The organism is Chitinophaga rupis, assembly GCF_900109685.1.
In the GTDB taxonomy this organism is placed as follows: Bacteria; Bacteroidota; Bacteroidia; order Chitinophagales; family Chitinophagaceae; genus Chitinophaga; species Chitinophaga rupis.
Window position 1 is genome coordinate 57,672 of sequence record NZ_FOBB01000013.1, and the last position, 57,671, is coordinate 115,342.

Annotated in this window: 49 protein-coding genes and 1 tRNA gene (2 of these 50 cut by a window edge); 15 read left to right on the forward strand and 35 right to left on the reverse strand. The window is 47.3% G+C overall.

Annotated features, from left to right (window positions below; translation table 11 throughout):
- From prmA to BMZ54_RS31155, 5 genes are all read right to left on the reverse strand, one after another.
- Positions 1 to 539, reverse strand: the 5' portion of a protein-coding gene (prmA, locus tag BMZ54_RS31135) for a 50S ribosomal protein L11 methyltransferase (protein WP_089920995.1). Its footprint begins 277 nt before the window's first position; the window shows 539 of its 816 coding nt (coding positions 1-539); its start codon is at positions 537 to 539; its stop codon lies beyond the left edge, outside the window.
- 123 nt (positions 540 to 662) lie between these two features.
- Positions 663 to 1,475, reverse strand: coding sequence for an NIPSNAP family protein (locus tag BMZ54_RS31140; protein WP_089920996.1), 813 nt, complete (start codon positions 1,473 to 1,475; stop codon positions 663 to 665).
- A 208-nt stretch (positions 1,476 to 1,683) separates the two neighbouring features.
- Complete coding sequence (locus BMZ54_RS31145) at positions 1,684 to 4,014, reverse strand: polyribonucleotide nucleotidyltransferase (RefSeq protein WP_089920998.1); 2,331 nt, start codon at positions 4,012 to 4,014, stop codon at positions 1,684 to 1,686.
- A gap of 86 nt (positions 4,015 to 4,100) precedes the next feature.
- Positions 4,101 to 4,373, reverse strand: a complete 273-nt coding sequence (gene rpsO, locus BMZ54_RS31150) for a 30S ribosomal protein S15 (protein WP_089920999.1) — start codon at positions 4,371 to 4,373, stop codon at positions 4,101 to 4,103.
- 182 nt (positions 4,374 to 4,555) lie between these two features.
- Positions 4,556 to 5,248, reverse strand: a complete 693-nt coding sequence (locus BMZ54_RS31155; RefSeq protein ID WP_089921001.1) for a cell division ATP-binding protein FtsE — start codon at positions 5,246 to 5,248, stop codon at positions 4,556 to 4,558.
- A gap of 140 nt (positions 5,249 to 5,388) precedes the next feature.
- Here BMZ54_RS31155 and BMZ54_RS31160 point away from each other — a divergent pair, with 140 nt between their 5' ends.
- Complete coding sequence (locus tag BMZ54_RS31160; protein WP_089921002.1) at positions 5,389 to 5,769, forward strand: BlaI/MecI/CopY family transcriptional regulator; 381 nt, start codon at positions 5,389 to 5,391, stop codon at positions 5,767 to 5,769.
- Between the two features lie 3 nt (positions 5,770 to 5,772).
- Positions 5,773 to 7,203 carry a M56 family metallopeptidase gene (locus BMZ54_RS31165; protein WP_089921004.1) on the forward strand — a complete coding sequence of 477 codons (1,431 nt, stop codon included), beginning with the start codon at positions 5,773 to 5,775 and terminating at the stop codon, positions 7,201 to 7,203.
- A 74-nt stretch (positions 7,204 to 7,277) separates the two neighbouring features.
- Here BMZ54_RS31165 and BMZ54_RS31170 read toward each other — a convergent pair whose 3' ends face one another.
- Positions 7,278 to 8,456: an AIR synthase related protein gene (locus tag BMZ54_RS31170; RefSeq protein WP_089921005.1), complete on the reverse strand. Its 1,179-nt coding sequence runs from the start codon at positions 8,454 to 8,456 to the stop codon at positions 7,278 to 7,280.
- 173 nt (positions 8,457 to 8,629) lie between these two features.
- Between BMZ54_RS31170 and BMZ54_RS31175 the strand changes: the two genes are divergently transcribed.
- Positions 8,630 to 9,559: a bifunctional riboflavin kinase/FAD synthetase gene (locus BMZ54_RS31175; RefSeq protein WP_089921006.1), complete on the forward strand. Its 930-nt coding sequence runs from the start codon at positions 8,630 to 8,632 to the stop codon at positions 9,557 to 9,559.
- A gap of 6 nt (positions 9,560 to 9,565) precedes the next feature.
- On the opposite strand, the gene holA is transcribed toward BMZ54_RS31175, so the two are convergent.
- Together holA and BMZ54_RS31185 are read right to left on the reverse strand one after the other, a co-directional pair.
- A complete protein-coding gene (holA, locus tag BMZ54_RS31180; protein ID WP_089921007.1) occupies positions 9,566 to 10,561 on the reverse strand; it encodes a DNA polymerase III subunit delta in 996 nt (331 codons plus the stop codon).
- A gap of 58 nt (positions 10,562 to 10,619) precedes the next feature.
- A complete protein-coding gene (locus BMZ54_RS31185) occupies positions 10,620 to 11,342 on the reverse strand; it encodes a ribonuclease H-like domain-containing protein (protein ID WP_089921008.1) in 723 nt (240 codons plus the stop codon).
- A 103-nt stretch (positions 11,343 to 11,445) separates the two neighbouring features.
- Between BMZ54_RS31185 and BMZ54_RS31190 the strand changes: the two genes are divergently transcribed.
- A complete protein-coding gene (locus BMZ54_RS31190) occupies positions 11,446 to 12,408 on the forward strand; it encodes a hypothetical protein (protein WP_089921009.1) in 963 nt (320 codons plus the stop codon).
- Positions 12,409 to 12,994: 586 nt separating this feature from the next.
- Positions 12,995 to 13,390 (forward strand): response regulator, encoded by a 396-nt coding sequence (locus BMZ54_RS31195; RefSeq protein ID WP_089921011.1) that lies wholly within the window; start codon positions 12,995 to 12,997, stop codon positions 13,388 to 13,390.
- Positions 13,391 to 13,486: 96 nt separating this feature from the next.
- On the opposite strand, the gene BMZ54_RS31200 is transcribed toward BMZ54_RS31195, so the two are convergent.
- Positions 13,487 to 15,130 carry an ABC-F family ATP-binding cassette domain-containing protein gene (locus BMZ54_RS31200; RefSeq protein ID WP_089921012.1) on the reverse strand — a complete coding sequence of 548 codons (1,644 nt, stop codon included), beginning with the start codon at positions 15,128 to 15,130 and terminating at the stop codon, positions 13,487 to 13,489.
- Between the two features lie 117 nt (positions 15,131 to 15,247).
- Between BMZ54_RS31200 and BMZ54_RS31205 the strand changes: the two genes are divergently transcribed.
- The 3 genes from BMZ54_RS31205 (at position 15,248) to murI (ending at position 17,717) form a co-directional block, all read left to right on the forward strand.
- Positions 15,248 to 15,979, forward strand: coding sequence for an EcsC family protein (locus tag BMZ54_RS31205; protein ID WP_238386744.1), 732 nt, complete (start codon positions 15,248 to 15,250; stop codon positions 15,977 to 15,979).
- Between the two features lie 32 nt (positions 15,980 to 16,011).
- Positions 16,012 to 16,662 (forward strand): carbonic anhydrase, encoded by a 651-nt coding sequence (locus BMZ54_RS31210; RefSeq protein ID WP_089921015.1) that lies wholly within the window; start codon positions 16,012 to 16,014, stop codon positions 16,660 to 16,662.
- 239 nt (positions 16,663 to 16,901) lie between these two features.
- The gene (gene murI / locus BMZ54_RS31215) at positions 16,902 to 17,717 is read left to right on the forward strand and encodes a glutamate racemase (RefSeq protein WP_089921017.1); all 816 of its coding nucleotides are present in this window, start codon (positions 16,902 to 16,904) and stop codon (positions 17,715 to 17,717) included.
- Positions 17,718 to 17,913: 196 nt separating this feature from the next.
- On the opposite strand, the gene BMZ54_RS31220 is transcribed toward murI, so the two are convergent.
- From BMZ54_RS31220 to BMZ54_RS31255, 8 genes are all read right to left on the reverse strand, one after another.
- Entirely contained in the window at positions 17,914 to 20,040 is a 2,127-nt protein-coding gene (locus BMZ54_RS31220) for a S9 family peptidase (protein ID WP_089921018.1), read from the reverse strand.
- Between the two features lie 13 nt (positions 20,041 to 20,053).
- The gene (locus BMZ54_RS31225) at positions 20,054 to 21,433 is read right to left on the reverse strand and encodes a Gfo/Idh/MocA family protein (RefSeq protein ID WP_089921019.1); all 1,380 of its coding nucleotides are present in this window, start codon (positions 21,431 to 21,433) and stop codon (positions 20,054 to 20,056) included.
- A 159-nt stretch (positions 21,434 to 21,592) separates the two neighbouring features.
- Positions 21,593 to 22,357 (reverse strand): succinate dehydrogenase/fumarate reductase iron-sulfur subunit, encoded by a 765-nt coding sequence (locus BMZ54_RS31230; protein ID WP_089921021.1) that lies wholly within the window; start codon positions 22,355 to 22,357, stop codon positions 21,593 to 21,595.
- 32 nt (positions 22,358 to 22,389) lie between these two features.
- On the reverse strand, positions 22,390 to 24,363 hold the full coding sequence (locus BMZ54_RS31235; protein WP_089921022.1) for a fumarate reductase/succinate dehydrogenase flavoprotein subunit: 1,974 nt from the start codon (positions 24,361 to 24,363) through the stop codon (positions 22,390 to 22,392).
- A gap of 33 nt (positions 24,364 to 24,396) precedes the next feature.
- On the reverse strand, positions 24,397 to 25,080 hold the full coding sequence (locus BMZ54_RS31240; RefSeq protein ID WP_089921024.1) for a succinate dehydrogenase cytochrome b subunit: 684 nt from the start codon (positions 25,078 to 25,080) through the stop codon (positions 24,397 to 24,399).
- Positions 25,081 to 25,330: 250 nt separating this feature from the next.
- On the reverse strand, positions 25,331 to 25,894 hold the full coding sequence (locus tag BMZ54_RS31245; protein WP_089921025.1) for a hypothetical protein: 564 nt from the start codon (positions 25,892 to 25,894) through the stop codon (positions 25,331 to 25,333).
- Positions 25,895 to 25,919: 25 nt separating this feature from the next.
- Positions 25,920 to 26,741 (reverse strand): N-acetylmuramic acid 6-phosphate etherase, encoded by an 822-nt coding sequence (gene murQ / locus BMZ54_RS31250; protein WP_089921027.1) that lies wholly within the window; start codon positions 26,739 to 26,741, stop codon positions 25,920 to 25,922.
- A gap of 43 nt (positions 26,742 to 26,784) precedes the next feature.
- Complete coding sequence (locus BMZ54_RS31255) at positions 26,785 to 27,657, reverse strand: N-acetylglucosamine kinase (protein WP_089921028.1); 873 nt, start codon at positions 27,655 to 27,657, stop codon at positions 26,785 to 26,787.
- A 193-nt stretch (positions 27,658 to 27,850) separates the two neighbouring features.
- On the opposite strand from BMZ54_RS31255, the gene BMZ54_RS31260 reads away from it, so the two are divergent.
- Positions 27,851 to 29,458, forward strand: coding sequence for a S41 family peptidase (locus tag BMZ54_RS31260; RefSeq protein ID WP_238386745.1), 1,608 nt, complete (start codon positions 27,851 to 27,853; stop codon positions 29,456 to 29,458).
- A gap of 149 nt (positions 29,459 to 29,607) precedes the next feature.
- On the opposite strand, the gene BMZ54_RS31265 is transcribed toward BMZ54_RS31260, so the two are convergent.
- The 4 genes from BMZ54_RS31265 to BMZ54_RS31280 form a co-directional block, all read right to left on the reverse strand.
- A complete protein-coding gene (locus BMZ54_RS31265) occupies positions 29,608 to 29,814 on the reverse strand; it encodes a hypothetical protein (protein ID WP_089921030.1) in 207 nt (68 codons plus the stop codon).
- Between the two features lie 108 nt (positions 29,815 to 29,922).
- On the reverse strand, positions 29,923 to 31,236 hold the full coding sequence (gene der, locus BMZ54_RS31270; protein WP_089921031.1) for a ribosome biogenesis GTPase Der: 1,314 nt from the start codon (positions 31,234 to 31,236) through the stop codon (positions 29,923 to 29,925).
- 92 nt (positions 31,237 to 31,328) lie between these two features.
- Positions 31,329 to 32,195, reverse strand: a complete 867-nt coding sequence (era, locus tag BMZ54_RS31275; protein WP_089921033.1) for a GTPase Era — start codon at positions 32,193 to 32,195, stop codon at positions 31,329 to 31,331.
- A gap of 191 nt (positions 32,196 to 32,386) precedes the next feature.
- Positions 32,387 to 32,458 (reverse strand) — tRNA-Met (locus BMZ54_RS31280).
- Between the two features lie 218 nt (positions 32,459 to 32,676).
- Here BMZ54_RS31280 and BMZ54_RS31285 point away from each other — a divergent pair.
- Positions 32,677 to 33,372, forward strand: coding sequence for a carboxypeptidase-like regulatory domain-containing protein (locus BMZ54_RS31285; protein WP_162277724.1), 696 nt, complete (start codon positions 32,677 to 32,679; stop codon positions 33,370 to 33,372).
- Positions 33,373 to 34,299: 927 nt separating this feature from the next.
- Here BMZ54_RS31285 and BMZ54_RS31290 read toward each other — a convergent pair.
- Positions 34,300 to 34,701: a single-stranded DNA-binding protein gene (locus BMZ54_RS31290; RefSeq protein WP_089921036.1), complete on the reverse strand. Its 402-nt coding sequence runs from the start codon at positions 34,699 to 34,701 to the stop codon at positions 34,300 to 34,302.
- Positions 34,702 to 34,953: 252 nt separating this feature from the next.
- Between BMZ54_RS31290 and BMZ54_RS31295 the strand changes: the two genes are divergently transcribed.
- On the forward strand, positions 34,954 to 37,335 hold the full coding sequence (locus BMZ54_RS31295; protein WP_089921038.1) for a TonB-dependent receptor: 2,382 nt from the start codon (positions 34,954 to 34,956) through the stop codon (positions 37,333 to 37,335).
- A gap of 77 nt (positions 37,336 to 37,412) precedes the next feature.
- Here BMZ54_RS31295 and argH read toward each other — a convergent pair whose 3' ends face one another.
- The 13 genes from argH to BMZ54_RS31365 all read right to left on the reverse strand — a co-directional run bounded on the left by argH (position 37,413) and on the right by BMZ54_RS31365 (position 52,553).
- A complete protein-coding gene (gene argH / locus BMZ54_RS31300; protein WP_089921039.1) occupies positions 37,413 to 38,747 on the reverse strand; it encodes an argininosuccinate lyase in 1,335 nt (444 codons plus the stop codon).
- 19 nt (positions 38,748 to 38,766) lie between these two features.
- Positions 38,767 to 39,348, reverse strand: a complete 582-nt coding sequence (locus BMZ54_RS31305) for a GNAT family N-acetyltransferase (RefSeq protein ID WP_162277725.1) — start codon at positions 39,346 to 39,348, stop codon at positions 38,767 to 38,769.
- Position 39,349: 1 nt separating this feature from the next.
- Complete coding sequence (locus BMZ54_RS31310) at positions 39,350 to 40,414, reverse strand: M20 family metallo-hydrolase (protein ID WP_089921042.1); 1,065 nt, start codon at positions 40,412 to 40,414, stop codon at positions 39,350 to 39,352.
- Between the two features lie 3 nt (positions 40,415 to 40,417).
- Complete coding sequence (gene argB, locus BMZ54_RS31315) at positions 40,418 to 41,200, reverse strand: acetylglutamate kinase (protein ID WP_089921044.1); 783 nt, start codon at positions 41,198 to 41,200, stop codon at positions 40,418 to 40,420.
- A gap of 7 nt (positions 41,201 to 41,207) precedes the next feature.
- Positions 41,208 to 42,167, reverse strand: coding sequence for a Rossmann-fold NAD(P)-binding domain-containing protein (locus BMZ54_RS31320; RefSeq protein ID WP_089921046.1), 960 nt, complete (start codon positions 42,165 to 42,167; stop codon positions 41,208 to 41,210).
- Positions 42,168 to 42,209: 42 nt separating this feature from the next.
- Positions 42,210 to 43,340: an aspartate aminotransferase family protein gene (locus BMZ54_RS31325; protein ID WP_089921047.1), complete on the reverse strand. Its 1,131-nt coding sequence runs from the start codon at positions 43,338 to 43,340 to the stop codon at positions 42,210 to 42,212.
- A 95-nt stretch (positions 43,341 to 43,435) separates the two neighbouring features.
- Entirely contained in the window at positions 43,436 to 44,416 is a 981-nt protein-coding gene (argC, locus tag BMZ54_RS31330; protein WP_089921049.1) for an N-acetyl-gamma-glutamyl-phosphate reductase, read from the reverse strand.
- A 52-nt stretch (positions 44,417 to 44,468) separates the two neighbouring features.
- The gene (locus tag BMZ54_RS31335; protein WP_089921050.1) at positions 44,469 to 44,852 is read right to left on the reverse strand and encodes a four helix bundle protein; all 384 of its coding nucleotides are present in this window, start codon (positions 44,850 to 44,852) and stop codon (positions 44,469 to 44,471) included.
- A gap of 40 nt (positions 44,853 to 44,892) precedes the next feature.
- Entirely contained in the window at positions 44,893 to 46,092 is a 1,200-nt protein-coding gene (gene argG, locus BMZ54_RS31340) for an argininosuccinate synthase (RefSeq protein WP_089921052.1), read from the reverse strand.
- A gap of 58 nt (positions 46,093 to 46,150) precedes the next feature.
- Positions 46,151 to 46,951, reverse strand: a complete 801-nt coding sequence (locus tag BMZ54_RS31345; protein ID WP_238386746.1) for a GNAT family N-acetyltransferase — start codon at positions 46,949 to 46,951, stop codon at positions 46,151 to 46,153.
- Positions 46,952 to 47,380: 429 nt separating this feature from the next.
- The gene (locus tag BMZ54_RS31355; RefSeq protein WP_089921055.1) at positions 47,381 to 49,468 is read right to left on the reverse strand and encodes an alpha-L-fucosidase; all 2,088 of its coding nucleotides are present in this window, start codon (positions 49,466 to 49,468) and stop codon (positions 47,381 to 47,383) included.
- Between the two features lie 292 nt (positions 49,469 to 49,760).
- Positions 49,761 to 50,903 (reverse strand): galactokinase, encoded by a 1,143-nt coding sequence (gene galK, locus BMZ54_RS31360; protein ID WP_089921187.1) that lies wholly within the window; start codon positions 50,901 to 50,903, stop codon positions 49,761 to 49,763.
- A gap of 327 nt (positions 50,904 to 51,230) precedes the next feature.
- The gene (locus BMZ54_RS31365) at positions 51,231 to 52,553 is read right to left on the reverse strand and encodes a sugar MFS transporter (protein ID WP_089921056.1); all 1,323 of its coding nucleotides are present in this window, start codon (positions 52,551 to 52,553) and stop codon (positions 51,231 to 51,233) included.
- Between the two features lie 266 nt (positions 52,554 to 52,819).
- Here BMZ54_RS31365 and BMZ54_RS31370 point away from each other — a divergent pair, with 266 nt between their 5' ends.
- From BMZ54_RS31370 to BMZ54_RS31385, 4 genes are all read left to right on the forward strand, one after another.
- Positions 52,820 to 54,445 (forward strand): MFS transporter, encoded by a 1,626-nt coding sequence (locus BMZ54_RS31370; RefSeq protein ID WP_089921058.1) that lies wholly within the window; start codon positions 52,820 to 52,822, stop codon positions 54,443 to 54,445.
- Positions 54,417 to 55,382, forward strand: coding sequence for an ROK family protein (locus tag BMZ54_RS31375; RefSeq protein WP_089921059.1), 966 nt, complete (start codon positions 54,417 to 54,419; stop codon positions 55,380 to 55,382). The genes BMZ54_RS31370 and BMZ54_RS31375 overlap by 29 nt, the downstream gene beginning before the upstream one ends.
- 262 nt (positions 55,383 to 55,644) lie before the next feature.
- Positions 55,645 to 56,691: a glycosylasparaginase gene (locus BMZ54_RS31380; RefSeq protein ID WP_089921061.1), complete on the forward strand. Its 1,047-nt coding sequence runs from the start codon at positions 55,645 to 55,647 to the stop codon at positions 56,689 to 56,691.
- 249 nt (positions 56,692 to 56,940) lie between these two features.
- Positions 56,941 to 57,671: the 5' portion of a copper homeostasis protein CutC gene (locus BMZ54_RS31385; protein ID WP_089921063.1), read on the forward strand. The gene runs 31 nt beyond the window's last position; 731 of the gene's 762 nt are visible here — the first part of the coding sequence; it begins with the start codon at positions 56,941 to 56,943; its stop codon lies off the right edge, out of view.

Genomic DNA, 57,671 nt, shown 5'->3' on the forward strand with positions numbered 1-57,671 from the left:
GCTGCATTTTCTTTACTATTTTCTACTGACCAGTCATCAATGTCAATGGCATCTGTTTGTGCGGCGCCCATTTTTTGTGCCAGTATGGCCAGTATACCGGTTCCGGTTCCAAAATCAAATACCTTTTTGCCCGCAATATCCAGCTGTTGCATAAGCTGTATCATGGAAAAGGTGGTGGCATGGTGCCCGGTACCAAAAGCCATTTTAGGGGTGATCACTATTTCATGCTCCAAGGTTTGTGTAAAGGGAGCATGAAAACCTGCACGTATGCCGCAAAAGCTGCCTACTACCACCGGTTCAAAATTGCTTTCCCACAGGGCATTCCAGTTCTCCTGCTTGATCTCCTCTTTCGTATAGGTAATACCGTAAGGCTGCAGCAGGTTATCCAGTGCAGCAGCATCAAAATCTGTGGTGGGTATGTAGGCTACCAGGGTGCCTGGCCGCTCTTCAAATCCTTCGTAACTGATCTCAGTAAGCTGCGCTACCAGTACATCTGCAAGTTCAGGTGCACAGGCTATTGTGATGGCTATGTGTGACATGGCGCGAAGGTAATTATCAATTACGAATTACGAATTGAATACATCATATATAAAGTACTGCACTTTACATGAAGCGCTTACCTGGTGGTGAGCTTGATTCGTAATTGATAATTCGTAATTAAATTAAATGTCTGAGTATTCTGTTGGATACAGGAACATAATGTCCTGGTGAGATACATTATGCTGATACTCCGGCAGGGCGGATAATTGTTTCCAGGCCGGGTCGCTGCCAAAGGATTTCCAGTGCGCCTCGCGGGCAGCTTTATTCTCAAAAGTGGTCAGGTACATAAGGTTGGGCATGTGGCTGCCGCTGATCACCTCTCCATAGAACACGGCGTTAAAGTTCAGGCGTTTGAAAATGCCTACTTCATCGCCTTTATTAAACATTTGTACCTTATTGCGGTATAATTTCTCTGTAGGGCCTTCGTAGCTGCGCAGCTCATAGATACGCTCTTTCTTAGGGCCGGTGAGCGCCGGCAGCTCCAGCTGGGGATGGGCGGTGAAGGCCTGCAGCAGCATGATTTCCATTCTCGTATAGGGAGCAGCGTTATAGGCTGCATCCAGGTACTCCGCACCGGCCGTTCCATGTTCCTTACTGGCTTCCAGCTGTTCCGGCAGCTGCCGGAACTGTTCCAGGCGCTTGTAGGGTATCAGCACATAAATACGGCGGTCTGCAGCTGTATCATTGCCGACCGGCTTAAATACGCCTACTTTGGAAATGCCTGCCTTGTGTACAGCAGGTAAAAAAGCCTGTTCAAGGTAATGATCTACTGTGCTTTCCTGTGCAGCATCTTTCACATGATAAACCCTGATCTCGTAGAACTCACGCTGCGGCGGTTTTGCGGCAGCGTTAACAGATGATTGCAACATGCAAATGAGGATGGTAATACATAAGCCCAGGCTTCCGTTTAACGATCTCCTGAATGATCTTGGCATTGTACAGTGTAACATGAAATTTATAAATTGTGTAGCGGCAAACGGTTGTCCAATTTAATAGGAAACCCTAAATTTTTTGAATGAAATATTACAAGCGGCAATATAATAGGGACTAATTGTTAAACGCTGGTTAACGCGCCGTTTTTTCCATAAAAAAAACAACCGCCCAAAGAGCGGTTGCTTTCTATAAAAAGATAACTACTGTTTATTATTCGTCGTCACCAATAAACTGTGCAGGTGCATCATGTTCCGGTCTGGGAGGGCGCGGGCCACGGTCGCGGTTATCACCACGGTCGCCACCACCACGGGGCGGACGGCCACCACCGCCAAAGCGGTCACCACGATCACCGCGGTCGCCACGATCGCCTCTGTCAGGACGGTCGCCTCTTTCCGGGCGCTCAGGCCTTTCCACATAACCTTCCGGTTTCGGCATCAGCACGCGGCGGCTCAGCTTAAACTTACCGGTTTTGGGATCTGTACCCACCAGCTTCACTTTTACCTTTTCGCCTTCTGACAGTACACCTTCCATATTTTCCAGGCGTTTCCAGGAAACTTCGGAAATGTGCAGCAAACCTTGTTTACCAGGCAGGAACTCTACGAACGCACCGTAAGGCATTACTGATTTTACGGTAGATTCGTATACTTCGCCCACTTCAGGAACAGCTACAATACCTTTTATCCAGGTCAGGGCTTTATCCAGGCCCTCTTTCTGTGCGGAGAAGATGCTTACTTCGCCGGTTTCCCCTACTTCTTCAATGTTGATAGTGGTACCGGTTTCGCGCTGGATCTCCTGGATCACTTTACCGCCGGGGCCTATCACAGCGCCAATAAATTCGCGGTCAATGATCAGTTTTTCCATGCGTGGTGCATGCGGTTTGGGTTCCGGACGCGCTGCAGGCAGGGTGGCATACATGGCATCCAGGATGTGTAAACGTCCGCGCAGGGCTTGTGCCAGCGCCTGACGCATTACATCCATGCTCAAACCGTCTACTTTAATATCCATCTGGATACCGGTAATACCATCGCGGGTACCGGTTACTTTAAAGTCCATATCACCCAGGTGATCTTCATCGCCCAGGATATCTGTTAACACAGCCCATTTACCATCAGATGCGCGGGAAATTAATCCCATAGCCACACCGGAAACGTGTTTAGGCAAGGGTACGCTGGCATCCATCAGCGCCAGTGAACCGGCACATACGGTAGCCATGGAAGAGGAACCGTTGGATTCCAGGATATCAGATACCACACGCACAGTGTAAGCGTATTCGCTGCCCGGCATCATTTGTCTCAATGAACGCATGGCCAGGTTACCGTGCCCTACTTCCCTACGGCCGGGGCCGCGCATCGGTTTTACTTCACCGGTTGAGAAGGGAGGGAAATTATAGTGCAGAATGAATTTTGAATATTTGGAGGTAGCAGCGCTTTCAATCAGCAGCTCATCATCCGGTGTACCCAGGGTAACAGTGGTGAGGGACTGTGTTTCACCGCGGGTGAACAGGGCGCAACCATGCGGGGAGGGCAGCAGGTCCACTTCCATGTTCAGGGGACGTACCTGGTCCAGGCTACGGCCGTCCAAACGAACGGATTCGTCCAGGATCATATTACGCACCACTTCTTTTTCCAGGTCGTGCAGGTATTTACCTACCAGAGGCTGGTCTTCTTCCGGCAGCTCATCTATGTTCAGGAATGTTTCCAGCTCTTCGCCGATCTGGTGGAATGCATCGCTACGTTCGTGCTTACCCATGGCAGACTTAGCTACCTGGTGAATGCGCTCCTGTGCAAATGCAGCTATTTTAGCTTTCAGCTCTTCGTTGGTGTGAGGCTTTTCATACTCGCGTTTAGCAGTAGCACCGGCTAACTGGCGCAGCTCTTCCTGTGCCTTTACCTGAGCCTGGATCGCAGTGTGTGCAACCTCGATGGCTTTGATCAGGTCTTCTTCGCTACATTCCTTGCTCTCACCTTCCACCATCATAATGTTCTTAGCCGTAGCACCTACGATAAAGTCCATATCGGCTTTCTCCATCTGTGAACGGGTAGGGTTGATCACCATCTCGCCATCTACACGGCCTACTCTCACTTCAGAGATGATCTCCTGGATGGGCACATCAGACACCGCCAGTGCAGCAGAAGCAGCCAGGCAGGCCAATGCATCCGGTAATACTTCCGCGTCGGAAGAAATAAGGGTTACCAGCACCTGTACCTCGCAGAAATAATCATCGGGGAACAGGGGGCGCAATGCGCGGTCTATCAAACGGGAGATAAGTACTTCGTAGTCAGACAGTTTGCCTTCGCGTTTAAAGAAGGAGCCGGGGATACGGCCTGCTGATGCAAATTTTTCCTGGTAGTCAACAGTTAGGGGGAAGAAACTTTGTCCTGGTTTTGGTTCTTTATTCGCTACAACGGTAGCCAGTAATATACAATCGCCCAAACGTACGGTAACGGCGCCATCAGCCTGGCGGGCCATCTTGCCTGTTTCTATGGTGACGATGCGGCCGTTTCCTATATCTAATTTGACTGAAATAGGCGTTAGATTCATAATAAGTGAAGATTAAAAGGTATACCTAAAAAAAAACTATTCCCAACCTAAATGAAGTTGGGAATAGCGCTATAACATGAAAATCGTTATTTTCTGAGACCTAACTTCTCGATCAGTGCTCTGTAACCAGAGAGGTTAGTTTTAGACAGATAGGAAAGCAGGCGCTTTCTCTGACCTACCATTTTCATTAAACCGCGATTGCTGGCAAAATCTTTTTTATTAGCTTTCATATGGCCGGAAATGCTGGTGATACGCTCTGTCAGTAAAGCTACCTGAGCTTCTACAGAACCTGTATTCTTTTCGCTTCCGCCAAATTCCTTGAATATATTGGCTTTCTTTTCAACAGTTAAGTAAGACATCTTAATAAATAATAAAAAATGATAAAGTTTTTTCGTCGCTATTTTTCCGGTGCAAAGGTAAATTGAATATTTGGAATTAACAATTTAACCCCAATTTCACCTGAATTAATGATTAATAATGAATAATTAATAATCGTAGGTACGTGTCCATCAATTAATTATTAATTCTTCATTATTAATTGTTAAACAAAATTGATGGCCGCATTATCCGTCACCTGCCCGTTTTCCGTGCGCAGCACCCGGGAAGGGAACTTTTGCAGCACAATATAGTCATGGGTAGCCATTACGATGGCGGTGCCATCTTCCCGGCAAATGCGGAACAGGAGCTGCATAATACCGTCGGAGGTTTCCGGATCCAGGTTACCGGTGGGCTCATCGGCCAGTATCAGCTTGGGGGAATTAAGCATAGCACGGGCAATATCCACACGCTGCTGCTCGCCGCCGCTCAGCTCATAAGGCATTTTAAAACCTTTGGTGCCCAGGCCTACCTTATCCAATACATCGGCAATCTTATCTTCCATCAGCTTCGCATCCAGCCAGCCGGTGGCTTTCAGCACAAACTTCAGGTTATCATGCACATTACGGTCTGTGAGCAGCTGAAAATCCTGGAAAACTACGCCCAGGTTACGGCGCAGGTAAGGCACCTTTTTCCAGTCCATTTTTTTCAGGTCAAAGCCTACTACCTGCCCGGCCCCTTCCCGCAGGGTAAGGTCGCCATACAGTGTTTTCAGCAGGCTGGACTTACCGGTACCGGTTTTGCCGATGAGGTACACGAACTCGCCTTTGTTCACCGCAATATTCACATCAGATAAGATCAAAGAGTTGCCCTGGTATATGTTAACGTTGGATAGTTGTAAGATCGGTTGCTCCTCCATTTTGTAGTCCTGTATTAATTAACTGATTAACGCCAACAAAAATAAATGAATATAGTTGTCAACGGAGCATTTTATAAAAAAACTAACAAAATAGTTGTTTAACTAAACTATTAGTTATAAGTTTGGATAAATGAAATCATATGAGCACACCTTCCGTAAAAACCCTCACCAAAGCTGAGGAACAGATTATGCAGGTGCTCTGGCAAAAAGGGCCTTGTTTTGTAAAAGAGGTGATTGAAGAGCTGCCGGAGCCCAAACCGCATTACAACACCACCTCTACCCTGGTAAAGATACTGGTGGAAAAAGGCTTTGCAGATTTTAAGGCCTACGGTAAATCGCACCAGTACTATGCGCTCATCAGCAAGGATGAATACAGCCACAAAACCGTAAAACAGCTGGTAAAGGGTTATTTCGAAGGCTCTTACAGCAACCTGATCTCCTTTTTCGTAAAGGAAAAAGACCTGAGTGTAAACGACCTGGAAAAACTGCTGAAACAAATTAAGGACGCTCAAAACAAATAAGCTATGGAACTGCTGCTCTCCTACCTGCTTAAGATGATGGTATGCTCCGGCATCCTGTATGCCTACTACCACCTGGCCCTGCGCAACAACCGCTTTCACCAGTGGAACCGGTATTACCTGCTGCTGGCCACTTTGCTGTCATTAACCCTGCCTTTGCTGCAATTACCATCGCCTTTTGAAGGTAAACAGGCGCCGGCCTTTACCAATTATGCCACGCAAATTATTACCCTGCGGGAATTTATTTTACCGGCTACACCCGTTACTGTGGTGAATTACCTGGGCATATTGCAGCTGGCCTATGGCGGGGTAGTGCTGTTATTACTGGGCCGCATCTTATACGGCTGCTGGAAAATACAGCGGCTTATTCAACACAGCCGGGTACAGCACCTGCGCCCTTACCACCTGGTGCAAAGTGAGCAGGTACGAATGCCTTTCTCTTTTTTCCGCTACATTTTCTGGAGTGGAGACATTAATCCTGACAGCACGAACGGGCAGCAAATACTGCAACATGAGCTGGTGCATGTAACCCAAAAACACAGCGTGGATAAGCTGCTGATGGAGCTGGTGTGCGCCATAGGCTGGGTTAATCCCTTCTTTCACCTGTTTAAAAGAGAGCTGGCCCTGGTACATGAATTTATTGCCGACCAGCAGGCGGCCGGCGGCCAGGTAGCGGATTATGCACAAACTATTTTACAGGTAATGCTGCAAAGCAAACAGCTTTCTATGACCAACAACTTTTTTCACCCGCCTATACAACGCAGGATCAATATGCTTTTAACACAAAAATCAAATTTTACGCTCATGAAAAAATTCATTGTATTCCCAATACTGGCTGCCCTGGTTATTTTCATTGGCTGCCAGCAGAATAATGACGCTAAACCTGGTATTATAGATATTACCATGCAGGACTTAAATACTATTGATGCTGAAAATATTACCTCCATCAGCGCTACTGATAATGAGGCCATTTTAAAAACGAAGGATGGCCGCACTTACCGGATCAAGGATTATAAGACAGATCTCAACAAGGGCACTCCGCTTCCGGCAGCTGAAAAGCAGTCTAAAGAAGTATTCACCTTTGTAGAGAATCCGCCGGTGTATCCCGGTGGCGAACAAGCCCTGGCAGCGTATTTGGGCAAGAACATCCGTTACCCTAAAACAGCGCAGGAGCAAAATGTTACCGGAACCGTATTCGTGCAGTTCGTAGTACAGGCCGATGGCGCTATCAGCGATGTACATACTGTAGGCGCGCCTAAAGGCAGTGGTTTGGAAGAAGAGGCCATACGGGTGGTGAAAGAAATGCCAAAATGGACACCCGGCAGCCAGCAGGGTAGAAAAGTAGCGGTGCAGTTTAACCTGCCTATACGCTACACGCTTGAGACATCTATGATCAATTCTTTTATGTTGTTTAAGAATAATGGCAAACGTTGTTAAAATAGCTACGGCAGCTATTGTTGTATAAACAGTAGCTGCCGTAGATTCTCAACATAGAGTTAACCCCAATTTTTTTATTCGTATACAAAAGCGCCGTACTCACTTTGCACGGTTACTTTCTTTGCCGGCGCTGCTTCTACCCTTCCCACCACCTGTGAATCTATATTAAAGCCTTTGGCTATTGCAATAATACCTTCTGCAATATTTTCCGGTACATACAGCTCCATACGGTGCCCCATGTTAAATACCTTGTACATCTCCTGCCAGCTGGCCCCGGATTGCTCCTGTATTAAACGGAACAAGGGCGGAGCGGGGAACAGGTTATCCTTTATTACATGCAGCTGATCTATAAAATGCAGCACCTTGGTTTGCGCGCCCCCGCTGCAATGCACAATGCCATCTATCTGCGGGCGGTATTTGGCCAGCACCTGCTGTATAACGGGTGCGTAGGTACGTGTGGGTGATAACACCAGCTTACCGGCATCTATGGCTCCGAAACCGGGAATATCAATTTTATCTGTAAGTGTTTTTTTACCGCTAAATACCAGCTCTTCCGGGATGCCGGCATCAAAGGTATCCGGGTAATCCCTGGCAATGGACTTGTTAAACACATCGTGCCGGGCAGAGGTAAGGCCGTTGCTGCCCATACCGCCGTTGTATTCCTTTTCGTAAGATGCCTGCCCGTAAGAGGCTAAGCCTACTATTACATTGCCGGCCTGTATGCGGTGGTTGGAGATCACATCGGCCCGTTTCATACGGCAGGTAACAGTAGAGTCTACAATAATGGTGCGTACCAGGTCGCCCACATCGGCGGTTTCCCCGCCGGTGGAGTAAATGCTGATGCCATGGCTGCGCAGCTCTGCCAGTATCTCTTCCGTACCGTTAATGATGGCGGCAATCACCTCGCCGGGTATCAGGCGTTTGTTACGGCCTATGGTGGAGGAGAGTAATATATTTTCCGTAGCGCCTACACACAGCAGGTCGTCAATGTTCATAATAATAGCATCCTGCGCAATGCCTTTCCATACATCCAGGTTACCCGTCTTTTTCCAGTAGGCGTAGGCCAGGGAGGATTTGGTACCGGCGCCGTCGGCATGCATAATGTTACACCAGGCTTCGTCGCCGCCCAGGATATCGGGTACTATTTTACAGAAAGCCTTCGGAAACAGCCCTTTATCAATGTTCTTAATCGCATTGTGTACGTCTTCCTTGTCGGCAGAAACACCGCGTTTAGAATAGAGATCTTGCGTCATTTGTTTGAATGATATTTGACCTGAAAAAGTACGTTTTAGTCCTAAAAAAGTACGTTTCAGCACTTTTTTGGAACTGCAAAAGTAACAGATTCCCCCCAGTTACTTATCCGAATCATACAAATCCCAAAAAACTGGGTTAGATTTGCACGGCTTTTAGACCGTTATTCAGATTTATGCAGGTTCACAGGGATCTATCACATTTGCCGGCTTTTCGTAATGCAGTGATCACTATTGGTACGTTTGATGGTGTGCATACCGGGCACCGGTATATACTACACCAGTTGCAGGGAACCGCTGCTGCTGTAAACGGGGAAACCGTAATTGTAACCTTTGACCCGCACCCGCGGGAGGTTTTATTTGCCGGCGATAAAAAGCTGCACCTGCTTACCACCCTACCTGAAAAAATACAATTACTGGATAAAGAAGGTATTGACCACCTGGTGGTGGTACCCTTTACCAAAGCCTTTTCCGAACTTTCTGCCCGCGCTTACCTGGAAGATTTCCTGATAGCCCGCTTTAAACCACATACGATCATTATCGGGTACGATCACCGCTTTGGGCACAACCGCGAAGGCGGCCTTGAGCTGCTGGAAGCAGAGCAGCAGCAATACGGTTTTCAGCTGATAGAAATACCGCAGCAGGTAGTACACGACCTTTCCGTAAGCTCTACCAAAATACGCGAACGCCTGATGGAAGGGAATATAGCCCTGGCTGATGAGCTGCTGGGGTACCCCTACTTCCTGGAAGGCACCGTGATACATGGCGATAAAATGGGGCGGCAGCTGGGTTACCCCACCGCCAACCTGCAGCTGCCGGATGCGCGCAAGCTAATACCCTCTGAAGGTATTTATGCAGTAAAAGCTACCGTGAATAATGAACCGGAAATAATAAAAGGTGTAATGAGCATAGGTACCCGGCCTACTTTTAATGGTACGGACTTGCGCCTGGAAGTGCATCTCTTTGATTTTAACCGGGATATTTATGATGCGCAGCTGCGGGTGCAGTTCATTGCATTTATACGGCACAACCTGAAGTTTGATAATGCTGCTGCGCTTATTGCGCAAATGGATAAAGACTGCGTGGAAGCGAAGAAAATTCTTTGATGCAGATTAACTCATTACCTTATACATCAGCTCCTTCATTAACTCTCCATCCTCTACCCCGCTATCATTAATACCTATACTGCGCAGGTTATAGGTGTGCAGTAATAAAATAGCTTTTTCTGTGCCTTCTGCACCATACTGGCGGGCCGCCTGCATATAATCCTTTACAAAGAACGGGTGCACGCCCAGGGTGGATGCTATTTCCTTTTCCCCGCCTTTTACGCCAAAGATCAGGTTCACCTTACTGAAAAAGTTATACAGGGCAGGGATCACCATTTGTACCGGGCCGGCTTTGGGGTTAGCGGCAAAATAATTAACAATGCGCATTACCTTGATAAAATCCTGCTGGCCTACGGCGTTCTGCAGCTCAAATACATTGTATTCCTTGCTGATGCCTACATATTTTTCAATATCCCCTTCATCGATCTTTTTTTCATTGGGCAGGTTTACCAGCAGCTTATCTATTTCATTGGCAATACGGGAAAGGTCGTTGCCAATATGATCTACCAGCAATATGCAGGCTTTTTGGGAAATAGCGCGGCCCATTTCCCGTACATACACTTCTACCCAGCCGGGTAGCTGGTTATCGTATAATTTTTTAGTGCTCAGCAGCACTCCTTTGTCCTTTATTAATTTGGCCATTTTGCTGCGCCCATCCAGCTTTCCCTGTTTATGGGCTACTACAAAAATGGTGGAATCCAGGGGGTGATCTATATAGGGCTCCAGCTTCAGGAGGTCGCGCATGGCCTGCGCTTCTTTTAATATAACTACCTGTTTTTCTGCAAACATGGGATAGCGGCGGCAGGCATTGATCACGGCGCTCCAGTCGGCATCTTTTCCATACAGGACGGTGAGGTTAAACCCTTTCTCTGCTTCATCCAGCAGCTTATGCTCGGCATAGTCGATCACCTGGTCAATAAAAAAATCCTCCTCCCCTTCCAGCCAGTAAATGGATTTAAATTTCTTTTGCTTCCAATCTTTTAAAATATCCTGGTATTCCATGAGTTGATTTACGATTTTAGATTTACGATCTTAGATTTCCCTAAAACCGCAGCCTATTTTATACGATCACTACATCTTCCTCCTTTAAAATAGGCACTCCTTTAAAGCGCTGCAGCAATTGCCCTACGGCTACTACATCTTTCTGGCAATAAGTGGCAATGCGGGGCAGGTTATGTTCCTGCCAGTATACGCTGGCCACCATGCTGCCGTCTATATCATCCTTAGGGGTAGGAATGCCCAGGATGGTGGTGAGCAGCTTCAGGGAAGTATAGTTCTTATAATCCCCGAAGCGCCACAGGTGCAGGGTATCCAGCATAGGCACTTCCCAGGGCTTAAAGCCATGCAGCTGCAGGCACGGGGGCAAAGATAGCTGATGGATAACAGAACGCCTACAGATGTATGGAATATCAAACTCCTTTATATTATGTCCGGCAAACAGGAAGCGCGGATGTTTAGCGCAAAATTTATTTACCAGGTCCAGGAAGCCGCTTAATACTACTTTTTCATCATCATCATAAATAGATTTGATACGCAGCTGGTAACGGCCGCCTTCTATGGTGAAATAACCTGCTGAAATGCAGATCACTTTCCCAAACTCGGCAAAGATCCCGGCTTTTACGGCAAAGTCCCCGGCGCCTGTTGTTGAATCTGGCGCAGTTTTTGTTATTTTCTCCATCCAGAGGTGCTGAAGCGGCTCGGGTAAATCGTCGAAAGTAGCCACAGTGGGGGTTGTTTCTATATCGAGCAGTAATAACTGGTCTAATGCGATGTTAGGTAGCACTGAGAAAATCCTGTTTAAAAGTTTGTGAATTAAAGAATTTTAAAAAGCTATTTTTGCATAATTATTTTTAACCATATAACAATTAAACATAAAACAAACAACTATGGCTGAGAACACATTTAACACGCCTGCTTCCGGATCATCCGGCTCTGAAAAACCGCGTAGCCGTAACGGACTTATATACGGAATTTTAATTGCAGCATTGGCGGGTACGTGGATCTATATGTTGTACGACAAAAATAAGACGAGCGAAACTATTGTACAACAAGGCACTCAGATCGATTCTATTTCATCATCAAGAGATGCATTACAGCAGGAATACAACGCTGCCAACGCACGCCTGGACGATTTGATCTCCCAGAACAGCCGGATGGACAGCCTGGTAAAAACCAAAGATAAAGAACTGGCTGATATGAAAGCCAGGATCCAAAGTATCCTGTCTAACAAGAACGCTACCCAGGGCGAGCTGGCTGAAGCCCGCAAGCTGATAGAACAAATGAAAACAAATATAGCCGGTTACCAGGAAACCATTGAACGCCTGGAAGGTGAAAAACTGGTACTGGCCGGCGAAAGGGATGTAGCCCGTAAAGAAAGGGACTCTGTAGGTACTGTAAAAGACAGCCTGAACAAACAGGTGAACCTGGGTTCTGTATTACACGCCAGCAATATTAAGCTGCAGCCCATACAGGTGAAAAAGAACGGTAAGGAAGTAGAAACCACCAAAGCCAAACGCGCAGATATGATGCGGGTTACCTTTGACCTGGATGAAAACAGGATTGCTCCTACCGGCGACAAAGAAATTTATGTAGCCATCTCTTCTCCCGACGGCTCTCCACTGGCTGTAGAAGCACTGGGTTCCGGCCGTTTTAGCCTGGACGATGGTACTGAGAAATTATATACCGCCAAGAAAACCGTTGCTTACACTAAAGGTGAAAAACAAACCGTAAGCATGGATTGGAAACAAAACTCCGATTTTAAACCGGGCGATTACAGCGTTGAGATCTATCACAACGGTTTCCGCATCGGTCAAGGTAAAGTAAGCCTGAAGAAAGGCGGTTGGTTCTAGTTGATTTGATATAGTTTTAGCCTACTACATAAAAAAAGGGATTGCCTATAACGGGCAATCCTTTTTTTATGCGGAAAGCTGAAAGCGCAATGCCAAAGCAGAAAGCACAAAGCATAAAGCATAAAGCTGATTATGTTTTGTACTATTGAGCGGTTGGCGGTTAGCTGTTAGCCGTTAGCCTTTAGCTGTTAGCCTCTGTTTTATGTTCTGAAGCCGCTTCTCAGGTATTGGGAAGCTATGCTAGATAGTATTAATGGGTATTGGTTCTTGCATCCATGCAAAGCATTATGCATTATGCATTATGCTTTATGCTTTATGCTTTATGCTTTGTGCTTTATGCTTTGTGCTTTGTGCTTTGTGCTTTGTGCTTTCTGCTTTCCGCTTCCCCATTTTGTTAACGATTAGTTATTGCCAAATCGTATATATGAAAATAAACCTAATTTGAACTTCTTTTTTCTCCTATGTGACCGGATGTTGCTGTTGCTTAGCCTTGCTTTTAAAAGAAAACCAGTGCGTTCAACCTGCGTGAATAAAGAGGAAATCCAAAACTGAAAATAACCGGAGATACCTTAAAAAACCAAACTGCATGGCGGATTCCAAATCAGTGTACGTTATAGACGACGACGAAATTTTCCATTTTATTATCAGGAAGTTGTTTCTACAATGTGGTAAGGACCCCAATAACCTGCAAATCATTTCCTTTTACTCTGCAGAAGACGCATTAGAACAATTGCGCCGGCCCGGGCCCCTGCCTGCATTAATCATTGTGGACATTAACATGCAACCCATGAACGGATGGGCGTTTATGAAAGTTTTCGGGGAACTGAAACACACCCTGCCGCAGCAGATACCTGTAATAATGTGCTCTTCTTCTATTGATGATAAGGATATACAGCAGGTAAATAATACGCCGGAACTGGCAGCTTATATTACCAAGCCATTGGATAAAAAGAAGCTGGAGATCATTGAGAAATACCTGTAGATGTGCGGATCTGCAACATGCAGCTGTGCAAATGAAAAGAGCGAAAGTGCATAATGCGCTTTCGCTCTTTTTAGTTATTTATCTGCTGCACATTAATTACGCCGGCTGCACATTCATATACATCTCTTCCCGGAGCGCTTTTACGCGCGCATCTTCCAGGTATTCATCAAAGGTGGTTAACCGGTCAATAATACCTTTAGGCGTAATTTCAATAATGCGGTTAGCTACGGATTGCATAAAGGTATGGTCATGTGTGGTGAACAGCACAATACCTTTAAAGTTGTTCATGCTTTCGTTGAAAGACTGGATGGATTCCAGGTCCAGGTGGTTGGTAGGTTCATCCAGTATTACTACGTTGGGATCCTGCAGCATCATACGGCTGGTCATACAACGCACTTTTTCACCACCACTCAGCACACTGGTCTTTTTCATGATATCATCACCACTGAACAGCATTTTACCCAGGAAACCGCGCAGGAAGGGCTCATCCACATCCGTTATGTGCGGGGGTACAAACTGGCGTAACCAGTCCATCAGGTTCAGTGATTTATCTGTAAAATACTTGGCGTTATCGTTGGGTAAATAAGCTTTGGTAACAGTGGTGCCCCATTCAAACTTACCGCTGTCGGCCTGCGCTTCACCATTAATGATCTCGAAGAAAGTGGTAAGCGCCAGGTGGTCTTTAGACAGGAAAGCGATCTTATCGCCTTTATTTACTGTAAAGCTTACGTTGCTGAATAGGGTGCGGCCATCCACAGCTTTTTCCAGCTTCTCCACATTCAGGATCTGGTTACCTACTTCGCGCAGCTGCTTGAAGATGATGCCCGGGTATTTACGGTTGGAGGGCTGGATCTCTTCGATCACCAGCTTTTCCAAAGCCTTTTTACGGGAGGTAGCCTGCTTGCTCTTGGATGCGTTGGCGCTAAAGCGGGCAATGAAGTCCAGCAGGTCTTTCCGCTTTTCTTCCATCTTCTTGTTCTTATCAGACATCTGACGGGCGATCAGCTGAGATGATTCATACCAGAATGAGTAGTTACCGGTGAAGATCTGGATCTTACTGCGGTCCACATCTGCCACGTGGGTACATACGGCATCCAGGAAGTGACGGTCGTGGGATACTACTATTACGATATTCTCATAGCCGCCCAGGAAGTTCTCCAGCCAGCCAATGGTTTCTACGTCCAGGTCGTTCGTGGGCTCATCCAGCAGCAGGATGTCCGGGTTGCCAAACAGGGCCTGCGCCAGCAGCACGCGCACTTTTAAGCTACCGCTGATCTCTTTCATCAGCATACCGTGCATTTCTTCCTTTACGCCCAGGTCGCCCAGTAAGGCGCCTGCATCGCTTTCTGCGGTGTAGCCGTCCATTTCGCCAAATTCGCCTTCCAGCTCACCGGCGCGTATGCCATCCTCTTCCGTAAAATCGGCTTTGGCGTATATCGCATCCCGTTCTTTTGCTATTTCCCATAAACGCTTGTTCCCCATCAGCACGGTATTGAGCACGGTCACTTCGTCAAACTCGAAGTGGTTCTGTTTCAACACACTCATTCGCTCACCGGGGGTAATTTCCACGTTTCCCTTATTAGGTTCTATTTCCCCGGATAAGATCTTCAGGAAAGTGGATTTACCGGCGCCATTGGCCCCGATAACGCCATAACAATTCCCTTTGGTGAAATTGAGGTTTACTTCGTCAAACAATACGCGCTTACCGTAGGAGAGCGTTACATTTTTAACACTGATCATGCTGGCTAATGAAATTTAAGGCGCAAAGTTACGAAATAGGGGCTAAAAAGCATATTACTTGAAAAAAGCAAATTCCGGGGGTCATTGCACAGGCAGGATATTTGATTAGATAAGGGCATGATGTCCACTACCACCCCACATGAACAGGAAATGCGCAAAGAGCTGCGCCGCTGGCAAAAGCAGATGCAACGGGGGCCTTCCCTGCCGGGGCGGCTTGCCAAACGGCTGCAGGACCGCGTAAACAACTGGATCCCGGAAAAAGTGCACAAGGCCTTTACGGTAGCCATTAAACAAATGACCCGGGCCGTACTGTACGGCGCAAAATTCATGACCCCGGAGCCACAGCCGGTGCAGGACCTAGTGCTTACGGAGACCAAAGTACTGGAGCGTATCCGGTATTATAAGACCACTGCTGCTACAGAAGGCGCCCTTACCGGGGCTGGCGGCATTTTACTGGGGCTGGCAGACTTTCCGCTGTTCCTGGGCATTAAAATGAAAATGCTGTTTGATATCGCGGCTTTATACGGATTTGATGTGAAGGATTATAAAGAGCGCCTGTTCCTGCTGTATGTTTTCCAGGCTACCTTCTCGAGCCAGGAGCTGCGGAACAAAACCTATCCCCTGCTGGCCAACTGGGAGCAATACAGCAAAGAGCTGCCGCTGGACATTCATACTTTTGACTGGCGCCGCTTTCAACAGGAGTACCGCGACTATATTGATGTTGCCAAGCTGCTGCAGCTAATGCCCGGCATTGGTGCGGTAGTAGGCGCGTATGCTAACCACCGCCTGACCGATAAATTAGGCCGCAGCGCTATGAATGCTTACCGTATGCGTTTATTAAAGGTTTAAGTATCTTTATCCCTCACTCACTCGTCTAACGTATGACTACCTACGAACAAATCTTTGAGAACAACAGGAAATGGGTGGCCAGCAAAACGGCTACTGATGCGGAATTCTTTGAAAAGCTGGCACAGGAACAAAAGCCGGACTACCTGTACATTGGCTGCAGCGACAGCCGGGTGCCGGCCAATGAGATCATGGGGCTGGATGCGGGCGAAGTGTTTGTGCACCGTAACATTGCCAACCTGGTGAACAACATAGACCTGAACATTATGTCAGTGATCAACTATGCAGTACGGCAGCTGGAAGTAAAACACATTATTGTATGCGGACATTATAACTGCGGGGGTGTAAAAGCAGCCATGCAGCCGGAAGACCTGGGTCTGCTAAATCCCTGGTTGCGTAATATACGGGATGTGTACCGCCTGCATATGGATGAGCTGAACAATATAAAGGATATCAATGAACGTTATGGCCGGCTGGTAGAACTGAATGTGCAGGAGCAATGTCTGAATGTGATAAAAACAGCGGTTGTTCAGCAATCCTATATTAACAAAGGCTATCCTACGGTACATGGCTGGGTGTATGACCTGCATAATGGTTTGCTGGTAGACCTGAAGATCGACTTTGAAGGTTTGCTGCATGAGATACAGAAGATCTATGATCTGACCGGGAAAGGAATGCAGTTTTAATTACGAATTACGGAATTACGAATTACGAATGAGAATGCAGCGGATGCAGTGCAATTACGAATTATTCAATTACGAATTACGAATTAGAATGCAGCGGATGATAATATTTGCTGTTATTGATATTTTATCATATTTACCATATAGCAATGTGAAAATGTATAACAGCTTATATGCGCAGCACTATTAAACACGATGTACTACATTCGTAATTCGTAATTGACCAATTGATAATTGATTTTATGGGGCCTATTGGCGTATTTGATTCAGGTTACGGCGGATTAACGGTGTTAAAGGAGATCATAGCCGAACTACCGCAATATGATTATTTATATTTAGGCGATAATGCCCGTACGCCTTATGGCAACCGCAGCTTCGATACCATACATGCGTATACGTTAGAATGCGTACAGCACCTTTTCAGGATGGGCTGCCCGCTGGTGATACTGGCCTGCAACACAGCATCTGCAAAAGCACTGCGTACCATTCAACAAAAAGATCTGCCTCATATTGCGCCGGACCGGCGTGTGCTGGGCGTTATACGGCCTACTACCGAGCTGGTAGGCACTTTAACACAAACCGGTGAAGTGGGTATACTGGCTACCAACGGTACTGTAACATCCGAATCTTACCCGATAGAGATCAACAAATTTTTTCCGCAGGTGAAAGTGCACCAGGAGGCCTGCCCTATGTGGGTGCCGTTGGTAGAAAATAATGAACATGAAAGCAGCGGTGCGGATTACTTTGTAAAAAAACACCTGGATCATATACTGGGCATAGCGCCTGGTATTGATACGCTGGTGCTGGGCTGCACTCATTATCCTTTGCTGATGCAGAAGATAAAGGAACATTTGCCCGGCGGTATTACCGTATTATCACAGGGGAAGATCGTAGCGCATAGCTTAAAAGATTATTTACACCGGCATCCTGAAATGGAAACGCGTTTGAGCAAAGAGGGCACGCAAAAATTCTATACTACGGACGATGCGCAGCTCTTTGACCGGATGGCGGGGATCTTTTTTGGGAAAACGGTGCAATCGGAGCATTTGGCATTGTAGGCGCTCTACAGCGCAGTCCTTGGTCGATGGTCCATAGTCCATTGCCTGCTGCGTATGGAGTGTTGCACAAGAACAGGCAAGTATTAATAAGGTTTATACTAAAAGGAAAAGGCGGTTTATGCAACCGCCTTTTCTTGTATTATTTCTATAATATAGCAGGCAATGGACCATCGACTATGGACCATGGACTAAACAACTACTTCCCTTCGAGCTTCAGCAAAAACGCCTGTTCCAGGGCTGTTTTCTTTAATGCTGCAAATCTTCCAGAAGCGCCGCCGTGGCCGGCTTCCATATCGGTTTTCATGAGCAGTAAGTTATGATCTGTTTTTAGCTCGCGCAGTTTGGCTACCCATTTGGCAGGTTCCCAGTACTGCACCTGTGAATCGTGCAGGCCGGTGGTAACCAGCATATTGGGATAGGCTTTCGCTACCACATTATCATAGGGGGAGTATTGCTTCATGTACTCATATGCATCCTTGTTCTTGGGATTGCCCCATTCATCAAACTCACCGGTAGTAAGCGGAATACTTTCATCCAGCATAGTGGTAAGCACATCTACAAACGGAACGCCTGCAATTACGCCATGCCATAGGTCGGGCCGCAGGTTGGTTACAGCGCCCATCAGCAGGCCACCTGCGCTGCCACCCTGGGCGTAGAGGTGGGCTGGTGAGGTGTAATGCTGCGCTACCAGGTGTTCTGCACAGGCAATAAAATCGGTAAAGGTGTTCATCTTTTTAAATAGCTTACCATCCTCATACCAATAACGGCCCATTTCCTCACCACCACGGATATGCGCTATAGCAAAAGCAAAACCGCGGTTCAGCAAACTTAAACGTGCGCTGCTAAAGGTAGGTTCTGTAGTAATGCCATAAGAGCCGTACCCATATAGCAACAGCGGATGCTTGCCATTCTTCTCAAAACCCTTTTTGTATACAATAGAGATGGGCACTTTTACGCCATCTTTTGCGGTGGCGTATAAGCGCTCTGTTACATAATCTTTGGGATCATAACCGCCCAGCACCTCCTGCCGTTTCTTTAACTCGCTTTTACGGGTTTCCATATTATAATCGTAGGTAGAGGCGGGTGTGGTCATGGAGGTATAGCTGTAGCGCAGCTCTTTGGTGTCCAGCTCCGGGTTAATGCTAATGCCGGCTACATAGGCCGGTTCATCAAAGTGCAGGTAATGATCCTGGTGGTTTTGCAGGTTCATGATGTGCAGCTGTGAAAGGCCATCCTTACGTTCTGCCAGCACCAGGTATTCACGGAACACTTCAAATTCTTCCAGCAATACATCTGCACGGTGAGGGATCACTTCTTTCCAGTTCTCTTTGGAAGTCTTATCCAGCGGGCTTTCCATCAGGCGAAAGTTTTTTGCATCCAGATTAGTGCGGATGTAAAAACGATCATTGAGCGGTTCTATATCATACAACAGATCCTTCTGACGCGGCTGAAAGATCCTGAAGCTGCCTTCCGGTTTGGATGCATCCAGTATGCGGTATTCTGCAGAGAGTGTGCTGGTAGAGGCGATCATAATGAACTGGCCGGATTTGCTGCGGCGTACCTCTACATCAAAGGTTTCATCTTTTTCCATGTACACCTGTTCATCCTTACTGACCTCTGTACCCAGCTTATGGCGCAGGATGCGCTCCTCACGTAGTGTTTCCGGGTGTTTGCCCGTGTAAAAGAAAGTCTGGTTATCATTGGCCCAGGCCACATCGCCGCTGGTTTCAGGAATGGCATCCGGCAAAATGTTGCCGGTAGCCAGCTCTTTTACCCGGATCACGTATTTGCGGCGGCTTACCGTATCTACCCCAAAGGCCAGCAGGCGGTTATCAGGGCTTACGGACAGGCCGCTTACATGGCAATAGGCGTGTCCCTGGGCTACTTCATTTACATTCAATATTACTTCCTCTGCTGCTTCCAGGCTGCCCTTTTTACGGCAGTAAATGGGATATTCCTTACCGGTTTCAAAACGGGTGTAGTAATAATAACCGTTCTTCATGTAAGGAGCGCTGGCATCGGTTTCCATAATGCGGCCTTTCATTTCTTCATACAGGCTTTCCCGTAGTTTCTTCTCCGGTTGCATGATGGTATCCAGGTAAGCATTTTCTGCCTGCAGGTAAGCAATCACTTTAGGATCGTTCCGGTCATTCATCCAGTAGTAATTGTCCGTGCGGGTATCTCCGTGTATGGTAAGCGTCTTGGGTATTTTAGGCGCTACCGGCGCTGGTACATTCGATTGTTCCGTCATAGTGTTCTTTTTCTCCTGACAGCCTAAAAGGCTAATGCATAATAATGCGGTAAAACCTGGCGTGTGCTTCATATAGGAATGTAAATTAAACAATTTGCATGCTTTCCGGGTTCCAGTGAATGGGCTGCTTTTTAAAGTAGCTTTCATTGGTAAGTAATGCCGGGCCGGCGGCGCGCAGGCCAAAGGTGGCATCTTCCACAACGGCTTTGCCGGTGCGCATGGCTTCAAAGAAATTCACGAAATGATCCTGGCGGTCATCATAACCGGCAGGTGCGGCGTACTTGCTTTCTGAGCGGTCTCCCTTGCGCATGGCTTCGGGATATTTGGTATTGTACTGCTGTACATAAGCTTCCTGCTGCGCTTTGGTGAAGGTGTTATACGTATCCCACCCGCCATAGCCGGGAGCTTCCGGCAGCTTGTGTTTTTTGATCTTAAAATCGTTCCAGCCCATTTCCAATACGCCTTCTGTTCCAATAAAACGGGTATATTGCCCGCCACCACCGCCATCTGCAAAGTTCACCCGCAGGGTGGTCTGGAAGGCAGGGTGCACTTTGGTTTCAGGATAGTCAAAAATAGCTATCACTACATCCGGCACATCGCGCCCATCTTTCCACTGTACTAAATTGCCGCTGGCAAAAACGCGGGAAGGACCTATGGAGCCGGTAATGTAGTGCAGACCGGTGATCAGGTGCACAAACAGATCGCCGGGAATGCCGGTGCCATATGCCTGGTAATTGCGCCAGCGGAAAAACCGTACGGGATCAAAAGGCACTTTGGCGGTATCTTTTAAGAAGGTGTCAAAGTCAACGGTTTTAGGGCTGGCATCCGGCGGTATGGAATACTGCCACGCGCCCAGCGCATCGTGCCTGTCATAACAGGCTTCTACTACATTCAGCTGTCCTATTTCGCCGGCCTGGTATCTTTTACGCGCTTCTACCATGGCTACGCTGCTTACGCGCTGGCTGCCTACCTGGAACACTTTGCCGGTGCGCTTTTGCGTGGCTATTACCTGGTGCCCTTCTGCTATCTGCTGCACCATGGGTTTTTCGCAATACACAGCTTTACCTTTTTCCATTGCGTAAATGGAAATAGTATCGTGCCAATGATCCGGCGTAGCTACTATTACCGCATCAATATCTTTACGGTCCAGCAGCTCCCGGTAGTCGCGGGTGGTAAATACATTGCTGCCGTATACTTCCTTTACTTTCTGCAGGTGACCATCGTACAGGTCAGCCGCGCCAACAAACTCCACACCGGGCACTTTCAGCGCGGTATCCACATCGCCAAAGCCCATAATACCCATACCTACGCAGGCCAGGCGTATCTTATCGTTAGCGGATATACGTTTTTCGGGTTGTAATATATGTATATGTTCCCTGCCCATGGAAGCCAGGGGGCCGGCGCCTAATAAAGCAGCGGTGCTGCCCAGTTGCCGGAGGAATTTTCTGCGGGAGTTGTTAGACATAACGTTCCTGATTTTAGGTTAGACGTGGATAGATTGTATAATAATAACGAAAAAAACGGAACTTCTGTAACCGCTGCTGAGGAGTGGCAAAAACAAAACAGGCTGCCCCGTTTATAGCGGGACAGCCTGCGGCTTATAATATTCACCTGGAGGCGTTACCTATTTTTCATAGGTAAAACCGGCGCGGATAAACTCGCGGTTCAGGCGGGCAATGTTAGAGAGGGAGATCTCTTTCGGACATTCTGCTTCGCAGGCGCCGGTGTTGGTACAGCTACCAAAACCTTCTTTGTCCATTTGAGCTACCATGTTCAGCGCACGGGTAGCTCTTTCCGGCTCGCCCTGCGGCAGCTGGGCCAGCTGGGATACTTTAGCAGATACGAACAGCATGGCGGAGGAGTTCTTACATGCTGCCACGCAGGCGCCGCAACCAATACAGGCTGCTGCAGCAAATGCGGCATCGGCTTTATCTTTCGGGATGGGAATAGCATTCGCATCTACCGCATTACCGGTGTTTACGGATATATAACCCCCTGCTTCAATAATGCGGTCAAAGGCACCACGGTCTACCGTCAGATCTTTCAGCACCGGGAAAGCCTCTGCCCTCCAGGGCTCTACGGTAATGGTATCGCCATCTTTAAAGGCGCGCATATGCAGCTGACAGGTAGTAGTACCTGCCCAGGGGCCATGTGCGCGGCCATTGATATGCATGGAACACATACCGCAAATACCTTCACGGCAGTCATGGTCAAATGCTATCGGTTCTTTTCCCTCGTTGATCAGGCGTTCATTCAACACATCGAACATTTCCAGGAAAGACATTTCAGAAGAGATATCTTTCACCTGGTAAGTTTCAAAACCACCCTGAGCTTTTGTATTTTTTTGCCTCCACACTTTTAATGTGAGGCCCATGGTATAATGTTCCATTGTTATGGCTGTATTATCAATAATAGAATTAATTATTTGTATGAGCGCTGTGTAGGTTTACACTCTTCAAATACGAGCGGCTCCTTGTGCAATTCATATGCGCTATCACCTTTGTATTCCCAGGCAGCTACGTAGCTGAAGTTAGCATCATCGCGCAGCGCTTCCCCTTCCTCTGTCTGCGATTCTTCGCGGAAGTGGCCTCCGCAGGATTCGCGGCGGTTCAGGGCATCCATACACATCAGCTCACCCAGCTCCAGGAAGTCGGCTACACGGCCTGCTTTTTCCAGCTCGGGGTTAAGCTCATTGGCCTCACCGGGTATGCGCACATCTTTCCAGAACTCAGCACGCAGCGCTTTGATCTCTTCAATGGCTTCTTTTAAACCCTGCTCATTACGGGCCATGCCGCATTTCTCCCACATGATCTTACCCAGCTTTTTGTGGAAGTGATCCACTGACTTGCTGCCTTTAATATTCATTAAACGGTCAATGGTTTCCTGTGCCTGCTTTTCTGCTTCCACAAAAGCCGGATGGTCTGTGGGAATAGCTTTGGTACGGATCTCATCGGCCAGGTAGTTACCAATGGTGTAAGGTATTACAAAGTAACCGTCGGCCAGGCCCTGCATGAGCGCGGATGCACCCAGGCGGTTAGCGCCGTGGTCAGAGAAGTTGGCTTCACCTAAAGCATATAAACCGGGTACGGTGGTCATCAGCTCATAATCCACCCACAGCCCGCCCATGGTATAGTGCACGGCAGGGTAAATGCGCATGGGCACTTCATACGGATCTTCGCCGGTGATCTTGGCGTACATATCGAACAGGTTACCGTATTTCTCTACCACTACTTCTTTACCCAGCTGGCGGATCTGATCCGGTGTTGGGTTATGCAGCCCACGTTTGCCGGCTTCTATTTTGCCATAACGTTCCATGTTAGCGGCAAAATCCAGGTACACGGCCTGTTTGGAGCTACCTACGCCATAACCGGCATCGCACCTTTCTTTGGCGGCACGGGAGGCCACATCGCGCGGTACCAGGTTACCAAAGGCAGGGTACCTTCTTTCCAGGTAGTAATCCCTTTCGTCTTCAGGTATATCGCTTGGCTTACGGGTATCGTTCTGTTTTTTGGGCACCCATATGCGGCCGTCGTTACGCAGTGATTCTGACATCAGCGTTAATTTGGACTGATGATCGCCGGAAACGGGGATACAGGTTGGGTGGATCTGTGTAAAGCAGGGATTACCAAAAAAAGCGCCTTTTTTAGTGGCTTTCCATGCTGCGGTTACGTTAGATCCCATGGCGTTGGTAGACAGGTAGAACACGTTACCATAACCGCCGCTGCACAGCAGCACGGCATGGCCAAAGTGGCGTTCCAGCTTACCGGTAGTAAGGTCGCGGGCAATGATACCGCGGGCTTTCCCGTCTATCTTCACTATATCCAGCATTTCATGGCGGGTATACAGGGTTACGTTACCCAGGGCTACCTGCCGCTCTAATGCGGAGTAGGCGCCTAACAGCAGCTGCTGGCCGGTTTGGCCGGCGGCATAGAAGGTACGCTGTACCTGTGTACCGCCAAAAGAGCGGTTACTTAGCAGGCCGCCATATTCACGGGCAAAGGGTACACCCTGCGCCACGCACTGGTCTATAATATTAGCGCTTACCTCTGCCAGGCGATGCACATTGGCTTCGCGGGCACGGTAATCACCACCTTTTACGGTATCGTAGAACAAACGGAAAACAGAGTCACCATCATTCTGGTAGTTCTTGGCAGCGTTAATACCACCCTGTGCGGCAATACTGTGCGCACGGCGGGCACTATCCTGAAAGCAGAATGCTTTTACCTTGTATCCTAATTCGCCTAAAGAGGCCGCTGCTGAAGCGCCTGCCAGACCGGTACCCACAATGATTATTTCCAGACTGCGTTTGTTAGCCGGGTTCACCAGCTTACAATGTCCTTTATAATCTTCCCATTTACTGTTTAACTGGCCGGCAGGAATTTTTGCATCCAACATAATATGTCAAAAATTTGAGAGTAAAGCTTGAAATTATTTGAAAAATATTACCACCGGGATAGCAGCAAAACCAATAGGGATCAGGATGCCAAACAACCATACCCCTATGAAATTAATTAAGCCGTTGTATTTAACATGGTTTAAACCAAAGGTCTGGAAGGCGCTCTTGAAGCCGTGTATCAGGTGAAAGGACAAACCGATCATGCCGATCACATACAAGGCTACCAGCCAGCCTTCCTTAAAGGCAAACTGTACTGTGGAATACAGGTCCTTTACCGGTTCGCCGGTGGCTTCGTAATTAATGGTGGGTACATTGCCGAAGTGGAATTTCCACCAGAAATCGGCCAGGTGAATAATGATGAAAATGAGCAGGATGCTGCCCATAATAGCCATCTGGCGGCTAAACCAGGAAGAGGTTTGGTTACCCGGGTTAATTGCATACTTCACCGGGCGGGCCTTACGGTTACTGAAAGTAAGCTGCAGGGCAATAATGGCATGCAGCAGGATCACGATCTTTAAGCCCCAGGCAATAAACTGGATCAGGCTGTTGTGCCCCATGAAAGCGGCATAGCTGTTAAAAGCCTTGCCCCCGTCGTTGTACAGCAGCTGGACGTTACCGGCCAGGTGCACCAACACGAAGCTGCAAAGGAAAAAACCGGTAGCGCCTACTAATAATTTCTTGCCAATAGAGGTATCGAAGAATTGTGACCACTTCATATAAAATACTGAGCTTCCTTATAAGTAATATGATAAAATTCCTAAATGTCGGGCAAATTTAACGCAGGAAAAGTTAAAAGCAAATGATATTTCTCAGTTTTAGGTAATTAAGTAAGTCCATGGTCCACAGTCCATGGTCCATAGAAGTTTCCCATATATCAGCTTTGCGGGTATTAATAGCTTTCCTGTACAATAATAGCTTTCCTGTACAATGCCATGGACCATGGACTATCGACCATGGACTTTCCGCCTACTCCAGCCGCCGCATCATGGCATTATCGATGAGATTATAGAGGTGCTGGGGCTGGAAGGTTCTCCATTTATCGTTCTCGAACAGGTGTACATAGTAGTCCAGGCGGGCTTTCTCAAAGTCGTGCCGGGTTTGTGCGGGCATGTTCAGGCTCACGATCCAGCCGCCCTCGTCCTTAATATCATCCCACCATTCCTCATAATAACAATCGTCTGAGGAATGAAAGTTCATGACATTTTCTGTTATGAGGATAAATTTGTTAATGCCTTCGGCTATCATAACATCTATGATCTCCCTTTTGAGGGTCATAATATCATTTTCAATGGCATCATTCCATTCTCCCAACAATTCTATAATGGCAAAGTTGAACTGGTAATCTGCAAATAATACTTTCAGATACAATGTGCGGGAGCCAAAATCGTCCCACTGTGGATGTACGTAGTAGTTATATACGGTATTGGTAAATTCAAATTCGCTGTACTCCCTGCCATAGAAAGGCGATAGCTCATCTTCCTCCGCTGCGTACAAATGCCGCCAGTTATAATATGGTTCTATATCGTGCATGGGCTCTCAATCTACTCTCCTAAAGTTACGCCATCTTACTATATTCTTCCACCGCCTTTCTGACACTGCCGGCCTTTAACAGCAGGTCTTTAGCGGTCTCATACTCAGTGAGCTGCAGCTTTTCCATCAGCATTTTCACGCCTCTGTCCACCAGCTTATCATTGCTCAGCTGCATGTTCACCATTTTATTATCCTCTACCCTTCCCAGCTGGATCATTACTGCGGTAGAGATCATATTTAATACCAATTTTTGCGCGGTGCCGCTTTTCATGCGGGTGCTGCCGGTTACAAACTCGGGGCCTACCACCACTTCTATAGGATAATCGGCGGCGGCGGATAATGGCGCGCCGGCATTACAGCATATGCTGCCGGTTACAACACCCTCCTGCCGGCACTTTTGCAGGGCGCCAATTACATAGGGTGTGGTGCCGCTGGCGGCAATACCTATTACCACATCTTTTTCTGTGACGTTAAATTCCTGCAGGTCTTTCCAGCCCTGCTCCCGGTCATCTTCTGCAAATTCCACCGCCTTGCGGATGGCGGCGTCCCCTCCGGCAATAATGCCTATTACCAAACCATGCGGTACGCCAAAAGTGGGCGGGCATTCCGATGCATCCACAATGCCTAAACGGCCGCTGGTACCGGCGCCCATATAAAACAGGCGGCCACCGGCCAGCATTTTATCTGCGATGGCTGCTATCAGCTTTTCTATCTGCGGAATTACTTTTGCTACCGCCTGAGGTACCGTTTGGTCTTCTTTATTAATATTGGTCAGGATCTCCGCTACGGTCATCTTTTCCAGGTGGCGATAGTGGGAAGCTTGCTCCGTTACTCTTACAAAGGACATTTCTATTTTAGATTGTAGATTTCAGATTTACGATTTATGCTGCTTACGGCTTACTTTTTATGCCTGCTTCCTCATGGTATTTTATTAAACCATCCATAGGATTGCGTAATACAGATCCCAGCTGCAGCTCATACAGCTCGCACAGGGCCTGCAGCACATCCCGGAAATGCCAGGCTATGCTACCGGTAAAATGCAGCGGATGCGTCCAGCTTTCGCTATACTTATAAATATGGTTAAAGAAAAAATCGTTCAGGCCATCTTCCAGTATGTTCTCTACAATAAAATGCCCGCGGTTCTCGCCCAGGAACACGGAAAAGCCGGCCAGGTAGCGGTTAGCCATGGGTTTACGGTACACATTTTCCAGGATCTCGTCTTTATTGGTATGGTACTTTGCATCAAAGCGCATTTGCAGCTCCTCGTCAAAAGAGTTATAACAATAATACTGCAGCAGCTTCCGGCCCAGGTAAGCGCCACTCCCCTCATCACCCAGTATATAGCCCAGGCCAGGGTTATTATGTGCAATACGTTCACCGTCGTAATAACAGCTATTGGAACCGGTACCCAGTATGCTGGCTATGCCGGGACTGTGCTGGCATAGCGCATGCGCGGCAGCCATCAGATCATGTGATACTGCGATATTAGCATGAGGCCATACGGCGCCCAGGGCTTCCTGCATGATCTGTATACTTCTGGGCTGCGAACAGCCGGTACCGTAGTAAAAGATCTCTTCGACCTCTACCCCCGGTGGCATTTGCGGCTTCAGCTCCTTTTCCAGCACCTCACGCACCTGCTGGGTGTTCAGGAAAAAAGGGCTGATGCCCTGTGTTTGATAACGGAAATGATCCCTTGGAGTTAACAGGCTCCAGTCTGCCTTGGTAGAACCACTATCCGCTATCAGCTTAACCTTTACAGGCATATCCGTTGATTTATGAAATTAATGTAGCAGAATATAATTATGCTATTTTTGTCACAATTTAAACAAATCGGCCAATTTATAATTTTAGATTTACGATTTCAGATTTTAGATTTGATAATGCGTTCTCCGCTCCAGGCAAATCTAAAATAGTAAATCCAGGATGGTAAATTGATTGGGGCTCAATACAGGAATTATGTCAAACAATAGAAAGCTGAATGTTTTTTTACCCCTCTTATTTGCAATTGTGCTGGCGCTGGGAATGTACCTGGGTTATAAAATGCCCGGAGCGCAAAGTGGAAGCACCGTACTTTTTAGCCGGGGCGGCCGCAGCGCTTTACAGGAAACCATGGACCTTATTAAAGTAAAATACGTGGATACCTTAAAGGTAGACGACCTGCAGCAGGAAGCTATAGATGGTTTATTAACCCACCTGGATCCACACTCCATATACATACCACCTACCAACCTGGCCGAAGTGAATGAAGACCTGGAAGGTAATTTTGAAGGTATTGGCGTGGAGTTTAACATTACGGATGATACTGTGAATGTAGTGGCAGTGCTGGCCGGCGGCCCTTCTGAAGCAGCCGGGGTATTGACAGGCGATAAGATCCTTAAGGTGAATGACAGCCTGCTGGTAACCGGAAACGGCATTACATCCGACAAGATCCGCAAGCTGCTGCGGGGGCCTAAAGGATCTGAAGTAAAAGTAACCATGCTGCGCCGTAACAAACAGATGGACATCCGGATCAAACGCGGTGTAATTCCCCTGTACAGCGTGGATGCCAGCTACCTTATTACACCCAAGATAGGTTACATTAAGATCAGCAAATTTGCGGCTACCACTTACCAGGAGTTTATGGATGCCCTGCGCAAGCTGCAAAGACAGGGTATGGAAAAGCTGGTGATAGACCTGCGCCAGAACCCTGGCGGCTTCCTGGATGCTGCTACCCGCATTGCCGATGAGGTGCTGGATGGTAATAAGCTGATCCTTTATACAAAAGGTAAAAGCTACCCGCGTACGGATTACAAATGTGAAAAACCCGGATTGTTTGAAAAAGGCGCCCTGGCAGTGCTTACGGATGAAGGCTCAGCCTCCGCCAGCGAAATACTGGCCGGCGCCATACAGGACTGGGACCGCGGGCTGATAATAGGCCGCCGTACTTTTGGCAAGGGCCTGGTGCAGGAACAGTTTGACCTGAGCAACGGAGGTGCGTTAAGGTTAACAGTGGCGCGTTATTACATTCCCTCCGGCAGAAGCATTCAAAAATCTTACAGCAACGGCCGCGAAGCTTATGATGAGGATATTATGAACCGTTATACGCATGGAGAGCTGTTAAACAAGGATAGTATTAAACAGGCAGATACCATCCCGTATAAAACGGCCAAAGGCCGCTTGGTATATGGCGGCGGCGGTATTACCCCGGATATATTTATACCTTTTGATACTTCCCGCTTTTCTGCAGTATTAACGGATATGTACACACGTAATACCTTCAGCAACTTTGCCTACAAGTATTACAATACCCACCAGGATGTGCTGAACCGTTATAAAGATGCATCCGGATTTACCCGGCAGTTTACGGTAACGCCGGAGCTGTATAATGATTTCCTGAGCTATGCCCGTAAAGACAGCATTCATACAGAGCGGGTAACGGCTAAAGATGAAACGGAGATCCGCGACCGTATTAAAACCATGCTGGCAAGGCAGCTATACCGTACCGAAGGTTTTTATGAAGTGATCAATGCCGGCGATCCGCTGGTAAAACGCGCGGTAACGGAATTAGAGAAAGCAAAAGAATAGATTAACATTTATAAATAAAAAGGGTGAAAGGCAAGTACTGCTTTTCACCCTTTTTTATTTATACCATCTGCTAAAAAAACAAAGGCCATTCCATCCGGAACGGCCTTTAATAACTTCTTGTAAGAAAGCTACAATAGCTTTCAACACAATTAGTGATGTGCAGCGCTATCAGCAGCGGGAGCAGCAGTTGTGTCAGTCATAGTTGAATCAGGAGTAGCTACTGAAGAATCAACGGGAGCAGCAGACAGGGTGTCAACAGCTGTAGTTGTAGAATCAGTAGTTTCTGAAGATGCACCGCTGTTACAAGCTACGAAGGTCATACCTGCAGCGATGGCGAACACGAATAATTTTTTCATACTCTGTAAGTGATTAGTTTTAAGATCACGCAAATTTATATAAATAAATTTGAATATAAAATATGTATTTTTATAATGTGTTGTACTTGTGGACTTTTTCCCCAATAATTACTTCTTCCTGAAAAATATTCTTAAAGGAACCCCTTGAAAATCAAAATTTGAGCGTATCTGGTTCTCCAGATAGTTCCTGTAAGGCGGTTTCACATCATCCGGCAAATTGCAGAAAAAGGCAAAAGCGGGGGTATATGTGGGCAGCTGCGTTACATATTTAATACGTATAGGCGTGCCCCTTACTACCGGTGGGTGGTAAGATTCAATGGCCTTTAACATAACATCATTCAGCTTGGAGGTAGGTATTTTTTGCCTGCGGTTCTCATATACCTTCAGGGCCTCTTCTATCGCTTTGAAAATGCGTTGTTTTTCCGGTACAGAGGTAAAAATGATGGGCACATCTGAGAACGGCGCCAGTCTTTTCTTTAGCTCCGCCTCATAATCACGGGCGGTATTGGTTTCCTTTTCTATAAGGTCCCACTTATTTACCAGCACCACCATGCCCTTGGCTTTTTTAACAGCCAGGCTAAAAATGGCGAGGTCCTGTGCAGTAATGCCTTTGGTGGCATCCAGCATCAGCAGGCACACATCTGCTTCGTCCATGGCCTTAATAGCACGGATCACTGAATAAAATTCCAGGTCCTCATGTACTTTGTTCTTGCGGCGTACCCCGGCGGTATCTATCAGCACAAAATCTTTCTGGAATAATTTGTAGTGGGTATGAATAGTATCGCGCGTAGTGCCGGGAATATCGGATACAATGTTGCGCTCCTCTCCTACCAATGCATTCAGCAAAGATGATTTACCTACGTTCGGCTGCCCGATGATGGCTATTTTAGGCAGATCGTCATCTTTAGGCTCTGCCTGCAGCTCTTCAGGGATCAGGGTGGCTACTTCATCCAACAGCTCACCGGTACCACTACCGGTAATGGAGGAAAGGAAGTAGATCTTTTCAAAGCCCATGCTATAAAATTCGGTAGCTTCCAGCAGGCGCTCCCCGTTATCTACTTTATTAATAACAAGGAATACCGGTTTGGAAGAGCGGCGTAACATATCTGCTACTTCCGCATCCAGGTCGGTAATGCCGGTGGTAACATCGCACATGAACAGCAGCACGTTGGCTTCTTCCATGGCTATTTTCACCTGCTTGCGGATCTCCCGCTCAAAAATATCTTCACTATTGGCCACAAAACCACCGGTATCTATTACGTTGAACGTTTTACCGTTCCAGTCGGCAATACCATACTGACGGTCGCGGGTAACACCGCTTATATCATCTACGATGGCTTTGCGCTGCTCCAGCAAACGGTTAAACAGGGTAGATTTACCCACATTTGGACGACCGACGATGGCGACTGTAAATCCTGACATATACTTTTAATTACGAATTTTTTAATTACGAATTACGAATTATGATTGCGTTGACCCAATTCGTAATTCGTAATTAAATAATTGAACATTGATTAATATCCGTATTCCCTTAAGAACGTTTCGTTATCCCGCCACTTGCTTCTGACTTTTACGAACAGTTCCAGGAAAACTTTTTGTCCTATGAATTTTTCGATATCCTGACGGGCCAGGGTACCTATCTGGCGGATTGATTTTCCTTTCTCTCCCAGGATGATGGCTTTCTGCGTTTCGCGTGTTACCACTATCTCTGCGGTGATCTTTACCAGCGTTTGCTTTTCCTGGTACTGGGTTACAACGACGGTTGTATGGTAGGGAATTTCTTCCTGAAATAACTGGAAGATCTTTTCACGGATCATCTCGCCAACAAAAAAGCGTGTAGACTTATCCGTTAAAGTATCGTCCGGGTAAAAAGGCTCGCTTTCCGGCAGCAGGGCCACGATCTGGTTCAGCAGCTCGGGGATGCCTTTTTTCTGTACGGCAGAGATGGTCACCACTTTTGCTTTGCCCCAGGCTTCGCACTGGGCCTGTACGGCAGCCAGCGGCTCCTTTTCGAGCACATCCATTTTATTCAGCACCAGGATGCAGGATGCTTTCTGCTTCAGGGAATCAAACAGCTCCAGGTTCTCTGCCACATTATCTTTCACATCCATGATCAGCAAAGCTACGTCTGCATCTTCCAGGGCGGATTTTACCGCGCCCATCATTTTCTCATGTAATTTGTACTTTGGATCAATGATGCCGGGGGTATCTGAAAAAACGATCTGGTATTCCGGTGCCGTAACAATGCCGGTAATGCGGTGGCGGGTGGTTTGTACTTTCGGGGATATAATAGCCAGCTTTTCACCTATGAGGGCGTTAAGCAGGGTGCTTTTACCTGCGTTGGGCTTACCGAAAATATTTACAAATCCTGCTTTGTGCATTGCTGTAATTTTTTCCGTTAAGGGGTTTTATAAGGCCTTAACGAAATAAAATAAAAAAAGCCGAATTACTCCGGCTTTTTTAAATGTTTTTGTAGTGATGAGAGGATGTTGAACTACCGGCCACCGACCTACGGATGTCTTATTTCTCTCTTAAACAAAAAATCCCGACCTCTGCCGGGACTTCTCTTTTGTAGCGAGGAGAGGATTCGAACCTCTGACCTTCGGGTTATGAGCCCGACGAGCTACCTCTGCTCTACCTCGCAATGTGGGTGCAAAGGTAAGGGGATGATTTATTACTGCCAAATCTTTTTCAAAAAAAGTTTGAAGCGATTTGCTTTTATTTTCGTTTTACTGGAATTGTTTGGCGACCATCATATACTTTATTAAATTAATAACTTACAAGCGTACTTTACAAGCTATGGCCAAACAATCTTCCTTATCCCTAAGCGTCCCAAATCCGTGCCAACAGGCGTGGAATGAAATGACACCTAGTAACGAAGGCCACTTTTGCAGTCATTGCAACAAAACAGTGATCGACTTCACGCAGCTTACAGATGAACAGGTTGCTGCTGTTTTTAAAAATACCAGCGGCAAGATCTGCGGGCGTTTTACTGCTTCGCAACTGGATCGTGACCTGAATGCACCGCGGCCAGCACACCACAATCCTTTTATTCCGGCTGCTGTAATGACGGCTGCGCTTGTTACTGCAGCTGTTAACAGTGATGCGCAGGCGGGCAAGGTTGTTATGCAGGTCACACAAACACCGGCGCCCGCCGTAGCCACACAGCCTGTTGCGGAAAAAGATACTGTTCCAGCAAGCGATATAATACATACAGTTAGCGGGAAAATTACAGACAGTACCGGCGCTCCGCTACCCTGGGCAACTATTATGATCAAGAATAGCCAGTCTGGTGTTGTTCCGGATGCAAACGGACAGTTCAGTCTCAGCATTCCTGAAAATCTTGCCGGTACAGCCAATATAATGGTATTCAGCTGTGTAGGTTATATGTCACAGGAGATGCCATTAACTGGTACAAGGGAACAGTTTGCCAATCTGAAAGTGGTTATGTATGAATATCCAATGCTTATGGGAGATATGGTGGTTGCAGGTGGCGCTGTTGTTCGCAAACGAAACCTGTGGCAAAGAGTGAAGTACTTTTTCCAGAGATTGATCTGATATTTATCTACTTATTTTTTTTAGATAGCTTCCCTTCCGGAGATTCCGTAATGCGAGCTTTGATTGCTTTTGCAAAAATTTAGGCTGGAGCCTTAATTAGGTATAAATTAAGGCTCCAGCCTAAATTAAAGATGCTTGCGTTTATTGCCAACTTAAACAAGATCAGCTCTGGAAAGAGCCGGATCGTTTAATCCATTAACAATATTGGCCCTTTAATAATTTAACCAATAATGGCCTGTCCCTTTCGTTCCTCCCGCTTTTGCCGCCCTATTCCCCGCAAACGGCCTATTCCCTTTCATTGAATGAATATCAATTCAATGCGGGAGTTTGTTTCGCAACATAAAATAAGACCGGCCCTTGACAAGGCGGGTCGTCTATTAATCGTTTACAACTCAAAATGCTGACCGGCTAACCCCTTAACCGGTCAGTTACAATATACCAACCCTGAAAAAGGCAGGCGTTTTCCTATGAACTACAATCAAACACTTTAATTACATCATGCCCTGCCGGCTTTCCCGGCAGCTATAGTAAATACGTTAATAGCTTAAAGTGAACCAGCCTTTGAAAAAGCCGGTCTGTTCCTTTCATGTAAAACATAATCCTCAAAATAAACCCAAGGTCATGCGCCGGCTAAACCAGCAGCATGCCCCTAAACAATCACCAACCCTGGAAAAGGCCGGCCAATCATAACCATATGATATGAAAACCAAACTTCCAGGCTGACGCTTATACCGCAGCTGCAATATTCTAATAGTATAAGGTAATACCGGCCCTGGACAAGGCCGGCCGGTTAAATGAACAAACCATTGAACAAAAAATTCCCCACTACCGGTTATCCCGGCAGCAGTATATAACAAGCTAATAATAGTCTGGTAATGCCAACCCTGGAAAGAGCCGGCCCATTATGCTATGAATTACATAACACCTCTAAAACGGTAAATCGTCTGCCGGTTGTTCCTGCAGGGCATCATCTTCTAAAATGCCTGCGGTGGCAGCTTTGGAGTGATCATCATGACGGCGGCCATTTAACAGCTGCACATTGTGCACACGCAGCCTTAGCTGGCCAATAGCTTCACCAGCGTTGTTCTTATAAGCATCTGCTACCGGTGTACCTTCTACATACACTTGGGTGCCCTGCGTTAAATAAGGGGCCATGTTCACACGGTCCCAGAGGGCACAATCTACCCAGGTAGTTCTTTCCTGGGGCACACCTTGCTGACTTTTGAAACGCTCTGTATGAGCTACGCTGAAGCTTAATACGGTTTTTCCTGCGGCTTCTCTCTGTACGGCATCTTTGCCGAGATAGCCAATGATCTGCAGTTTAATCATCAGTTAAAATTTAAATGGTCGGTTAACGATACGGTTAACTGGTTAAAAAATAGGGTGAAATAAAAATCGAGAGAGAGATGCGGGATGGAAATTAGTATAAAATAATTAACCGGAAAAATATTTTCTTTTTTTTAATAACGCAGATATAACTTTGTGCTGTTATAATTCAACTAAAGGGGTGCCTTACTGTCAGGCTGAGATCACACCCATTGAACCTATGACCAGGTAATGCTGGTTAGGAAAAACATAGCAATGAAACAATCCTTACTGCTTTTGTGGCTGCTTGTCAGCACTACTGTGCTATATGCACAGAAAACTATTTCCGGCGCCGTTACTGATAAAACCAAGGGCCAGCCATTAACGGGCGTTTCCATTATTATACAGGGCAACAATAACAATGGCGTGCTTACGGATGCCCACGGCCGGTACCAGCTGAAAGTGCCGTCCAAAGGCAGCTACCGACTGCAGGCCAGCTACCTGGGTTACCGCACTTATATTACTACGCTGCAAGGCAGCGATGCGGTGAGCGAGCTGAATATACCCCTGGAAGAGACCGGGCTATTTGTGCAGCCAGTGGAGATCAGCAGCCTACGCGCCGGTAAGAACGCGCCTTTTACTACCTCCAGCTTAAATGCAGAAGATATTAAAAAGCAAAACCTGGGACAGGACCTGCCCCTGCTACTGAACCAATTGCCCGGGGTTGTTACCAATTCCGACGCAGGTAACGGTATTGGCTATACGGGATTACGGGTGCGCGGTTCTGATATTACCCGCATTAACGTTACCGTAAACGGTATTCCTATTAACGATGCAGAATCATCCGGGACCTTTTTTGTGGATATGCCCGACTTTGCCTCTTCAGTAAACAGCATACAGCTGCAACGGGGTGTAGGCACTTCCACCAACGGGGCCGGGGCTTTTGGCGCATCCCTGAACCTGAGCACCAATGAATTCCGGGATAAGGCCTATGGAGAGATCAACAACAGCTATGGCTCATTTAACAGCTGGAAACATACGGTTAAAGCCGGTTCCGGTTTGATCAATGATCACTTTACGATTGATGCCCGCCTGTCTAAGATCAGCTCTGATGGCTATATAGACCGGGCCAGCTCTGACCTGCATTCTTTTTATACCTCTGCTGCTTATATTTCTAAAAAGACGGCCATTCGTCTGAACGTATTTTCCGGTAAGGAAAAAACCTACCAGGCCTGGAACGGGGTACCGGAAGCGCTGCTGCATACAGACCGTACCTACAATTCTGCCGGCACGGAGAAACCCGGTGCACCTTATGATAATGAAACGGATAACTACCAGCAGGATCACTACCAGCTGTTCCTGAACCAGGAAATAAATTCAAGGCTGAACTTTAACGTAGCCCTGCATTATACCAAAGGCAAAGGCTATTATGAGCAATACAAAGCACAGCAGCTGTTTGCTGATTACGGGCTTAGCTCACCGGTGATAAACGGACTGCCTGTAGATACTACAGACCTCATTCGCCAGCTATGGCTGGACAATGATTTTTACGGTACTGTTTTCTCTGTGAACGGCACCGGCCAAAAACTGAACTGGAGCTTAGGCGGCGGCTGGAACCGCTATGAGGGCGGGCATTACGGCAAGATCATCTGGGCACAGTATGATATTGATAAAGACCATAAATACTACGACCTGGATGCCGTTAAAACCGACTTTAATATTTACTGGAAGGGTGAATTTAAATTAACGGAAGCCGTGCGCCTGTTTGCCGATCTGCAATACCGCACGGTACGTTTTAACATAGATGGGTTTGAGGATAACCCTACATTGATACAACACAATACCTATAACTTCTTTAATCCTAAAGCGGGCATCTATTATTACCTGAACACCAGCAGCCAATTGTATGCTTCTTATTCCATCGGTAATAAAGAGCCCAACCGCGATGATTTTGAAGCCGGGCTTACACAAACGCCTAAACATGAGAACCTGCAGAACGTAGAAGCAGGTTATGTGTTCCGAAATAACCGTGTGAATGTACAGGCCAATGCCTATTACATGTATTATAAGAACCAGCTGGTGCAAACCGGTAAGCTGAATGATGTAGGCGCTTATACACGTACCAATATTCCTAAAAGCTACCGCGTTGGCATAGAGCTGCAGGGCAGTGTAAAGCTCAATGAAGTATTTACATTTGGCGCTAATGCCGCTTTTAGCCAGAATAAGATAAAGAATTATACCGCCTTTGTTGATAATTATGATAGCGGCGTGCAGGATACTGTGCATTACGGTAATTCAAACATCTCCTTCTCTCCCAGCGTGGTAGCGGGTTACACGCTTACTGCCAGGCCGGTAAAAGGCCTGGATATAGATGTAATAGGCAAATATGTGAGCCGCCAATACCTGGATAATACCGGCAGCAAAGAGCGCAGCCTGAACGGATATTATACCAATGATGTGCGCCTGCGCTACAGCATTCCACAACCGCTGTTCAAAGAGCTGGGATTACAGGTGGCAGTCAATAATATTTTCAACAGGAAATATGAGCCTAACGGCGCCAGCTATACGTGGATTGAAGGTGGGAAACTGGTATCGGACAACTATTATTATCCAATGGCGGGAACGAATTATATGGTGGGATTAACGGTGGCGTTTTAAGCAATTACGAATTGAATATCCTATAATAAAAAATGTCCTGCAACTTTTATTGCAGGACATTTTTTATTATAAATTAATTAACCCGCTACCAGCTGATTAACCGCGGCATCTACTTTGCTAAACGGAAATTCTTTTAGTACTTCGTCCATCAAGGCTTTTACCTGCTCTGTACATAAGTTGCCAATGCTGCCGGCATGCGTATGATGTACTTCCTTAGCCGGTACAAAGGTTCCTTTTTCAATATCCATTCCTACCTGCTTGTATGCTTCACGGAAAGGTACACCTTCCAGCACCAGCTTATTCACTACTTCTACGCTAAACAGGTAGCGGTACTTTTCATCATCCAGGATGTTTTCCTTTACCTGCATGTTGCTCAGCATTAAACCGGTCATCTGCAGACAGTTGCGCAGGGTTTGAAATGCAGGGAACAGATTCTCCTTCAACAGCTGCAGATCGCGGTGGTAGCCGGACGGCAGGTTGGTGGTCATCATAGCTATTTCATTGGGCAGGGCCTGCAGCTTGTTGCCATAAGAACGGATCAGCTCCCAAACATCCGGATTCTTTTTATGCGGCATAATGCTGGAACCTGTGGTCAGCTCATCCGGGAAGCTAATGAAGCCAAAATTCTGGTTCATAAACAAACAGGCATCCATGGCCATTTTAGCCAGGGTAGCGCCTAAGCCGGCCAGCGCAAAGGCTACGATCTTCTCTGTTTTACCACGGCCCATTTGGGCGTATACTACGTTATAGTTAAGCGTTTCAAAACCTAACAGGGAGGTAGTTAATTCACGGTCCAGGGGGAACGAAGAACCATAACCGGCGGCAGAGCCCAGCGGATTTTTATTTACCACTTTATAAGCGCCCTGCAATACGGTAAGGTCATCTACCAGGCTTTCTGCATAAGCGCCTAACCATAAACCGAAAGAAGATGGCATGGCTATTTGCAGGTGGGTATAACCTGGCAGTAAATGCGCTTTATACTGTTCACTTTTCTGCTGCAGCAGATCAAACAACACTTTTACATCCTGCACCAGGGTTTGCAGCTCATGGCGCAGAAAAAGTTTCAGATCCACCAGCACCTGGTCGTTGCGGGAACGGCCGCTATGGATCTTTTTGCCAACTTCGCCCAAACGGCGGGTAAGCAGCAGCTCCACCTGGGAGTGAATATCTTCCACGCCATCTTCCAGCGCAAAATTACCGGCCTGGATCTCTTTGTAGATGTTCTTTAGCTCCTGCTGCAACACGGCTAATTCTTCTGCTGTTAACAGCCCTATCTTTTGCAGCATAGTGATGTGCGCCAGGGAGCCCAGCACATCAAAAGGCGCCAGGTAAGTATCCATTTCACGGTCCCTGCCCACAGTGAATTGCTCTACTGCAGCGAGGGACGCTTTATCTTTTTGCCATAGTTTCATAAGCTACGATTGATGGGCGTTAAAAGTTATATTTCGCAAATACCCGCTCTTTGATCTCCGGCCATTCTTCTTTCAATATGCTAAAGTAAACGGTGTTACGCAGGCGGCCGCCGGTTACTATCATATGATGGCGGAAAATGCCTTCCTGTTTGGCTCCGATGCTTGCAATAGCATTGCGGGACTGTGTGTTCAGCTCATCTGTTTTCAGCTCTACCCTGTTCAGATCCATCACTTCAAATGCATGCTGCAGCATAGCAAACTTCATGGCTTTGTTTAAACCGCTGCCATGCAGGGCTGTATCTATCCAGGTAGCGCCTATCTCTGCCCGCTTATGGGCGGCCGCTATATTCATAAAGCGGGTGCTGCCGGCTGCTCTTCCTTCTTTTTTATCTATGATCACAAAAGGCATATCCGTTTTATTGTTCCTGGCAGCCAGCGCATCCTGTATATAATTTACCAGGTCGGCCTTCTGCTGCAGGGTCACAATACCTACTTTCCATAAAGCAGGCTGTAATGCTACGGGCAGCAGTGTTTCCGCATCTTCTAACTGCAGGGGGCGTAATAATACCCGTTTATTTTCCAGTACCGGATAAAAGTCCATCTTATAAAATTTCTGACAGCAATTTAATATAGGTGTCAATGCCCTGGCTGATCTCCTCCAGGTAGATAAATTCATCGGCCGTATGTGAGCGGGCTGAATCGCCGGGGCCTATTTTAATAGAGGTGGCAGGGATCAGCGCCTGGTCTGAGGTGGTAGGTGAACCGTACCAGGTTTTGCCCATGCGCATGCCTGCCTGCACAATAGGATGATCCAGCGCAATGCCCGAAGGCCGCATACGCATGGAGCGCGGCGCTACTGTACAGGAAACATTTTGTGTTATGGTAGCCAGCACCTCTTCCAGTGTATACTTATCCGTTACCCGCACGTCTACTACAAAAGAACAATCTGCCGGCACTACGTTATGCGCTTTATTGGAGGTATTGATCACGGTAACCGTCATCTTTACCGGGCCCAGTGTTTCCGATACTTCGGGGAACTGGTATTCACGGAACCAGTTAATATCCTGTATGGCTTTATAAATAGCGTTTTCGCCTTCATTACGCGCGGCGTGGCCTGCTTTACCATGGCTGGTACAATCCAGCACCATCAGGCCTTTTTCTGCAATGGCCAGCTGCGTTTGTGTAGGCTCCCCTACTATGGCTAATGTTATAGGCGGCAGCTGCGATAAAATGCTTTCTATGCCATTGGTACCGCTCACCTCTTCTTCTGCAGTAGGCGCTATTACCAGGTTATAACGCAGGTCAGGCTGATCATAATAATGCAGGAAGGTGGCAATAAGGCTTACCAGGCAGCCGCCTGCATCATTGCTACCCAGGCCATATAGTTTGCCATCCACCACATCCGGGCTAAAGGGATCGCGGGTATATTGCGGGTTGGGTTTTACGGTATCATGGTGGGAGTTAAGCAGCACCGTGGGTTTGGACGGATCAAAGTACTTATTCTGCGCCCATATGTTATTGAGGTGCTGGTTATACGCAACACCTTTTTCTGCCAGCATAGCACCAATAAGCTGCGCGGTGCCTTGTTCTTCCCGGCTAAAGGAAGGGGTAGCAATTAATTGTTTTAAGAGTTTTACGGCATCCTCGTATAACTGTAGGTTCCACATAAGTTAGCATATTAAAGTACCTGCTACCGTACCGGTAGTGTTGCTCCGTACATCTGCCGCATGGCCTATCAGCACTTCCTTTACTCCGCTTTCAATGGCGGAGAAAGCATTTTCCAGCTTGGGCAGTATACCGTCTGTGAGCACCTTTTGTTCCAGCAGCTCCGCATAAATGCTGCGGTTGATCAGGTTTATAACCGCGTTATCGTCCTGCGCATCACGCAATACGCCTTTCTTTTCAAAGCAGTAGATGAGGCGTACCTCATAGTGGGCAGATAAGGCTATGGCCAGCGAAGAGGCAATGGTATCTGCATTGGTGTTCAGCATCTGCCCATGTGTATCGTGGGTTAAGGGGGCAAACACCGGCGTTAACCCCGCATCCAGCATAGCTTTCAGCGGACCAACGTTCAGGTTTGCAGTATTGATATCTCCCACAAAACCATAGTCGATTTCCTTTACCGGACGCTTTACAGCCGGTATTACATTTGCATCAGCCCCCGTCATACCAATGGCATTACAACCAACCGCCTGCAGTTTGGCCACCAGCTGTTTGTTCACCAAACCGCCATATACCATAGTCACTACATCAATAGTGGCAGCATCGGTAATGCGGCGGCCATTCACGTAGTTTGATTCGATCCCCAGCTGGTCACCGATGCGGGTAGCTATCTTCCCACCACCATGGATCAGGATCTTAGGCCCTTTGATGGCTGCAAAATCTTCCAGGAAGGATTGCAGCAGCGCCGGGTTATCAATCACATTGCCACCTACTTTAATGACGAAAAGCATATGCGGATCAGCGTTGTTGTTGTTTTAATATTTCACTTAATACTGCCTGGGCTGCCCATACACGGTTACCGGCTTCCGGTATTACAATGGACTGCGGCCCATCCAGCACTTCATCTGCAATTACCACATTCCTTCTTACAGGCAGGCAGTGCATTACCTTAGCTTCGTTGGTATGCTGCAGCTTCTGATTGCTCATCATCCAGCTGCTATCTGTGCTGATAATGTTACCGTAATCACTATACGAAGACCAGTTCTTTACATATACAAAGTCTGCACCTTCCAGGGCTTTATCCTGGTTGTATTCTATGGGTGCATTACCGGTGAATTTTTTATCCAGCTCATATCCTTTGGGATGCGTGATCACAAAGTCCGCTTCGCCCCAGGCATTTATCCATTGGGCAAAAGAGTTAGGCACGGCCTGCGGCAATGCTTTTACATGCGGCGCCCAGGTCATTACCACCTTGGGTTTACGTGGCTGCTGCCAGCGCTCCTTAATGGTAATTACATCTGTTAAGCTCTGCAAAGGGTGCAGGGTAGCGCTTTCCAGGCTTACCACCGGCACCCCAGCGTATTTAATGAACTGGTTAATATATTTTTCTGTGTAGTCTTCTTCTTTATTCTTCAGGCCGGGAAAGGTACGGATGGACAGTATATCAAAATACTGGCCCATTACAGCAGCGGCTTCCTTCACGTGCTCTGTGGTGCTGCCGCTCATAATAGCGCCATCGTTCATTTCCAGCGCCCAGCCTTCTTTATCAATATTAAACACTACTACTTCCATACCCAGGTTCCTGGCGGCTACCTGTGTGCTTAAGCGTGTTCGCAAACTGGGGTTCAGGAATATCATGCCCAGCGTTTTGTTAACGCCTAATGTTTTGTCCCTGAACGGGTCCTGCTTGTAACCCAGTGCTGTCTCCACTAAGCGCGGGACACCTGGTACATCATCTACGGAAATAAATTGCTTCATTGCTGCAATTAAGGTGTGTTTTAAATATGAAAAATGAAGTAATTAATATTTTAACAGCTCATCCCTGAAAGCGGTCAGGAACTGGTCTGCATGCGCCTGTGTTAAAGCCAGTGAAGGCAGCAGCCTTATTACATTCGGCTTTGCTTCGCCGGTAAAGATCTTATGTTTAAATAACAAGTCTTTTCTTACCTGGTTCAGCTCTTCCGGCAATTCAATACCGATCATCAGGCCCCGGCCCCTTACTTCTTTTACGTGCGGCAGCTGTTTCAGCTGTTCCATGAGGTAGCTGCCTACCTTGGCTGCGTTTGCGATCAGCTGCTCCTGCTCCATTACTTCCAGCACTGCCAGCGCTGCAGCGCAAGCCAGGTGATTACCACCAAAGGTAGTACCCAGCATGCCATAAGCCGGCTGAATGTGCGGGGCAATGATGATGCCGCCTACCGGAAAACCGTTGCCCATACCTTTTGCCATGGTGTAGATGTCGGCATTGATGCCGGCATAATCATGGGAAAAGAACTTACCGCTCCGGCCATAACCGCATTGTACGGAATCGGCAATGAATACGGCATTGTTTGCATCGCATAGGCTCCTGATCTTCTGCAGGAAGCTTTCGCTGGCTACATTAATACCACCTACACCCTGGATGCCTTCAATAATTACGGAAGACACTTCATATTGCTTAAAAGCCGCTTCCAGGGCTTTTTCATCCTGCCAGGGCAGGAACACCACGTTATCGGTTTCATTTACCGGCGCTACAATTTTCGGATTGTCGGTAGCGGCGACTGCCAGGGAGGTACGGCCATGAAAAGATTTTTTGAAGGCAATGATCTTCTTTTTACCGTTGTAGAAAGAAGCGAGCTTTAATGCATTTTCATTGGCTTCTGCACCGGAGTTACACAGGAAGAGCTGATAGTCTTCCTTACCGGATACTTTACCCAGCTTTTCTGCCAGTTGCTGTTGTAACGGGATCCTGATAGAATTGGAATAGAAGCCTACTTTCTGTAGCTGATCGGTGAGGCGTTTTACGTAATGCGGATGGGTATGGCCAATGGAAATCACTGCGTGACCGCCGTATAAGTCCAGGTATTGTGTGCCTTTATCGTCCCATACATTAGAGCCTGCACCTTTTTCAATAGTAATATCGTTGATCGGATAAACGTCAAATAATTTCATGATATGTTTGTTGGCGTGATGAGCGCATCACGCATTTGAAAGAGAAATTTGTTACAGTGCATGGGTCCTGGGTTCGAGTCCCAGCGGGATCACGCTTAAAATACGATCGATTTCAGCTTTAACCCGGCTGTTTCTTCCAGCCCGCATATCAGGTTCATATTCTGCACCGCTTGTCCGGAGGCGCCTTTCAGCAGATTGTCCTCTATGGAGTGGATCACCAGCTTGGTGCCGATCTTTTCTAACTGGATCAGGCATTTATTGGTGTTCACTACCTGCTTCAGGTCTATCTGCTTATCACTGACATGCGTAAACGGATGCGGAGCATAATATGTTTTATACAACTGAAGCGCCGCTTCCAGGGTCAGGTCACTTTCCAGGTAGGAAGTAACCCAGATGCCCCTTGGATAATCGCCCCGTACCGGTACAAAATTAATATTACCGGTAAAGGCAGGCTGCAACAGTTGTAAGCTTCGTCGTATCTCTTTCAGGTGCTGATGAGTAAGCACTTTATAAGTGGAGACATTATTAGCGCGCCACGTAAAATGCGTGGTGCTTTGCAGGCTTTGGCCGGCGCCGGTAGAACCGGTGATGCCGGTAGTATGTACTTCCTGCAGTAAACCCGCCTGTGCTAAAGGCAACAGCCCCAGCTGGATGGCGGTGGCAAAACAACCGGGATTGGCAATGTTCTGCGCTGCTTTTATTTTATCCCTTTGCATTTCCGGCAGGCCGTATACGAACTCCCGGCCCGGCAGGCTTTCGCCTAAACGGAAATCCTGGCTCAGGTCTATTACCTTAACGGAAGGTGCAATGGTATTTGCTTCCAAAAATTTCTTTGACTCGCCGTGTCCCAGGCAAAGGAACAATACATCTATATCATTACTAAGGTCTGCGGCAAAGGTAAGTTCTGTTTCTCCCAGCAGATCACCATGTACGGCATATAAAGGATTACCGGCATTACTACGGCTATGTACAAACGTAATTTCCACGTCAGGATGGTTGAGTAAGATCCTGATCATTTCCCCACCGGTGTAACCGGCGCCGCCTACTATGCCTGTCTTTATTTTAGTACTTGCCATTGTAATCTTTTTTAGCATAAAGCGGAAAGCATAAAGCAAAAAGCTTCCTACCTTATGAATTTATATCCGACTTCACATTATCACTACGCAGCGCTTTAATAAAAGCAATCAACATAGCTTTAACCTCATTTACCTGTTTATTGATCTCGTTATAAATATCATCTTTTATATATCCTAAATCAAAGCTTAACAGTGCACAATATTCTGTTTCATGTGCTGATCCCAATGCCTGATCTAAAAAACGTGCAAAGTCTCTTTCTGTTAATCTTCCACACCCTTCTACAATATTTAATGGTATACTATAAGCAGCACGTTTGATCTGACTGGATAAAGCGTATGTTTCTTCTTTAGGAAAACATACTACTACTTTTGTATATATCATTTGCGTTAACAAATGAGCTTTTTTCCAGATTTCAAGCTTCTTATAGTCTCTCATATTTTTGGGGTGTTGGTTTGCTTGCTTTATGCTTTTGGCTTTAAGCTTTCGGCTCCGTATTCACCTGGTGCCAGATCATGGTCTGGTTACCGAATATCTTGCTGAAGCCGCGTACGTCTTCGCCGGTCCAGCCGCTGTTCATTTCGCCGTACTTGCCAAACTTGCTGCTCATCAGATCGTACGGTGATTCAATGCCTGTTACCTGGAAACGGTAAGGCAGCAAGGTTACAAAAACCTGGCCGGTTACCTGCTGCTGGGAGCTTTCCAGGTAAGCTTCTATATCGCGCATTACAGGATCGAGGATCTGGCCTTCATGCAACCAGTTGCCGTAAAACTGCGCCAGCTGGTCTTTCCAGCTCAGCTGCCATTTAGTGAGCACATGCTTCTCCAGCGCGTGGTGCGCTTTCAGGATCACCATGGGTGCAGCGGCTTCAAAACCCACACGGCCTTTAATACCAATAATGGTATCGCCTACATGTATATCGCGGCCAATAGCAAATGGGCCGGCTATGGATTGTAAATATTGTATGGCTTCTGTGGGATGACCGAACGTTTTATCGTTCACACCCACCAGCTCTCCTTTTTCAAATTTGAGGGATACCTGCTCGGGATCGTGCTTGGTGAGCTGGGTGGGGAACGCTTCTTCCGGTAGCATGCCGTTAGAGGTGAGCGTTTCCTTACCGCCTACAGAAGTACCCCAGATACCTTTATTAATAGAGTACATGGCTTTTTCAAAGTTCATCTGTACTCCTTTGGATTTCAGGTAGTCTATTTCCTGCTCCCGGCTCAGCTTCAGATCACGTATCGGCGTGATGATCTCTACACCCGGGATCATAATATGGAAGATCATATCAAACCGCACCTGGTCGTTACCGGCGCCGGTGCTGCCGTGTGCTACGGCAGTAGCGCCTGTTTCCTTTACGTACTCCGCAATGGCCAGAGCCTGGCTCATACGCTCAGCACTTACGCTTAAAGGGTAGGTATTGTTCTTCAGCACATTGCCAAACACCAGGTATTTGATCACCTTATCATAATAAGAACGTACGGCATTTACTGTTTTATGGCTCTTTACACCCAGGCTGTAAGCGCGTTTTTCTATTTCCTGCAACTCCGCATCGGTAAAACCGCCGGTGTTCACGATCACAGAATACACTTCATAACCCTTCTCTTCTGTCAGGTATTTTACACAGTAGGAAGTATCGAGGCCTCCGCTAAATCCCAGTACTACTTTTTTACTCATTATTATGGTTCTGATGGTTAGGTGGTAAAATTGCTAAATTATAGTTGAAACAGCACCATTAAAACAGGTTGAACAGAAAGAATTTCTTTTTGATGTTACTGGCTGTGCCGGTGTTGCCACCTTTCAGCAGCACATATCTTTTATACCGCAGCCAGCGCTCAAACAGGCGGAAGTTCTCTTTGAAAGCCCGTTGCTTCTTTGGATGCAGCATATCAATATTGCCATCGGCGGCTACCATCATTTGCGGCTGCACGCTTACGGTCTTATGTTCAGCGGCGGCTCTGTCGCGCATGGCTTTCTCTTCGGCTTCCTTCAGCTTCTGCGCAGGATCGTAGAGCATACCGGTGCACAGACAGTTCTTACGTTCTTTGGCCGTGAGAATGTCGAAGTTCACACAGCTGCGGCAGCCTTTCCAGAACTCTTCATCATCTGTAAGCTCAGAATAAGTAACGGGCTCGTAGCCTAATTCTGAGTTGATCTTCATTACAGCCAGGCCGGTGGTAAGACCAAATATTTTGGCATCCGGGTATTTTTCCCTGGATAATTCAAAGATGCGATGCTTAATTGATTTAGCTACTCCATGGCCGCGGAAGGCCGGGTTGACGATCAGGCCGGAGTTGGCAACAAACTTCCCATGGCTCCAGGCTTCAATGTAACAAAAGCCTACCCAGTCGCCCTTTGCCGTTAATGCAATCACAGCCTTTCCTTCGTCCATCTTCAACTCCACGTATTCCGGTGAGCGTTTGGCAATACCGGTACCACGCGCTTTGGCGGAGGATTCCATCTCGTCGGTGATGGTTTTAGCATAAATTTTATCGTCGGGAGTGGCTACCCTAACGATGATATCTGTATTTTCCAACTTTCGTAAATTGAAAAAAGTGAACCAATAGTATTAAATGAGCTGCCTTATGTGGTCAGGAAAAATAGAAATCACAAATGATGGGGGTGATCATTGTGCGATAGCATGCCAATATGTAAGACGAATGCTATCAAATGCGAGGTCGTCGGGAGAGATATTTAAAGACATTACACCCAATAGAGTACATGCCTTCCATCAGAGAAGGATGATACGCAGAGATGTTGGTATGGGTCGCAAAGTTTTCCAACTTCAGTTCAGCATTAAATTGTGAAACAAGTGTCTTTAATTAATTCTCCGCAAAATTATAACATATTCTATTATTATCCGACAATTTTTTTTGCCGTGACAATACTTTAACATAATTGAAAAACGGACTGCCTTTCAGGATAACTCCCAAGACAATCCGTTTATAATGAATTATTTATTTTCTTACTTTGTTAACACTTCCAGTTCGGCTACGCTGGCATCGTGGTCCGTTTCAAAAGCAGGTTCCAGGGCTACCAGCTTAATATAGCGGGCGGTAACAGCCTGCGGGAAGCGGATGGTTTGCTGAACAGGGTTGTTGCGGATGTTATCGAAACTGCCGGTACTTACCGGCTGGCCCCACTCCTTCCCATCATTACTTACATAAAAAGCATATTTATAAATAATACCGCTGAAAGTGGTGTGCGCATCCCGGTGCGGCAGGTAGCTGAACCCTTTGAGGCTCAGGCTTTCTCCCAGGTCAATGGCCAGCTCGTAAGGATAATGGCCAAAGGCGCCTTTACCGGAGGTCCAGTAAGTGTCCGGGTTGGCATCTATGGCGTTGGCTGCAGTTCCTGCCTTACCATCTGCTGCCAGCACTTTCCATTTGGACTGGGCCATATTAAAGCTGGCACTGATGGTGGAGCTGGCTGTTTTGCCTTTGTGAATGAAGGCCTTAGCTTTTACCACGCCGCCCTCAACCAACGCAAACGGCTGGCTGTAGCGCGGGGAAGTAAAGGTCGGCTCACTGCCATCCAGCGTGTAATGCAACTCCGGATCGGGGGAAGCGCAGGTGATGGATAGCAAACCTTCTTTATCGCGTTTGATCTCAGGATCGGCCAGCAGGTCGGGAGCATTATATAATTGTACTTCACTGATGACCGGGCAGGCTTTAGCATCCTTTATATTGATGCGTACCTGGGTAGTGGTAGTAGTGGGCACCCGCAGCAGGCGTTTATGCCCGATGGTGGTTTCATTGGCTACCTCTTTGTAAGCGCCATCCTCCAATACCTCTACGGTAAAGGCTTTTACGCGCTGGCCCAGGGCAATGTATTCCTGCAATACCGCCCGGTTAAAGGTAACCGGTTTGGTAAAGGTGAGCGTAATGCCGGCATTCTGCACCCCATCAGGCGTAGCCCAGTAGGTTTTGTTGTTACCGTCTACCAGGTAACTGGCCTTAACGGCGGTATTGTTCTTACGTATATCGGTTACTGTTACCTTGGCGCTGCGGGCCAGGTTATTTTTGAACGTGGTTTCCAGCAGGCGTCTGAACTCCATGAGGCGGGTGGAGTCGTTGGCATTGATAAGCCCGCGGCGATCTACTGGTACATTCAGCAGCAGGTTACCGTTACGGCCTACGGATGCGTTGTAGATGTCCAGCAGCTTGGCTACGCTTTTTACCTTGTCGTTGGTAGCGTCACTATAAAACCATCCCGGGCGGATGGATACGTCACATTCCGTGGGCACCCATTTTTCGCCATCTTCATCTCCTTTATTAAGGGTGGCCTGTGAGGGCGCTTTTTTACCGGGCTCATAACCGGTTACATTCAGGGTGCTCCAGTTGGTAGTGCCGGCATAGCCATCCTCATTACCTACCCAGCGGCAGCCGGGACCCACATCACTGAAAATTACAGCATTGGGCTGTTCACGGTATACTACGCTGTGAAACAGCTGCCAGTTATATTCCTGTTTTTTTCCGTTAGGGCCTTCCCCGTTGGCGCCATCAAACCACTGCTCAAACACAGGGCCGTAGCTGGATAATACTTCATTCAGCGTTTTGGCAAAGATCTGGTTATACTCCGGGGTGCCATAAGCCGGGTGGTTACGGTCCCAGGGCGACAGATAAACACCGAACTTCAGGCCATACTGTTTACAGGCGGCGGAGAGCTCTTTCAACACATCGCCCTTGCCATTTTTCCAGGCGCTTTCCCGTACGGTATGGGTGCTGAATTTACTGGGCCACAGGCAAAAACCGTCGTGATGTTTAGCGGTGATGATGATCCCTTTCATGCCGGCCAGCTTGGCGGTACGCGCCCATTGGCGGGCATCCAGCTGGGTAGGGTTAAAGATGCGGGGGTCTTCATCGCCATGCCCCCATTCCCGGTCGGTAAAGGTGTTGGGGCCAAAGTGAATGAACATATAATACTCCATATCCTGCCAGTTCTCCTGGGCTTTGGTAGGGAGGGCGCCGTAAGGTTTGATGGTGGACTGGGCTACTGCTGCGTTGTAGCATAATAGTGCGCCTGCCAGGAATGTTGCTGCTTTTTTCATCATACACTATCTGTCGTAGTAAGTAGTAAATGTAATATACGATAAACGTATGCGGATGGCATAGTGAAAATCAATCCAATAATTGTTAAAAAAAGCGGAAAGGATAAAGCAGAAAGCATAAAGCTGAAGGCTGAATGTTGAAGGCCCAAAGCTGAAGGCCTGGGAGATTGCCGGATTGTTTTTGCTTATCCTTTTTACCTTTTGCTTTATGCTTTCTGCTTTACGTTTATCCTTTATGCTTTACGCTTTATCCTTTCTGCTTTATGCTTTCTGCTTTATGCTTTCTGCTTTATGCTTACTGCACTTGCACGCCTTCTTCAATACTCGTTACATAGATCTCCGGTACTTTGCCGAATTTTTGTTGGTAACGGTCGCGGATATACGTTGTATATGCTGCTACCTGATCTTCCTGTACCAGGTTTATGGTGCAGCCGCCAAAACCGCCGCCCATTACGCGTGCGCCGGCTACTTCCGGGCGTTGTTTCGCCAGCTCTACCAGGTAATCCAGCTCAGGGCAGCTTACTTCATACAGGCGGCTAAGGCCGTCGTGCGTGGCATACATCAGCTTACCAAACTCCTGCAGGTTGCCCTGCTGCAGATAATCACAGGCCTGCTGCACACGGGCTATTTCTGCTATTACATAAGCACAGCGTTTATATACAATGTTATCCAGTTTGTCTTTTACGGCTTCCAGCATCTCCATGCTGGCATCGCGCAGGGACTGCACCTGCGGGTAGGCAGCCTGTAATATTTTTACGCCGGCTTCACATTGCTGGCGCCGTACGTTATATTCAGAAGAGGCCAGGGAGTGGTGCACCATTGAGTTACAGAGCACAATCTTCTGGTTAGGGAAGTTAAAGGGATAATAAGTGTAGGTAAGATCGCGGCAGTCCAGCAGCATCACCTGGTCTTTTTTCCCGTGCAGGTTCGCAAACTGGTCCATGATACCGCATTGTACACCGGGAAAAGTATGTTCTGCCTTTTGCCCTATCAAAGCCATATCCATACGGGATAGCGCATAACCCATTAAATGATCCAGCGCGGCTACCAGCCCGCCTTCTACGGCAGCGGAAGATGAAAGGCCTGCGCCTACCGGCACATCGCCGGCTATTACACAATCAAACCCCGGTACTTTATAACCGCGCTTTTGCAGCTGGTCTACTACGCCCAGCAGATAGTTGATCCACCCCGGTGTAGGTTTTACCGCATCCAGGTCAAAGCTTACCTGCTCTTTATTAAAGGCCGCATATGCATTGCATTTGTTGGTGCCGTTAAGCGCTACTGCATAAATAATGCGTTTGTCGATCGCGGCGGGTAATACAAAGCCATCGTTATAATCTGTATGCTCTCCGATTAAATTGATCCTGCCGGGAGAGCTTACCAGCACGGGTGTGTTGTGGAATAATTGAATGAACTGATCCCTGGTTTGTTGTAGCATCTTAATTAGATAGATGATATTAAATGTATAAAGTACGCCTAAAAATAAGGTACCATTCTTAATTACCCAACTGTAATAAGGGAAGGCGGTGAAAAGGGAGCGCCAAAGGGTTGGAGCAGCACCTGACTGGCTATGGAGCACTATCATATATGAGTATTAGCGCAATTGTAGTAAGATCATTCTCACATACCTTGTGGACTTGACGTGGACTTGATGTGGACTTGATGCGGGGATGAGGTGGAAAATAGCCGGCAAACATCAAAGAAAAAGCCCGCAGATCAGCGATCCACGGGCTTTCCGGTAGTTGAATAACAAGTCAAAAAATACTTAGGCCTTCGGTTTTCCTACCTTATGGCCTGCTATTGCAAAATACAGAATGTAAGCGTAACAGGGCAGCATGCAATATAAAAATGCCTGGCGGAAATTAATACTTTCGGAATGCAGGAAACCCAGCATACCATCTTTATTAAACAGGCCACCATACACCTGCGGTAATACGCCACCGCCAACAATACCCATTACTAAAAGGCCGGCGCCCAGCTGGGTGTATTTACCTAATTTATCAATAGCCAGGGGCCATATGGCAGGCCACATGAGCGCGTTGGCCAAACCCAATAATGCAATGAAAGTTACAGCTGTATAACCATCTGTAAGGTAAGCGCAGGTGGTAAATATTAAACCCAGTATAGCGGAGATCCGTAAGCTCATACTCTGGGAAATAATCTTAGGGATAGTAACAATACCAATTATATACCCCACCAGCATAGCGGCCAGTGTAAAGGAGGTAAAGTATTTGGTTTTATCCAGGCTCATACCCATCTGGTTACCGTAGGTACCAATAACATCACCGGCCATTACCTCTACCCCTACATATAAGAAGATACACAGCACGCCTAATAACAGGTAAGGGTATTGTGTAATGCTGGTTTTTTCTGTACCGGTGGAACCTGCATCGTTTCCGGATGTATCTATCTCCGGTAAGGAAGAACGTTTAATAAAGAAGGCAACTATCACCAGCACAATGGCCATTACAATATAGGGACCTATTACGCGGGAAGCCAGGCTATCCAGCAGCAGCGACTTTTGCGCGGCATCGGTAGCGGTATTGATCTGCTCTTCCAGCGCGGTAGCATTCTTTAATACAATGGTGCTTAGTACCAGCGGCGCAATAATACCGGCTATCTTATTACAGATACCCATAATGCTTATTCGCTTAGCTGCGCTTTCAATAGGGCCTATAATACTTATATACGGGTTAGAGGCCGCCTGCAGCAAGGTAAGGCCGGCGCCCTGCACAAATAAACCGGTCAGGAACATACCAAAGCTACGGGCATTGGCAGCGGGCAGAAAAATAACCGAGCCAACGGCCATTACCACCAGACCCAGTGCCATACCATTCTTGAAGCCTACCTTTTTAAGGATGAATGAAGAAGGTAATCCCAGGAAGAAGTAAGCTAAAAAGAAGGCGAAGGTTACCAGCAAAGCCTGTCCTATACTGAGCTCGCAGGCTATCCGCAAAAATGGGATCAGCGTACCGTTCAACCAGGTAACGAATCCAAATACGAAGAATAAGATCCCAATAATGGTAATCGATTGCACATAGCTGGCTTTCTTCTCCGGCAATGTAGCAACGGGCGAGTTTGACGACATAGATATAACTTAAAATGATGAAAAATAGATAGATTTTGGTTCACTGTAACGCGAACTTAAACAACTATTCCGGTATTTTCTAACCCCGGAAGTGGTATTTTTCCGGATTTTTCATTCACTACCATTTTTAGATAATTTTCTATAATCTGCGCGCTAAAACGTTTTTGCATAATATAAAATTTCAAGAATTTATTTTTATTTTAGAAAATCTTAAAAAATAATTTATACATTTATCGGGTAATAATCCATAGTAATTAAACACGTTTATGGCTGAACAATCAAAGCAAGGTACACATCCCTCCTTTTCAGTACTTGTTCTCGTTTTTTTCTTCTGGGGGTTTGTGGCCGCATCTAACAGTATCTTTATCCCGTTTTGTAAAGCGCATTTTGATCTAACCCAACTGGAATCCCAGTTAATTGACTTTGCTTTTTACGGCGCGTATTTCATCGGTTCCTTATTGCTCTATCTTTTTTCTGCTATCCGCGGTGTTGATATCCTCAACAAGATCGGTTATCAGAAAGGGATCATTTACGGTTTGCTGATATCCGTTGTAGGCGCTGCTGCGCTGATAGGTGCAGTGAACCTTGGTAACGGCATGGCTAACAAGTCCGGCGCGTTTTACCTGATCTTAGGAGCTTTCTTTATTGTAGCACTTGGGTTCTCATTGCAGCAAACTGCCGCTAACCCTTTTGCCATTTTATTAGGTGATCCTTCCAAGGGTACACACCGTTTAAATCTGGCTGGTGGTGTAAACTCTTTTGGTACTACCATCGGACCTATTATTGTAAGCATGCTGCTGTTTGGCAGCGCACAGGGTGGCGATGCTTCCAAAACAGACATCAGCAAGATCAATACTTTGTACATCCTGCTCATTGTATTGTTCCTGGTAGCAGCCGGTATTTTTGCATTGGTAAAAATGCCCAAAACCACGGGTGATGAACATTTTGAAAAATCCAGCAAAGCCAGTGGCGCGCTGGTAGCTATCACTGCTATGTTTGTGCTGATCGTGATCGGCATTACCACACAGAATGCATTACCATTTTTTATTGCCGGTATCGTTGGTATACTGGTTATTTTATTTTATGCTAAAACAGCATCACAAAAGAATGGCGACGGCTGGGGCGCTATGAAGTACCCGCAGCTGGTGCTGGGCATGATCGCCATTTTTGTGTATGTAGGTGTGGAAGTTTCTGTGGCCAGTAACATGGGCGCACTGCTGAAACATCCGGGTTTTCTTACTCCTGAAGGTTTAGCTGAATCACAGATCGATCCTTACATTTCCCTGTTCTGGGGTAGTCTGATGATCGGCCGCTGGACGGGCGCCATCACGGTGTTCAACGTTTCCAAGGCAACGCGTAAGCTGTTATTTGTGATCGTACCTTTCATTGCCTACGGTGTTATCTTAGGCGCCAATGCCTGGAAAGGCAACGACATCAGCGCACTGTATCCATATGCCGGTGTGATCGTAATACAGATCATCGGTTTCTTTGCCGGACAGGAAAAACCAGCCAAGACCTTAATGATCTTTGGCTTACTGGGTGTAGCCGGTATGGTGGTAGGTTTATTAACTACCGGTGCAGTTGCTACGTTTGCTTTTGTAAGCGGTGGCTTATTCTGTTCCGTAATGTGGCCTTCTATCTTCTCCCTGTCTATTGCAGGTTTAGGTAAATATACCAGCCAGGCTTCTTCTTTCCTGGTAATGATGATATTGGGCGGTTCCCTGATACCACCGGTGCAGGGCGGATTAGCAGACACGTCTCTTGGCATTCATGCCTCTTATATTATACCAGCCTTATGCTTTGCATACCTGGCGTTCTTTGCATTCAGAGTTAAAACTATTTTAAAATCTCAGGGAATCGATTATGAGTCAGCAATTAGTAGTGGGCATTGATATTGGTGGTACCAATACCAAATTCGGCGTTGTAGACCGCAGAGGCAATATTCTGTGTGATGGCCGTATGTTAACTAACCAACATGAAGATGTAGCTGGTTTTTTGGACGAGCTGCATGAGCACCTGTCTAAACTGATAGACCAGGCAGGCGGCATAGATAATATCAGGGGTATAGGTGTGGGCGCGCCCAATGGCAACTATTACACCGGTAATATTGAATATGCACCAAACCTTCGCTGGAAGGGCGTTATACCACTGGCTAATTTGCTGGGAGAGAAATTTGGTTTACCTACTGTGTTAACCAATGATGCCAATGCAGCTGCATTGGGAGAGCTGATGTATGGCGCTGCCCGCAGCATGAAAGATTTTATTGTGATCACCTTAGGTACAGGCGTAGGCAGCGGTATTGTTGCCAACGGACAGTTAATATATGGTCATGATGGTTTTGCAGGTGAGCTGGGCCATTGTATTGTGATCCCAGGCGGCAGGTACCACCCCGGGACCGGTGCGCACGGATCCCTGGAAGCCTATGCTTCCGCTACCGGCGTAACCAATACCGCATTGGAATTCCTGGCTACCCGCCCGGAAACCAAGAGCACACTGCGCGATCTGAAGAAAGAAGAGATCAACTCCAAAACCGTGTTTGACGCGGCTATGGCAGGTGATCCGCTGGCCAGGGAAGTATATGAGTTCACCGGTAAAATACTGGGTGAGGCTTTGGCCAACTTCGTTATGTTCAGCAGCCCGGAAGCTATTATATTATTTGGCGGTTTAACCAAAGCCGGTGACCTGATCATGAAACCGGTGCGGGAACACATGGAGCTGAACCTGTTGCCTATTTTCCAGAATAAAGTGAAGCTGGTATTCTCTGAGCTGAAAGAAAGTGATGCCGCTATTTTGGGCGCGAGTGCGCTGGCGTGGGAGATGAAGGATTGAATGGCCGATGGTCCACAGTCGATGGTCCATAGCATAATGCGATAGAGAAGGTTTAAGTGGAATGGCTGGTAATGGGGATGTTATGGTACGGTCCATGGCCCGGTGGGGAGAGGAAGGTGTAAAATGGAATGGCTGGAACGGATAATGGTGCACGGCCGGGTGCGGGTGAAAAGCAGAGCGTGGAAGGCTTTGGAGGATTGTAACGGAAGTGGGATTGAACGAATAAAATAAATACAGTATCTTTCGATCCATATTATCTTATATGCAAGATCGTAGAAACTTTTTAAAAGCAGCGGCCCTTGGTGCCGCTGCTTTCTCTTTAGATGGAGTAAGCGCTGCACCTGCCGGCGCAGCAGGTAAAACCGTAAAGGGGAAACCTATCGTGATCTCTACCTGGGACTTCGGCATCCCTTCCAACAAGGCTGCCTGGGAAGTGCTGAAAAAAGGCGGCCGCGCGCTGGACGCCGTAGAAGCAGGCGTGCAGATACCGGAAGCTGATCCGGCAGTAACTACGGTAGGTTATGGCGGCTACCCGGACCGGGATGGCCATGTAACCCTGGATTCCTGTATTATGGACGAGCTGGGGAATTGCGGTTCTGTAGCAGCACTGGAACATATTGTACATCCTGTTTCCGTGGCCCGTGCCGTAATGGAAAAAACACCGCACGTAATGCTGGTAGGTGAAGGTGCGCTGCAGTTTGCGCTGGCCAACGGTTTCAAAAAAGAGAACCTGCTAACACCGGAATCAGAAAAAGCCTGGAAAGAGTGGCTGAAAAAATCTGAGTACAAACCGCAGATGAATATTGAGAACAAGTCTTATAACGCTAACGGCACTACGGCGTTTAGTCCGCTGCAGTTACCGGGCAACGTATATAACCACGATACCATTGGCATGCTGGCGATGGATGCACAGGGCAACCTGTCCGGTGCCTGCACCACCAGCGGTATGGCCTTTAAAATGCGTGGCCGTGTGGGCGATTCTCCCATTATTGGCGCTGGTTTGTATGTGGATAATGAAGTAGGCGGCGCTACCTCTACCGGTGTGGGTGAAGAGGTGATCCGTATTGTAGGCAGCCACCTGGTGGTAGAGCTGATGCGGCAGGGATATTCACCTGAAGCGGCTTGTAAGGAAGCGGTAAAACGTATTGTGAAAAAGAGCCCGCAGAAATCAAAAGAGATCCAGGTAGGTTTCCTGGCCCTGAATAAAAAAGGGGAGTTTGGCGCGTACTGTTTGCAGGAAGGTTTCAGCTATGCGGTGTGTACCAGCGATACGCGGAATGAGCTGATAAAGGGGAAACATTTTTATTAGTTGACAGTTTTTAGTTGGCAGTTGCCAGTGGGCAGTGGGCAGTCGGGAGGTACTTCTTATTGTAAGCGTGATCATAACAGGGCAGCTCCTGACTACAAACTGCAAACTCTTAAATTTAAAAACGGCACTACGCAGTATGCATTGACTGCCAACTGCAAACTGCCAACTGCAAACTAAATTCAAAACCGGCACTACGCAGTACTCATTGACTGCCAACTGCCCACTGGCAACTGCCAACTTTTAAAAACTATGAGCGTTACCTTAGAAATATGCGCCGGTTCCGTAGGTTCCTGCATAGCTGCCCAGGAAGGGGGCGCACAACGCATTGAGCTGTGCGATAACCTGCTGGAAGGCGGCACCACACCCAGCTACGCTACCATAGCAGTGGCGCGGGAAAAAGTGCAGATCGCCCTTTACCCTATTATACGCCCGCGCGGGGGTGATTTTTTATATGACGCCCATGAGTTTGAAGTAATGCAGCGGGATATAACCCTATGTAAACAGCTGGGCTGCGACGGTGTTGTAATAGGCATTCTTACCCCCGACGGACGGGTGGATAAAGAAAGATGTAAAAAACTCGTAGACCTGGCCTGGCCGATGGGCGTTACGTTTCACCGTGCCTTTGATATGACGGCAGACCCGCTGCAGGCCCTGGAAGATATTATTGAAATTGGCTGTGAACGCATCCTTACTTCCGGGCAGCGTAATACTGCAGCGGAAGGTACTGCCCTGCTGAAAACGCTGGTACAGCAATCACAGGAACGTATAGCCATTATGGTAGGCTCCGGCGTACGGGCCCATAATATTGCCATCCTGGTAAAGGAAACGGGCGCGGTGGAATACCATACCACCGCCAAAGCCTATGTAGAAAGCGGTATGACCTACCGAAACCCCAATGTAAGCATGGGCGGCATTCCCGGTGTACCGGAATACGGTATTTCCCTTACCCAGGCGGCTGAGGTAAAAAAGATCAGGGAGGA

Coding starts and splice junctions, on each gene's coding strand:
- BMZ54_RS31285 (WP_162277724.1), top strand. CDS start 32,677: ATGACACCTAGTAACGAAGGCCACTTTTGCAGTCATTGCAACAAAACA.
- BMZ54_RS31265 (WP_089921030.1), bottom strand. CDS start 29,814: ATGAAAAAATTATTCGTGTTCGCCATCGCTGCAGGTATGACCTTCGTA.
- BMZ54_RS31305 (WP_162277725.1), bottom strand. CDS start 39,348: ATGGACTTTTATCCGGTACTGGAAAATAAACGGGTATTATTACGCCCC.
- holA (WP_089921007.1), bottom strand. CDS start 10,561: ATGGAATACCAGGATATTTTAAAAGATTGGAAGCAAAAGAAATTTAAA.
- murI (WP_089921017.1), top strand. CDS start 16,902: ATGGGGCCTATTGGCGTATTTGATTCAGGTTACGGCGGATTAACGGTG.
- BMZ54_RS31335 (WP_089921050.1), bottom strand. CDS start 44,852: ATGAGAGACTATAAGAAGCTTGAAATCTGGAAAAAAGCTCATTTGTTA.
- BMZ54_RS31310 (WP_089921042.1), bottom strand. CDS start 40,414: ATGTGGAACCTACAGTTATACGAGGATGCCGTAAAACTCTTAAAACAA.
- BMZ54_RS31165 (WP_089921004.1), top strand. CDS start 5,773: ATGGAACTGCTGCTCTCCTACCTGCTTAAGATGATGGTATGCTCCGGC.
- BMZ54_RS31240 (WP_089921024.1), bottom strand. CDS start 25,080: ATGAAGTGGTCACAATTCTTCGATACCTCTATTGGCAAGAAATTATTA.
- BMZ54_RS31190 (WP_089921009.1), top strand. CDS start 11,446: ATGGCTGAGAACACATTTAACACGCCTGCTTCCGGATCATCCGGCTCT.
- BMZ54_RS31145 (WP_089920998.1), bottom strand. CDS start 4,014: ATGAATCTAACGCCTATTTCAGTCAAATTAGATATAGGAAACGGCCGC.
- argB (WP_089921044.1), bottom strand. CDS start 41,200: ATGCTTTTCGTCATTAAAGTAGGTGGCAATGTGATTGATAACCCGGCG.
- BMZ54_RS31370 (WP_089921058.1), top strand. CDS start 52,820: ATGGCTGAACAATCAAAGCAAGGTACACATCCCTCCTTTTCAGTACTT.
- BMZ54_RS31170 (WP_089921005.1), bottom strand. CDS start 8,456: ATGACGCAAGATCTCTATTCTAAACGCGGTGTTTCTGCCGACAAGGAA.
- BMZ54_RS31210 (WP_089921015.1), top strand. CDS start 16,012: ATGACTACCTACGAACAAATCTTTGAGAACAACAGGAAATGGGTGGCC.
- BMZ54_RS31160 (WP_089921002.1), top strand. CDS start 5,389: ATGAGCACACCTTCCGTAAAAACCCTCACCAAAGCTGAGGAACAGATT.
- der (WP_089921031.1), bottom strand. CDS start 31,236: ATGTCAGGATTTACAGTCGCCATCGTCGGTCGTCCAAATGTGGGTAAA.
- era (WP_089921033.1), bottom strand. CDS start 32,195: ATGCACAAAGCAGGATTTGTAAATATTTTCGGTAAGCCCAACGCAGGT.
- BMZ54_RS31200 (WP_089921012.1), bottom strand. CDS start 15,130: ATGATCAGTGTTAAAAATGTAACGCTCTCCTACGGTAAGCGCGTATTG.
- BMZ54_RS31195 (WP_089921011.1), top strand. CDS start 12,995: ATGGCGGATTCCAAATCAGTGTACGTTATAGACGACGACGAAATTTTC.
- BMZ54_RS31380 (WP_089921061.1), top strand. CDS start 55,645: ATGCAAGATCGTAGAAACTTTTTAAAAGCAGCGGCCCTTGGTGCCGCT.
- BMZ54_RS31205 (WP_238386744.1), top strand. CDS start 15,248: ATGATGTCCACTACCACCCCACATGAACAGGAAATGCGCAAAGAGCTG.
- BMZ54_RS31375 (WP_089921059.1), top strand. CDS start 54,417: ATGAGTCAGCAATTAGTAGTGGGCATTGATATTGGTGGTACCAATACC.
- murQ (WP_089921027.1), bottom strand. CDS start 26,741: ATGTCCTTTGTAAGAGTAACGGAGCAAGCTTCCCACTATCGCCACCTG.
- BMZ54_RS31155 (WP_089921001.1), bottom strand. CDS start 5,248: ATGGAGGAGCAACCGATCTTACAACTATCCAACGTTAACATATACCAG.
- BMZ54_RS31225 (WP_089921019.1), bottom strand. CDS start 21,433: ATGTCTAACAACTCCCGCAGAAAATTCCTCCGGCAACTGGGCAGCACC.
- BMZ54_RS31235 (WP_089921022.1), bottom strand. CDS start 24,363: ATGTTGGATGCAAAAATTCCTGCCGGCCAGTTAAACAGTAAATGGGAA.
- argC (WP_089921049.1), bottom strand. CDS start 44,416: ATGGCAAGTACTAAAATAAAGACAGGCATAGTAGGCGGCGCCGGTTAC.
- BMZ54_RS31230 (WP_089921021.1), bottom strand. CDS start 22,357: ATGGAACATTATACCATGGGCCTCACATTAAAAGTGTGGAGGCAAAAA.
- BMZ54_RS31295 (WP_089921038.1), top strand. CDS start 34,954: ATGAAACAATCCTTACTGCTTTTGTGGCTGCTTGTCAGCACTACTGTG.
- BMZ54_RS31175 (WP_089921006.1), top strand. CDS start 8,630: ATGCAGGTTCACAGGGATCTATCACATTTGCCGGCTTTTCGTAATGCA.
- BMZ54_RS31290 (WP_089921036.1), bottom strand. CDS start 34,701: ATGATTAAACTGCAGATCATTGGCTATCTCGGCAAAGATGCCGTACAG.
- BMZ54_RS31245 (WP_089921025.1), bottom strand. CDS start 25,894: ATGCACGATATAGAACCATATTATAACTGGCGGCATTTGTACGCAGCG.
- BMZ54_RS31325 (WP_089921047.1), bottom strand. CDS start 43,340: ATGAAATTATTTGACGTTTATCCGATCAACGATATTACTATTGAAAAA.
- BMZ54_RS31140 (WP_089920996.1), bottom strand. CDS start 1,475: ATGCCAAGATCATTCAGGAGATCGTTAAACGGAAGCCTGGGCTTATGT.
- BMZ54_RS31355 (WP_089921055.1), bottom strand. CDS start 49,468: ATGATGAAAAAAGCAGCAACATTCCTGGCAGGCGCACTATTATGCTAC.
- galK (WP_089921187.1), bottom strand. CDS start 50,903: ATGCTACAACAAACCAGGGATCAGTTCATTCAATTATTCCACAACACA.
- BMZ54_RS31320 (WP_089921046.1), bottom strand. CDS start 42,167: ATGAAGCAATTTATTTCCGTAGATGATGTACCAGGTGTCCCGCGCTTA.
- rpsO (WP_089920999.1), bottom strand. CDS start 4,373: ATGTCTTACTTAACTGTTGAAAAGAAAGCCAATATATTCAAGGAATTT.
- BMZ54_RS31260 (WP_238386745.1), top strand. CDS start 27,851: ATGTCAAACAATAGAAAGCTGAATGTTTTTTTACCCCTCTTATTTGCA.
- BMZ54_RS31220 (WP_089921018.1), bottom strand. CDS start 20,040: ATGAAGCACACGCCAGGTTTTACCGCATTATTATGCATTAGCCTTTTA.
- BMZ54_RS31255 (WP_089921028.1), bottom strand. CDS start 27,657: ATGCCTGTAAAGGTTAAGCTGATAGCGGATAGTGGTTCTACCAAGGCA.
- argG (WP_089921052.1), bottom strand. CDS start 46,092: ATGAGTAAAAAAGTAGTACTGGGATTTAGCGGAGGCCTCGATACTTCC.
- argH (WP_089921039.1), bottom strand. CDS start 38,747: ATGAAACTATGGCAAAAAGATAAAGCGTCCCTCGCTGCAGTAGAGCAA.
- BMZ54_RS31365 (WP_089921056.1), bottom strand. CDS start 52,553: ATGTCGTCAAACTCGCCCGTTGCTACATTGCCGGAGAAGAAAGCCAGC.